This window comes from Streptomyces sp. NPDC047022 (genome assembly GCF_040644155.1).
Classification (GTDB): Bacteria; Actinomycetota; Actinomycetes; order Streptomycetales; family Streptomycetaceae; genus Streptomyces.
Genome location: NZ_JBEYVV010000006.1, coordinates 169176 through 226846 on the forward strand (window position 1 = coordinate 169176; position 57671 = coordinate 226846).

General features: G+C 71.1%; 42 protein-coding genes and 1 riboswitch (2 of these 43 cut by a window edge). Of the genes, 25 read left to right on the forward strand and 17 right to left on the reverse strand.

What is annotated here, in order from left to right:
* Together ABZ845_RS10020 and ABZ845_RS10025 are read right to left on the reverse strand one after the other, a co-directional pair.
* Nucleotides 1–818 carry the 5' portion of a magnesium and cobalt transport protein CorA gene (locus ABZ845_RS10020; RefSeq protein ID WP_360975612.1) on the reverse strand. Its footprint begins 274 nt before the window's first position, so only the first 818 of its 1092 coding nucleotides appear in the window; its start codon is at nucleotides 816–818; its stop codon lies off the left edge, out of view.
* 96 nt (nucleotides 819–914) lie between these two features.
* Nucleotides 915–1307 (reverse strand): (2Fe-2S) ferredoxin domain-containing protein, encoded by a 393-nt coding sequence (locus ABZ845_RS10025; protein ID WP_360975615.1) that lies wholly within the window; start codon nucleotides 1305–1307, stop codon nucleotides 915–917.
* 191 nt (nucleotides 1308–1498) lie between these two features.
* Here ABZ845_RS10025 and ABZ845_RS10030 point away from each other — a divergent pair, with 191 nt between their 5' ends.
* Both ABZ845_RS10030 and ABZ845_RS10035 read left to right on the forward strand, forming a co-directional pair.
* A complete protein-coding gene (locus ABZ845_RS10030) occupies nucleotides 1499–2176 on the forward strand; it encodes a hypothetical protein (protein WP_360975618.1) in 678 nt (225 codons plus the stop codon).
* A gap of 68 nt (nucleotides 2177–2244) precedes the next feature.
* Nucleotides 2245–3261, forward strand: a complete 1017-nt coding sequence (locus ABZ845_RS10035; RefSeq protein ID WP_360975621.1) for a cytochrome c oxidase assembly protein — start codon at nucleotides 2245–2247, stop codon at nucleotides 3259–3261.
* 62 nt (nucleotides 3262–3323) lie between these two features.
* Here the strand turns inward: ABZ845_RS10035 and ABZ845_RS10040 are convergent, their stop codons facing one another.
* Entirely contained in the window at nucleotides 3324–3653 is a 330-nt protein-coding gene (locus tag ABZ845_RS10040; RefSeq protein WP_360975624.1) for an antibiotic biosynthesis monooxygenase, read from the reverse strand.
* 318 nt (nucleotides 3654–3971) lie between these two features.
* Between ABZ845_RS10040 and ABZ845_RS10045 the strand changes: the two genes are divergently transcribed.
* Complete coding sequence (locus ABZ845_RS10045) at nucleotides 3972–5612, forward strand: APC family permease (protein WP_360975627.1); 1641 nt, start codon at nucleotides 3972–3974, stop codon at nucleotides 5610–5612.
* A gap of 177 nt (nucleotides 5613–5789) precedes the next feature.
* Nucleotides 5790–6611 carry a maleylpyruvate isomerase family mycothiol-dependent enzyme gene (locus ABZ845_RS10050; RefSeq protein WP_360975792.1) on the forward strand — a complete coding sequence of 274 codons (822 nt, stop codon included), beginning with the start codon at nucleotides 5790–5792 and terminating at the stop codon, nucleotides 6609–6611.
* Nucleotides 6612–6631: 20 nt separating this feature from the next.
* On the opposite strand, the gene ABZ845_RS10055 is transcribed toward ABZ845_RS10050, so the two are convergent.
* The gene (locus ABZ845_RS10055) at nucleotides 6632–7099 is read right to left on the reverse strand and encodes a helix-turn-helix domain-containing protein (RefSeq protein WP_360975630.1); all 468 of its coding nucleotides are present in this window, start codon (nucleotides 7097–7099) and stop codon (nucleotides 6632–6634) included.
* Nucleotides 7100–7193: 94 nt separating this feature from the next.
* Here ABZ845_RS10055 and ABZ845_RS10060 point away from each other — a divergent pair, with 94 nt between their 5' ends.
* From ABZ845_RS10060 to ABZ845_RS10080, 5 genes are all read left to right on the forward strand, one after another.
* Nucleotides 7194–7694, forward strand: coding sequence for a PaaI family thioesterase (locus ABZ845_RS10060; RefSeq protein WP_360975633.1), 501 nt, complete (start codon nucleotides 7194–7196; stop codon nucleotides 7692–7694).
* A gap of 108 nt (nucleotides 7695–7802) precedes the next feature.
* Complete coding sequence (locus ABZ845_RS10065; RefSeq protein WP_360975636.1) at nucleotides 7803–8567, forward strand: TetR family transcriptional regulator; 765 nt, start codon at nucleotides 7803–7805, stop codon at nucleotides 8565–8567.
* Between the two features lie 142 nt (nucleotides 8568–8709).
* Nucleotides 8710–9126, forward strand: a complete 417-nt coding sequence (locus tag ABZ845_RS10070) for an OB-fold domain-containing protein (protein ID WP_360975795.1) — start codon at nucleotides 8710–8712, stop codon at nucleotides 9124–9126.
* A 210-nt stretch (nucleotides 9127–9336) separates the two neighbouring features.
* Nucleotides 9337–10215, forward strand: a complete 879-nt coding sequence (locus tag ABZ845_RS10075) for a polysaccharide deacetylase family protein (RefSeq protein WP_360975639.1) — start codon at nucleotides 9337–9339, stop codon at nucleotides 10213–10215.
* 84 nt (nucleotides 10216–10299) lie between these two features.
* A complete protein-coding gene (locus tag ABZ845_RS10080) occupies nucleotides 10300–10752 on the forward strand; it encodes a flavodoxin family protein (RefSeq protein WP_360975642.1) in 453 nt (150 codons plus the stop codon).
* A gap of 33 nt (nucleotides 10753–10785) precedes the next feature.
* Here ABZ845_RS10080 and ABZ845_RS10085 read toward each other — a convergent pair whose 3' ends face one another.
* Nucleotides 10786–11976, reverse strand: coding sequence for an MFS transporter (locus ABZ845_RS10085; RefSeq protein WP_360975645.1), 1191 nt, complete (start codon nucleotides 11974–11976; stop codon nucleotides 10786–10788).
* A 38-nt stretch (nucleotides 11977–12014) separates the two neighbouring features.
* Here ABZ845_RS10085 and ABZ845_RS10090 point away from each other — a divergent pair, with 38 nt between their 5' ends.
* The 3 genes from ABZ845_RS10090 to ABZ845_RS10100 all read left to right on the forward strand — a co-directional run bounded on the left by ABZ845_RS10090 (nucleotide 12015) and on the right by ABZ845_RS10100 (nucleotide 13890).
* Entirely contained in the window at nucleotides 12015–12599 is a 585-nt protein-coding gene (locus tag ABZ845_RS10090) for a CGNR zinc finger domain-containing protein (RefSeq protein WP_360975648.1), read from the forward strand.
* Between the two features lie 123 nt (nucleotides 12600–12722).
* The gene (locus ABZ845_RS10095) at nucleotides 12723–12887 is read left to right on the forward strand and encodes a hypothetical protein (RefSeq protein WP_360975651.1); all 165 of its coding nucleotides are present in this window, start codon (nucleotides 12723–12725) and stop codon (nucleotides 12885–12887) included.
* Between the two features lie 73 nt (nucleotides 12888–12960).
* Nucleotides 12961–13890: an NAD(P)H-binding protein gene (locus ABZ845_RS10100; RefSeq protein ID WP_360975654.1), complete on the forward strand. Its 930-nt coding sequence runs from the start codon at nucleotides 12961–12963 to the stop codon at nucleotides 13888–13890.
* Nucleotides 13891–13923: 33 nt separating this feature from the next.
* Here the strand turns inward: ABZ845_RS10100 and ABZ845_RS10105 are convergent, their stop codons facing one another.
* The 6 genes from ABZ845_RS10105 to mgrA all read right to left on the reverse strand — a co-directional run bounded on the left by ABZ845_RS10105 (nucleotide 13924) and on the right by mgrA (nucleotide 19750).
* On the reverse strand, nucleotides 13924–14643 hold the full coding sequence (locus ABZ845_RS10105; protein ID WP_360975657.1) for a hypothetical protein: 720 nt from the start codon (nucleotides 14641–14643) through the stop codon (nucleotides 13924–13926).
* A gap of 103 nt (nucleotides 14644–14746) precedes the next feature.
* Nucleotides 14747–15535 (reverse strand): enoyl-CoA hydratase/isomerase family protein, encoded by a 789-nt coding sequence (locus ABZ845_RS10110; RefSeq protein ID WP_360975660.1) that lies wholly within the window; start codon nucleotides 15533–15535, stop codon nucleotides 14747–14749.
* Between the two features lie 50 nt (nucleotides 15536–15585).
* Nucleotides 15586–16479, reverse strand: a complete 894-nt coding sequence (locus ABZ845_RS10115) for an alpha/beta hydrolase (protein WP_360975663.1) — start codon at nucleotides 16477–16479, stop codon at nucleotides 15586–15588.
* Nucleotides 16480–16506: 27 nt separating this feature from the next.
* On the reverse strand, nucleotides 16507–17724 hold the full coding sequence (locus tag ABZ845_RS10120) for an alpha/beta hydrolase (RefSeq protein WP_360975666.1): 1218 nt from the start codon (nucleotides 17722–17724) through the stop codon (nucleotides 16507–16509).
* Between the two features lie 8 nt (nucleotides 17725–17732).
* A complete protein-coding gene (locus ABZ845_RS10125) occupies nucleotides 17733–18461 on the reverse strand; it encodes a flavin reductase family protein (RefSeq protein ID WP_360975669.1) in 729 nt (242 codons plus the stop codon).
* Between the two features lie 245 nt (nucleotides 18462–18706).
* Nucleotides 18707–19750 carry an L-glyceraldehyde 3-phosphate reductase gene (gene mgrA, locus ABZ845_RS10130; RefSeq protein ID WP_360975798.1) on the reverse strand — a complete coding sequence of 348 codons (1044 nt, stop codon included), beginning with the start codon at nucleotides 19748–19750 and terminating at the stop codon, nucleotides 18707–18709.
* A 370-nt stretch (nucleotides 19751–20120) separates the two neighbouring features.
* Between mgrA and ABZ845_RS10135 the strand changes: the two genes are divergently transcribed.
* Nucleotides 20121–20429 (forward strand): hypothetical protein, encoded by a 309-nt coding sequence (locus ABZ845_RS10135; RefSeq protein WP_360975672.1) that lies wholly within the window; start codon nucleotides 20121–20123, stop codon nucleotides 20427–20429.
* Between the two features lie 72 nt (nucleotides 20430–20501).
* The gene (locus tag ABZ845_RS10140; RefSeq protein ID WP_360975801.1) at nucleotides 20502–20861 is read left to right on the forward strand and encodes an SsgA family sporulation/cell division regulator; all 360 of its coding nucleotides are present in this window, start codon (nucleotides 20502–20504) and stop codon (nucleotides 20859–20861) included.
* 102 nt (nucleotides 20862–20963) lie between these two features.
* On the opposite strand, the gene ABZ845_RS10145 is transcribed toward ABZ845_RS10140, so the two are convergent.
* Both ABZ845_RS10145 and ABZ845_RS10150 read right to left on the reverse strand, forming a co-directional pair.
* Nucleotides 20964–22166 (reverse strand): NlpC/P60 family protein, encoded by a 1203-nt coding sequence (locus ABZ845_RS10145; RefSeq protein ID WP_360975675.1) that lies wholly within the window; start codon nucleotides 22164–22166, stop codon nucleotides 20964–20966.
* Between the two features lie 7 nt (nucleotides 22167–22173).
* Nucleotides 22174–22349: riboswitch (cyclic di-AMP (ydaO/yuaA leader) on the reverse strand.
* Between the two features lie 304 nt (nucleotides 22350–22653).
* Nucleotides 22654–23346: a helix-turn-helix domain-containing protein gene (locus ABZ845_RS10150; RefSeq protein WP_360975678.1), complete on the reverse strand. Its 693-nt coding sequence runs from the start codon at nucleotides 23344–23346 to the stop codon at nucleotides 22654–22656.
* Nucleotides 23347–23513: 167 nt separating this feature from the next.
* On the opposite strand from ABZ845_RS10150, the gene ABZ845_RS10155 reads away from it, so the two are divergent.
* Together ABZ845_RS10155 and ABZ845_RS10160 are read left to right on the forward strand one after the other, a co-directional pair.
* Nucleotides 23514–23972: a MarR family transcriptional regulator gene (locus ABZ845_RS10155; protein ID WP_360975681.1), complete on the forward strand. Its 459-nt coding sequence runs from the start codon at nucleotides 23514–23516 to the stop codon at nucleotides 23970–23972.
* A gap of 39 nt (nucleotides 23973–24011) precedes the next feature.
* On the forward strand, nucleotides 24012–25730 hold the full coding sequence (locus tag ABZ845_RS10160; RefSeq protein ID WP_360975684.1) for an MFS transporter: 1719 nt from the start codon (nucleotides 24012–24014) through the stop codon (nucleotides 25728–25730).
* Between the two features lie 98 nt (nucleotides 25731–25828).
* Here ABZ845_RS10160 and ABZ845_RS10165 read toward each other — a convergent pair whose 3' ends face one another.
* Entirely contained in the window at nucleotides 25829–26983 is a 1155-nt protein-coding gene (locus tag ABZ845_RS10165) for an ROK family transcriptional regulator (protein ID WP_360975687.1), read from the reverse strand.
* A 208-nt stretch (nucleotides 26984–27191) separates the two neighbouring features.
* Here ABZ845_RS10165 and ABZ845_RS10170 point away from each other — a divergent pair, with 208 nt between their 5' ends.
* Both ABZ845_RS10170 and ABZ845_RS10175 read left to right on the forward strand, forming a co-directional pair.
* Nucleotides 27192–29267: a fibronectin type III domain-containing protein gene (locus tag ABZ845_RS10170; protein ID WP_360975690.1), complete on the forward strand. Its 2076-nt coding sequence runs from the start codon at nucleotides 27192–27194 to the stop codon at nucleotides 29265–29267.
* Nucleotides 29268–29408: 141 nt separating this feature from the next.
* Nucleotides 29409–31589: an alpha-galactosidase gene (locus tag ABZ845_RS10175; RefSeq protein ID WP_360975692.1), complete on the forward strand. Its 2181-nt coding sequence runs from the start codon at nucleotides 29409–29411 to the stop codon at nucleotides 31587–31589.
* Between the two features lie 70 nt (nucleotides 31590–31659).
* On the opposite strand, the gene ABZ845_RS10180 is transcribed toward ABZ845_RS10175, so the two are convergent.
* A complete protein-coding gene (locus tag ABZ845_RS10180) occupies nucleotides 31660–32877 on the reverse strand; it encodes a saccharopine dehydrogenase C-terminal domain-containing protein (RefSeq protein WP_360975695.1) in 1218 nt (405 codons plus the stop codon).
* 209 nt (nucleotides 32878–33086) lie between these two features.
* Between ABZ845_RS10180 and ABZ845_RS10185 the strand changes: the two genes are divergently transcribed.
* From ABZ845_RS10185 to ABZ845_RS10210, 6 genes are all read left to right on the forward strand, one after another.
* Nucleotides 33087–33851: a TetR/AcrR family transcriptional regulator gene (locus ABZ845_RS10185; protein ID WP_360975698.1), complete on the forward strand. Its 765-nt coding sequence runs from the start codon at nucleotides 33087–33089 to the stop codon at nucleotides 33849–33851.
* A 264-nt stretch (nucleotides 33852–34115) separates the two neighbouring features.
* Complete coding sequence (locus ABZ845_RS10190) at nucleotides 34116–35840, forward strand: fatty acyl-AMP ligase (RefSeq protein WP_360975701.1); 1725 nt, start codon at nucleotides 34116–34118, stop codon at nucleotides 35838–35840.
* 137 nt (nucleotides 35841–35977) lie between these two features.
* Nucleotides 35978–49801 (forward strand): SDR family NAD(P)-dependent oxidoreductase, encoded by a 13824-nt coding sequence (locus ABZ845_RS10195; RefSeq protein ID WP_360975704.1) that lies wholly within the window; start codon nucleotides 35978–35980, stop codon nucleotides 49799–49801.
* 475 nt (nucleotides 49802–50276) lie between these two features.
* A complete protein-coding gene (locus ABZ845_RS10200; protein ID WP_360975707.1) occupies nucleotides 50277–52538 on the forward strand; it encodes a thioester reductase domain-containing protein in 2262 nt (753 codons plus the stop codon).
* On the forward strand, nucleotides 52535–53674 hold the full coding sequence (locus ABZ845_RS10205) for an alpha/beta fold hydrolase (protein WP_360975710.1): 1140 nt from the start codon (nucleotides 52535–52537) through the stop codon (nucleotides 53672–53674). The genes ABZ845_RS10200 and ABZ845_RS10205 overlap by 4 nt, the downstream gene beginning before the upstream one ends.
* A gap of 63 nt (nucleotides 53675–53737) precedes the next feature.
* Nucleotides 53738–54517, forward strand: a complete 780-nt coding sequence (locus tag ABZ845_RS10210; protein ID WP_360975713.1) for an alpha/beta fold hydrolase — start codon at nucleotides 53738–53740, stop codon at nucleotides 54515–54517.
* Between the two features lie 114 nt (nucleotides 54518–54631).
* On the opposite strand, the gene ABZ845_RS10215 is transcribed toward ABZ845_RS10210, so the two are convergent.
* Entirely contained in the window at nucleotides 54632–55336 is a 705-nt protein-coding gene (locus ABZ845_RS10215) for a type 1 glutamine amidotransferase domain-containing protein (RefSeq protein WP_360975716.1), read from the reverse strand.
* A gap of 285 nt (nucleotides 55337–55621) precedes the next feature.
* On the opposite strand from ABZ845_RS10215, the gene ABZ845_RS10220 reads away from it, so the two are divergent.
* Nucleotides 55622–55834 carry a hypothetical protein gene (locus ABZ845_RS10220; RefSeq protein WP_360975719.1) on the forward strand — a complete coding sequence of 71 codons (213 nt, stop codon included), beginning with the start codon at nucleotides 55622–55624 and terminating at the stop codon, nucleotides 55832–55834.
* Nucleotides 55835–55943: 109 nt separating this feature from the next.
* Here ABZ845_RS10220 and ABZ845_RS10225 read toward each other — a convergent pair whose 3' ends face one another.
* Nucleotides 55944–57671: the 3' portion of a cellulase family glycosylhydrolase gene (locus ABZ845_RS10225; protein WP_360975721.1), read on the reverse strand. 186 nt of this gene lie beyond the right edge of the window; only the last 1728 of its 1914 coding nucleotides appear in the window; its start codon lies beyond the right edge, outside the window; its stop codon occupies nucleotides 55944–55946.

The following is a 57671-nucleotide window of genomic DNA, read 5'->3' on the forward strand; positions in this document are numbered from 1 at the left end:
ACCCGGCTGAGGTGGTCGGCGACGTCCCGGAAGTACGCCTGGATCTCCCGGTCGACGAAGCGCATCGGCTCGGTGGCGAGCCGCGACAGCGGGCGGGCGAGGGGCACCACGGCCCGCTTGAGTTCGAGCAGCTCCCGCTTGAGCTGGTAGATACGGCCGGCGTCGGCGCTCCCCGGACTCTGCGGGGAGAACACCTCGGTCTCGACCTGGTCGATGTCGTCCTGGACGGCGTCGGCGACGGTCACATAGTCGTCGACGACGTGGTCGGCGATGGCGTGCAGCACCGCGGACGGTCCCTTGGCCAGCTGGCCGGGGTCGGACTCCAGGCCCTCGCGCAGCGGGCCGAGTGAACCGTGGCGGCCGTGGCGGACCGTGACCACGAAGTCGGGGCCGGCGAAGACCATGATCTCGCCGGTGTTGACCACCTCGCTGGTGGCGGTGAGCTCGGAGTGCTCGACGTACGTGACCGTCTTGAAGACGGCGAACAGGACCTCCCCGTACTGCTCGACCTTGGGGCGCTGGTGGGCGTGCACCGCGTCCTCGACCGCCAGCGGATGCAGACCGAACAGCTTGGCGACCCCCGCGAACTCGTCGTCGGTCGGTTCGTGCAGGCCCAGCCACACGAACCCGTTCCTCCTGCGAACCTGGCGGACGGCCTCCTCGACGGAGCCGACGGCGGGCTGGCGGACACCGTCGCGGTAGACGACGCAGTTGACGACCGTGGAGCCGAGTGGGGAACGGGCGGGGTGACTGAGGTCCACGCGGTGGCCGCGCCGCGTCAGCCGGGCGACTTTGCGCAGATTGCCGACCATCGACATGCGTGACTCTCCTTCGCCGGACAGCAGGACCCGGGCAGTGTCCCAGGTGGGGGTAAGACGGGCATCAGCGCCCGTGGCCTGCGGGAGCGCCGCCGTTCACTCCCCGGCCCCGCGGCGCGGGCGGCGGGCCGGGCCGACCGTGTACAGATCGAGGACGGCGGGCGGTCCCGCGAGGCCCGGGCCGCCGTCCCTGACCCATGCGGTGATGTCGTCACAGGCGTCGGGGTCGTTGACCAGGCCGAGCCAGACCGGGCGTCCACCGGCCCGCCGCCCGGTCGCGGAGGGCTGGATGACGATCACATTCGCCTGTTCGCAGATGTCCAGGCACTCGGAGGCCCGCACCCGTGCCACATCCGACAACGACGCACGCAGACCGCCGAGTTGACCGGCATGGTCAACGCCCGGGATCTTCGGTGTGCCGCAGCAGCAGCCCCTGCACACGGTGACGGTGCACCGGTCCGACGGCAACAGCGTGTCCGTGGCGCGCACATGACGCGTGGTCGGGGTGGAAGGCAAAGACAAGAGGGACCCTTCGCCAGAGCAGGAAGTACCGGTCCGGCCACGATACAGACGCCTGCGAGGCGTCATGGATCACCGGGGCGCCTCTTCCTCCTTCACACCTTCGGGGGAGTTTTCGGAGGAGTTCCAGCGAGCGCTGTCATATGCCGAAAAAGGATGACATGGGTATCGCTCACTCACTGCGCGGCCGCCTGGTGCGGGGGCGTGCCGTGCACACCCGGTTCCGTTTCGAGGGCTGGATCGCGGGGATCGGCACGTCGTCGGGCACCCGGGTCGTGGTGGGGCGCTGGGCGCGCTCGCCGTTCGGGCCGTTCAGCGACGTGATGCTCGAACGCCGGGACGGCCACCGTGTTCTTCTGGCGCCATCCGGGCGGACGGCGGACTTCATCGCCGGTACCTACGCCTTCGACGAAGTACGTGTGATGCCGGTCACGGTGAGGGTCACCGGAAGGGACTGGACGGTGGTGACCCCGTCACTCGGCCTGTGGCTCACCACCGGCCGCAGGGGCCCGGTGGGACTCCTCCTCAGGGCCGTGCCGGGGCCGCTCGCCGCTCACCCCGCCTGGGCCGCGCTGGTGGACCGCCCGGCCCGGATGCTGCTGGGGGCGGGGACCCATGGGAGTGCCGGGGCCGGCCGGTACGAGTGGTACGGGGCCAGGGATCTGCACCCCGTGACCTCCTGCGGCGCCGTCTACGAGGGCGAGAACCTCGGCCGGCTCGCACCGGTCGAACCTCCCGTCAGGTTCGGGTTCGGCTCCACTCCACGGACGCCCTGCGTGGTGTGCGTCACGACCACGGTCTCCCTCGGCGCCGGACCCCGGGGCGATGTCCGCCCCTGACGGCGGCTACCGTTCCGCTGTGCAATCGATCCGGCTCGCCCCATGTGAGCTGAAGGAGGACGATCTGGATGGTTGGTCACCCGGTGAGCGTTCTGTCGGCTGGGCAGCCTGCTGAACCGACCACGGGGCGTCTGCTGTCGTCCTGGCAATGGGACGTGCCCGCACTGCTGTTGGTGCTCGTCCTCGCCGCGCTCTACGGCTGGGGTGTCGTACGGCTGCGCAGGCGCGGCGCCTCCTGGCCGCTCGCCCGTCTCGCCGCCTTCGTGCTCCTCGGACTGGGTGCGCTGACCGTGGCCACGATGTCCGCGCTGGCCGTGTACGACCATGTGCTGTTCTGGCCGGCCGCCGTGCAGAACATCCTGCTCGACCTGGTCGCACCCCTGGGCCTGGCCCTCGGGGACCCCCTGCGGCTCGCCGTGGAGGCGCTGCCGGAGGCCTCCGCGCAGAAGGGGCGGCGCGCAATGACCGGCAAAGTGGTGCGAATTCTGACATTTCCGCTCGTCAGTACGGCCCTGGTCCTCGCCACCGAGCTGACCGTGTACTTCACGCCGTACTTCGCCACCGCCTTGCGCGTGGGCTGGCTGCACGAGTTGATGTATCTGCACCTGCTGACGGCCGGATGCCTGTTCGTCGTGCCGATGCTCACGCACGAACAGACGCTGCCCTCCTGGTGCACCCACCCGGTACGGGCGGCTCTCGTCTTCGTGGACGGCATCGTCGACGCGGTCCCGGGCGTCGTGGTGATGACGCACGGCACGCTGATCGCGGGCGCCTGGTATCTGCACCACGCGCCGTCCTGGGCGCCGGACGTCCAGCACGACCAGCAGATCGGCGGCGGTGCGATGCTCAGCATCGCCGAACTGGTCGCGCTGCCCTTCCTCCTGGCGATCCTGGTGCAATGGGCGCGCGCCGAACGCGCTCAGGCGGCCGTCCTCGACCGCCGGCTCGACAGGGAACTCGCTCCCGCCGCCGTGCCGGCCATGGAGGGCGGCCGGACCGAGTCTCCCGAACTCGTCCGTCCCTGGTGGGAGACCGAACAGAACGAGGTCGCCGCCAGGATCCGCCGCCAGCGCGAAGACGACTGACGCCGTCCTGGGCCCACGGCCAGGGCCGACCGCCGTCGCCCTGGCCGTGAGCGGCGGTCCGCCTACGCGTTCTTGGGCGCCGCCTGCTGCACCACGTCGAAGGACCACAGGGTCGAACCGCTCGCCGCCGGACGCGGACGCTCGCCGCCCTCCGCGTCACCGCCCTGGTGCGCCGCCTTCATGGGCCCTTCCAGCCAGGCCTGGAACGATGCCTCGTCGCGCCAGCGCGTGTAGACCAGATAGTCGTCGGTGCCCTCGACGGGCCGGAGGAGCTCGAACCACTCGAACCCGTCCGAGTTCTCCACGGCGTGGGCACGGGAGGCGAAGCGCTTCTCCAGCGTCTCCCGCTGTTCGGCGGAGACCTTCAGTACGTTGATCTTGACTACGCTCATGGCCTCATCCTGCCGCACCGGGCCGTCACCGGGCCCACGGCGCCGCGTTCGCGACCCGCTGTGGCGTGCAGTCGCCCTTTGGCATGCGCACGCAATGTGAGGCGTCCGGTGGTGATCTGAATCACTGTCTAACCGTTGGCTGTCACAGGCTCTTCTCATATTTGCGTGCTGAATAGGGACATTCGCGTGCCCGGGCTGACCTAGGTAAAAAGAATAGTCAAATCTCGGCCGACGGTCTTCTGTAGTCCGGTCTCGATTCCTACTGTGAGCGGCCGTTGGGCGTTAATTCCCTGTTCAGATAATGAGAGGCCCCTTGACATGGTGAAAGTTGACCATGCAGCCCCTGACGTCACCCGAGGGCAGAGCAGTCTGCGGCGTGACGTCGGTCTGATCGGACTGATGTGGGCCTCCGTGGGTTCCATCATCGGGTCGGGTTGGCTCTTCGGTGCGAAGAACGCCGTCATCGCCGCCGGTCCGGCTGCGATCATCTCCTGGGGCATCGGCGCAGTCGCGATCGTCCTGCTCGCGCTGGTGCACGCCGAACTCGGTGGCATGTTCCCGGTGGCGGGCGGCACGGCCCGATACCCGCACTACGCCTTCGGTGGCCTGGCCGGCATGTCCTTCGGCTGGTTCGCCTGGCTGCAGGCGGCGACCGTGGCCCCGATCGAGGTCGAGGCCATGATCGGCTACCTCGGTCACTGGAAGTTCGGACAGGGCCTCCAGCACGCCTCCGACGGCACCCTGACCGCCAGCGGCTTCGTGTTCGCCATCGTGCTGATGGCCGTCTTCGTCGCTGTCAACTTCCTTGGTGTGAAGGTACTCGCGCACACCAACAGCGCGGCCACCTGGTGGAAGATCGCCGTCCCGCTGGTCGCGATCTTCGTCATCGCGGTGGGCAACTTCCACCCGCACAACTTCACCTCCGAGGGCTTCGCCCCCTACGGCATCAAGGGCGTCCTGAGCGCGATCAGCGGCAGCGGCATCATCTTCGCGCTGCTGGGCTTCGAGCAGGCGATCCAGCTTGCGGGCGAGAGCCGCAACCCCAAGCGCGACCTGCCGCGCGCGACCCTCGGCTCGGTCGCGATCGGCGCGGTCATCTACGTCGCGCTCCAGGTCGTGTTCATCGCCGCGCTGCCGCACGCCTCCTTCGCGCACGGCTGGGCGAACCTCGCCTTCAAGGGAATCGAAGGTCCGTGGGCGGGCCTGGCCACTCTGGTGGGCCTCAGCTGGCTGGCCTGGGTGCTGTACGTCGACGCCGTGATCTCCCCCGGAGGCACCGGCCTGATCTACACCACCGCCACCTCGCGCGTCTCCTTCGGCCTGTCGAAGAACGGCTACGCGCCGAAGCTGTTCGAGAAGACCGACAAGCGCGGTGTGCCGTGGTTCGGTCTGGCCATGTCCTTCGTGGTCGGCGTGATCTGCTTCCTGCCCTTCCCGAGCTGGCAGAAGCTGGTCGGCTTCATCACCTCGGCGAGCGTCCTGATGTACGCGGGCGCGCCGCTGGCGTACGGCGTCTTCGCCAAGCGTCTGCCCAGCTTCGAGCGCCCCTACCGCCTCCCCGGCGGCAAGCTGATCTCCCCGCTCTCCTTCGTGGTGGCCAACCTCATCATCTACTGGTCCACCTGGGACACCCTGTGGCGGCTGGGCGTGGCGATCATCATCGGCTACGTGCTGCTCGGCGGGTACGCCGTCTACGCCAACAGCAAGGGCCTGCCCGACGCGCCCCGCATGGACTTCAAGGCCGCCCAGTGGCTGCCGGTCTACCTGCTGGGCATGGGCCTCATCTCGTGGCAGGGCGGCTTCGGCGGCCAGGGTCACCTGGGGCTGTGGTGGGACATGCTGGTCATCGCCGGCTTCTCCCTGGCCATCTACTACTGGGCCAACGCCGTCGCCCTGCGCCCCGAGGCGATCGAGCGCAGCATCGACGAGGTCGTGGTGGTCGACACCCCGGCTCACTGAGCCACCCCGTCCGGACGTGTCCCGTCAGCCTCGGCTGACGGGACACATCCCGTTCTGGGAGGCATACAGCGGAGCGGTGGCGTCCGGACTCTTGTCGGGCGACCCCCGAGCCTGATTGGGTACCGCGACGAGCCCGGCAGGGATGACGACAGGAGCGAGGCCGACGTGGAAGCGCAGATGCGGCAGGACACCGGGGCCACCCTGCCCGACGGACTCGGCCCGGCGATACGAGGGACCGCCGCCGACATCGCCGCGCTGCTGCGCGGAGCGACCGACACGGGGGCGCCCGTACCCGATTCCGAGTGGACCATCGGAGAGGCGGCGGCCCATCTCGCGCAGGCGAACGAGCTGATGGCCGACCTCGCCGCGGGCCGCGAACGTCCCTACGGCGACGGCACACCCCAGAGCCTGGCCGCCGCCAACGCGAGTGCGCTCGCCGCGTTCGCCGAGCGGAGCGCACAGCCGCTCGCCGACATGATCGTGGAGCAGGCGGACGCCTTTCTGGACGCGTTGGCCCGGTCCGCCGCGGAGGGCACCGCCGAGCCGACGCTCGTGACCCCGCTCGGTCCCATGAACAGGGCGATCCTCGCCTCCTACCTTCTGACGCACATGCTGGGCCACGGGTACGACCTCGCACGCGCGTTGGGCCGACCGCACATGATCGACCGCGAGCGGGTCGAGCTGTGCCTGCCGTTCCTGCGGGCGGCCATGCCGCGCGTCGCGGACGCCACCGCCATTGCAGGGTTCACCGCCCGCTACAGACTGAGCGTGCGGGGCGGCCCGGCCTTCGGCGTCATCATTGCCGACGGCGCCGTCGAGGTGACGCCCGAGCCGCCGCACCGCCCCGACTGCACCCTCCTCACCGAGCCCGTCACCTTTCTGCTGATCGCCCTGGGCCGGTGCAACCCCTGGCGGGCCATCGCCGTGGGGCGGGTGCTCGCCTGGGGGCGCAAGCCGTGGCTGGCGGCGCGCTTTCCAGGGTTGTTCACCGCTCCCTGATCCACCGCCGGCCGATTGTTTCAGGGCAGACGGCGGGCTCCTGGCCCCGGCCGGGCCGTGACATCCGCTGGAGAGAGGGCCTTGTGCTCCGCGGAGCACTCGACCACGACACGCACCGGGGCCCCGCACTCGGAGTGGCGCAGATCCAGGATGGCGCCCTCGGGGCCGGGTGCGTACGTCTCGCCCCACTGGCGCAGCGCGACGACGACGGGCCACAGGTCCCAGCCCTTGCGCGTCAGGTGGTACTCGTTGCGCGAGCGGCTGCCCGGTTCACGGTAGGGGACGGTCTTCAGGATCCCGGCCGAGGTCAGCTTGCGCAGCCGGTCGCTGAGAACCGCCTCCGACAGGCCGATATGACGGCGGAAGTCGTCGAAACGCCGGACCCCGTTGACGGCGTCGCGCAGGATCAGCAGCACCCATTTCTCGCCGACCAGATCGAGGGTGCGCTGTACGGAGCAGTTCTCCGTGCTCATCTCAAGCCACTCCATGGCTCCATGGTAGCCAACCTGGCTTCGATATTGACAGTCAGCGAAAGGCGCGGCTAGCTTCGTCTGTAGAAGTCAGATGGAGAGGTGGCGCGGCATGGGACGGATCCGTACATACCAGTGGGAGGACCCCGCGGTCACGGCAGAGGTGGCCGGGCGCGTCTCCGGCATGGAGCTGCTGCGAGAGATGCGGGCGGGCCGGATCCCGGGGCCGCCGATCCTCGCCACCCTGGACTTCACCCTCGACGAGGTCGAGTCCGGCCGGGTCGTCTTCTCCCTGACTCCGGGCGAGGAGCACTACAACCCGATCGGCAGCGTGCACGGCGGGGTCTACGCGACGCTGCTCGACTCGGCGGCCGGCTGCGCCGTCCACTCCACCCTGCCCGTGGGCATGGCGTACACATCGCTCGACCTGAACGTGAAGTTCCTCAGGCGCATCACGGTGGACACCGGCAGGGTGCGCGCCATCGGTACGGTCGTGAACGCCGGTCGCCGTACGGCCCTCGCCGAGGCCAAGCTGGTCGACGAGGCGGACCGCCTTCTGGCTCACGCCACCAGCAGCTGCATGCTCTTTCCCGTGCCCCCCGCTCAAGGCTGACACCGATTGCCGCACCGCCCGTCATCGCGGCGGGGGCGGGGAGCACTCGGTTCCCTCAAGATCGGCACTGAGTGCCAGGTGCCCCTGGCGAGTGCTACGTTCCCGTCCATGAGCCCGAGCAGCGCGGCCCGCCGCGACGACAAGGCCGACGCGCCCGCCGCGAAGCCGCCCATGCGGGACGCCCTGGTGGCGGCCGCGTTCCAGCTCTTCCTCGAGCGGGGCTTCGAGCAGACCACCGTGGACGACATCGTGGCGCTCGCCGGAGTGGGGCGGCGGTCGTTCTTCCGCTACTTCCCCTCCAAGGAGGACGTGGTCTTCCCCGACCACGAGCGGTGCCTCGCCGACCTGACGGACTTTCTCTCGGCGACCGCCGACGAGGGCGAGCCGGTCGAGCCGGTCGGGCGTGTCTGCGACGCGGCCCGCCTCGTGTTCGATATGTACGCGGAGAACCCGACCTTCTCCGTGCAGCGCTACCAGCTGACGAAGCAGGTCCCCGGGTTGCGCGCGTACGAACTGTCGGTGGTCTGGCGCTACGAACGCGCCCTTGCCGGGTATCTGCGGGAGCGCTTCGCGGGACGGCGTGACGGAACCCTCCAGGCGGACGTGATCGCGGCCGCCGTGGTCGCGGCGCACAACAACGCGCTGCGCTCCTGGCTGCGTTCGAACGGCCGGGGCGATGCGGCGGCGACGGTGGATCACGCACTCCGCCATGTGCGGTCCGCCTTCGGCGGGCCGGCCGTGGATGCCCCGGCGGCGTACGCATCCGGATCGGTGGCGGAGGACGGGGACGTGGTGGTCGTCGTCACCCGCCGCGGGGCGCCGCTGTGGAGGGTCGTCCAGGAACTCGAGTCCACGCTCGGCGGCCCCGGCTGAACCCCCTTGTCTCCTTCCAAGGACAAGGAAGGGTACGGAGTGCCTTTACACGTGGCACTGAGTGCCATACGCTGGCGCTGTGCACGGTGGCACGGTGAACCGCGCACGTCGGATTCCGGCTGAGCGCAGGGAGTTGACCAGCGTGTACGACCACTCGGCAAGCACCTCATACCCGGCAGCCGACTCCGTCACGGGTCTGCTGGAACCCGAGGCCCAGGATACGGATGCCCTGTACTTCCAGCGCTGCACCTGGTGCGGCACGGCCGTCTACCAGCGGCTCCTGTGTCCGGTGTGCCGGGGGAGCGAACTGCGCCCGGAGCGCAGCGAGGGCACGGGCACGGTGCGTCATGCCACGGTGGTGCACCGTCAGACACCCGTCGCCCGCAATGTGTCGCTGGTCGAGATGGCCGAGGGATTCGTGGTGCGAGGCCGTGTGACGGGATCCCCCGTCGCCATACACAGCGGGGACCGGGTCCGGCTGTCCGTCGCCGAGGACCCCGTCCGGGGAGAGCCCGTCTTCCAGCTGGTCGACGAGCCGTCGCACCGGCTGTGGAGCTGACGGGACGTCAGCCGCTGTCCGGGCGACGCGTCTGACGCGTCCAACCCGTACAACGCCCATCGGCGGGAACGTCCGCTCGGAATCCCCGGAGCCCGGCGGATTATTGGCGAATCCTTGCCGCTCTCTTTCCGGCCAGGGAGCGTGTCCCGTCTACGGTTCTCGTGCGGGCGGCGACGGCCCGCGACGACTTACTGACCTGCGGGAGAGCGGATGGGACCGGGTCGCCGGGCGGTGCTGGCTGCGATGGCCGGCGGCGTACTCACGGGGTGCGCGGGTCCGGGCAGTGACACATCACGCCCCGGCGCCTCGCCCGCATCCCGCAGGACCGTCGCGGGAGCACCGGCTCCCGCCGCCTCCCGCAAAGCTCCGGCCACGCCGCCCGGGGTCACACGTGCAGCGGTCGTCGCCCGCTTCGGCCGGGACGTGCCCCGCACATGGGGATTCGACGGGCCCGGAGTGGTGCACGCGCTGCCGACCGGGAAACGTGAGATCGCGCTGACCTTCGACGCCTGTGGCGGCCCGGGCGGCAGCGGCTACGACCAGGCGCTGATCGAGTTTCTGCGGCGTCGCGGGATACCGGCGACCCTCTTCATCAACTCCCGCTGGATCGACGCCAATCCCGCGCTCTTCCAACGGCTCGCCGCCGAGCCGCTGTTCGAGATCGCCAACCACGGCACCAGACACCGTCCGCTGTCGGTCACCGGACGCTCCGCCTACGGCATACCCGGCACGCGCAGTGCCGGCGAGGTGTACGACGAGATCGCGGGCAACCGGGCCAAGCTCACGCGGCTGCTGGGCGCCCCGCCGCGCTACTTCCGCTCCGGCACCGCGTTCTGCGACGACATCGCGGCCCGGATCGTCACGGACCTGGGTGAGCGCTTCGTCAGCTTCTCGGTCAACGGCGACGGCGGCGCCACCTTCACCCACGCGCAGGTCGCCGCCACCGTCGCCTCCGCCCCCGGCGGCTCCGTCGTGCTGTGCCATATGAACCACCCCGAGGGCGGTACCGCCAGGGGAATAGCCGCCGCCGTCCCCCGCCTGCTGGCCACCGGCCACCGCTTCGTACGCCTCTCCGACGGACTGCGCTGACGGGAGCGGCGATCCGCCCTCGCCACGGATGTGTTCATGCCGCCGGTTGCGGCCGGACGGGCAGGCGGGGCAGGGTTCGGCCTTATGGCCACCTTGCTCATCGTGCATCACACGCCGTCGCCCAACTGCCAGGCACTGTTCGAAGCCGTCGTCTCCGGCGCGACGGCGCCCGAGATCGAAGGGGTGCGGGTGGTGCGACGGGCCGCGCTGTCGGCCACCGTGTCCGATGTGCTGGCCGCCGACGGGTATCTGCTGGGTACCCCGGCCAACCTCGGCTATATGTCAGGCGCCCTCAAGCACTTCTTCGACCAGGTCTACTACCCCTGTCTGGACGAGACGGCCGGCAGGCCCTTCGGTTACTGGGTACATGGCGGAAACGATGTGACGGGGGCGGTACGGGGGATCGACGCGATCACAACGGGTCTGGGCTGGCGGCGGGCTGCCGAGGCGGTGACAGTGACCGGCGAGCCGGGCAAGGCGGACACGGAGGCGTGCTGGGAGCTGGGGGCCACGGTCGCCGCGGGACTGATGGGCTGACTCGCGGCGGAGACTTGGCTCTGAGCCCTTGGCTCACGTCGCGCCATCCAGGCGGTCCATCGGCGTACGAAGACAAGCCGGACCCAGCGCGGCGAACACCGCCACACCGGCCGCGAGCGCCAGAGCGCAGGGAAGCGACCGGGCCGCGATCGGTCCGGCGACCGCCGCTCCCAGGGAGAATCCAGTGATTTTCAGGCTGCCACCGGTCGTGAAGACCCGGCCGCGCAGGTGCTCAGGGGCCTCCCGGTGGCGGACCGCGAACAAGGCGGCGAGCTGAGGTCCTTCGCCGACACCGGCCATGAGTACGGCCGCGATGACCACGACCGGTTGCCCCGACGCGGCCAGGGCGTACGCGGCGGCCTGGACGAGCGCGCCGGAACGGATGACGGTGTCAGGGGCGACAGAATGCGGAAACCGGGCCAGCGCGGCATTCGCCGCCAGGGCGCACACCGCAGCGCCGGAGAGCAGTACGGCGCCGCGGCCGGCTCCTCCCAGTACGCGCTCGCCCAGGACCGCGACGCAGGCCGTCAGCATGCCCTGAGCGGCGCACGAGACGACCGAGGCGAGAGTCGCCCTGGCCAATGGCGGATTCCTGATGATGGCCCGGATTCCGGCGGCGAGATCGCTGATCACCGAGGCTGACCTGGCGTCAGGTGCGTGGCCGTCGCGGGCCGGCAGCAGGCAAGCGGCGGGCAGCGCCACTGCGATGAGCACGACGGATACCAGCACGGCCGCGGGGGCTCCCAGCGCCTGAGCGATACCGCCGGCCAGCGCCGGACCGGCCAGACTCGCCGCGCTGAACGTCATGGCGTCGAGCGCGTTGGCCCGCGCCAGGCGGTCACCCGGCACAACACGGGGCAGTTGTGCCGTCCAGCCGCCCGACAGGGCCGGGCCCGCCAGCCCCGTCACCACGGCGATCGACAGAGTGACGGCGAACGGGAAACGGCCGAGCCCCACGAGGACCAGCCCCAGCCCCGCCGCGTACAGGACGAGGGCTCCGGCCAGGAGGCGGCCCGGCCGTCCCGCCCGGTCGAGGAACACCCCGAGCACCGGCCCTCCCACCGCGGCGGAGACCGTGATGGCCGCGAGCAGCGACGACGCCTCGGTGATCGATCTCGCCGGCGCGAAACCCGCCAGCATCAGCGCCGGTCCTGACATCTCGTCGCCGACTCGAGCCGCCACGGCTCCGGCGAGATAGGCGAAGAGCGAGTAACGCGGTTTCATCGCTGAGACGTTACGGAGGTAACGTAAAACTCAGCAACATGCGTTACATTCTGACCGTGCCCTCCACCACCGACGACTGGTCCACCCGGCACTCCGTGCTGACCATGGCCCGGCGAACCGCCGCCCTGATCAACGCGCTGGCCGACGACCACCCCGACCCGTCCGAAGTCGCCGACGTACTGCGTGCGTACGGCGAGGCGGAATCCGTCGCTCTCACCGCCTTCGACGTCACCGAGATGCGCGCGGCCGCCGCCCCGCTGCGCGAGGTCTTCGCCGCCGAGCACGTCGATGACGCCGCCGCGACCCTCAACCGCCTCCTGCGGGAACACACCGGGCCGATCCGCCTGTCCTCGCACGGCGGCGGCACGCCCTGGCATCCCCACCTCGACCACGACGACGACGCCCCCTGGGGCGCATGGCTCCTCGCCTCGTCCTGCATGGCCCTGACCGTTCTCCTCTGGGACCGTCAACGCCCGCCCGGCAGGATCTGCGCGTCACCCAGCTGCCGCAACGTCTTCATCACCCAGGGCAGTGGTCAGGAACGCCGCTACTGCTCGCGCCGTTGCGCGACCCGCGAACGGGTCGCGGCCCACCGGCGCTCCCGGTCCGGCGAGGTCGGGTAGTTCGCCCCTGCCCCACGAGGGCCGTGGGGCGGGGGAGCAGCCTGCGCCCTGAGACGCCGCGGGCGGCAGGGGAAGCCGTATGGGCAGACGGGGTGCGCTGCGTCGCGAGGTGAGAGTGGGCATGTGGGCACGTTCGCCAGCCCGCCGGCGGCGTTGACGATCATGCTGGCATGGCCGGTCATGACCGTGGTGGCGGCTGCGCACAGCCCCGACATCGTGGGACTCAGCCGCAAGCGCGCGTGGTTGTGGACGCCGGGATCGTCCTGGTTGCGGTCATGGTGGAACTGAGGGCTTCCGGGTCGTGGGCCGGGGCCCTATCGCTCCGGTTGCACCCCCGCTGTCCCGGTCGCAGGCTGCCCCCATGGACACCTCCCGGGAATCCAGCGTGCTGCCCATCCTGGTGACCGGTGCCGCGGGCAGGGTCGGTGGCGTCGGGCATTCCGTCGTCGGGGGCCTCCGTCGGCGGGGGCTGCCCGTCAGGGCTCTGGTGCACCGGGACGACGAGCGCGCACAGGCGCTGCGCTCGACCGGTGCCGAGGTCGTGGTGGGAGACCTGACGCGTGCGAGGGACGTCGCCGGGGCCCTCGCCGGCTGCGGGCGGATGTACTTCGGGATGGGCGTGTCGGCACAGTATCTGGAGGCCGCCGTGACGACCGCGGTGGCCGCGCGTGCCCACGGGGCCCTTGAAGCGGTCGTGAACATGTCTCAGCTGACCGTGTCCCAGATGGACATCATGAGCACGTCCGAGTCGGTGCAGCAGCGTCAGCAGTGGCTCGTTGAGCAGGTGTTCGACTGGTCGGGTCTGCCCGTGGTCCAGGTCAGACCGACCGTGTTCATGGAGAACCCGCTCTTCCACGTCGGATTCTCCTCGATCGCCGTGGACGGAACCATCAGGCTGCCCTTCGGCCAGGCCAAGACCTCCCCGGTGGCTGCCGATGACGTCGCAGCGGTGGTGGAGGAGATCCTCGCCGACCCGGACCCGCACATCGGCCGGACCTACGAGTTGACCGGCCCCCGCTCGGAGACCGTCGACGCCATGGCGGCAGAGATCTCCACCGCCCTGGGCCGACCGGTCACCTACACCGACGTTCCGCTGCCGGACTGGCTCGACAACGATCTCAGGCCCCTTGGCCTGCCGGACCATGTCTTCGAGCACATCGCGACCATGGCACGGCTCCACGCGGAGAACCGGTACGACCGCCAGGCGGACGGCGTGGAACAGGTCACGGGCCGTCCCCCTTCGGGGATCGCCGACTTCGTGCGCAAGGACGCCGGACTCTCCTCGCACTGAGCCGTTGCCACGGCGGACATCGCCCCGGAGCGGTCAGCCGAAGTCGGCCTCGATGATGTCGATGGAGACCATGACCTGATCCCGCAGCGGACAGAATTCGGTGTCGCGGCGGTAGGCCCGGCGCTTGGTGGGCAGCACGATCCCGTCAGCGACCATCGGCTCGTAGACGTACTGTGCGGCGGCGAATCCGCCCGCCACATCGACGTGGTAGTCATGCCGGCGAAGGAGCCCGTCGGGACCGAAGTAGAAGTCCTGGTACGGAGAGTGGCTCGCGATGTGGGGCGGAAACGCGGCGCGCAGTCCCCGCCACAGCTCCCCTCCCTCCTGCCACGGCCGGATCTCGGTGGTCGTGAAGCCCGGCATGGCGAGCAGGAACGGCGTGGTGAGGTAGGTCCACAGCGCGTATCCGTTGAAGTAGGCGCGGTCCAGCGGATCCCAGGGGGTCTCCAGAACGTGCCCGGCGAACGACGACCGGGGGTTCTTGCGTTCGGCCACGACCCGCCCGTCGAGCTTCTCGATCCTCACCCGGCCGGGCGTGAAGTCCGTCTTCTGGTCGGCTGCGCCGAAGGGGCGCACCGAGGCGTGTTCCTCGTGCAGTCGCACGGTCATCTCGCGTGGCACGGGGTCCTGCGGCAGACCCTTGATGGCGAAGAGGTCACCGCCGCTGACGATGGTGGCACGCACCTGGGCCAGTTCCTGCCAGCGCCGCAGCCCGCCATGGGCTTCGAGTACCTCGGTGAGCAACTCGTTCATTGTGGATTCCCTGCTCCCTTCTGCCCGGCCGGTGTGCGAGGCCGGGCCCATTCTGCCGGTCAGCGGCCCTGAAACCGCCGGTCAGCCGCCCTGGTGCCGCCGGTCAGCGGCCCTGGAATTCGATCGCGGGCCGGGGGAGTCCCGCCTTGAACGCGTTCACCGCCGACGCCAGACCTGCCTTGACGTCATCGGTTTCGAAGAGCGGCATGGCGATGTCGAACATGGCCTCGTCCGCCGCCGAGACCCCGCCCACGGCCCATGCGCGCAGAAGGGCCTTGTGCGTGGCGTAGGCGCGGGTGGGACCCTTGGCGGCCTTGCGGGCGAAGGCGGTCGCCTCGGCCACGAGGGCGTCGTCGGCGATGACCCGGTTCACCACGCCGGCCTCGGCCATGACATGGGCGGGCACCTGCTCGGAGGTGATCGCCCATTCGGAGGCGCGTGCCCGGCCCGCGCGTTCGGCGACGCGGTAGATCCCGCCGAGCAGTGTGACGATGCCCAGAGTCTGCTCAGGATGGCCGAATCGGGCCGTCTCGGCGGCGAAGATCACATCGGCGCGGAGCGCGAGTTCCAGACCGCCGCCGAAGCACAGCCCGTGAACGGCCGCGATCACCGGGACCGGCAGCCGCTCGAGCTGTTTGAAGACCTGCATGTACCGCTCGAAGAGGGCGCGCAGTTCCCGAATGTCGGCATCCGGCCAGTCGACGATGTCGCCGCCGAAACTGAAGTCCGGGCCCTCGGCACGCACCAGGACGGCACGGGCGCCGCCGTGTCCGATCGCTTCGAGGGCGTCGGCGAGTTCGGTGGCCATCCGCGCGTCGATACGGTTCTGCGGGGGGTTGGACAGGACCAGTGTGGCGAGGCCGTTATCGATGGAGTACGTCAGGTGGGACATGCTTCTTCCTCGGGGTGGTGCCGGGAACAGGGCCCGGCTTTGCCGGTTCGTCAGGCCAGGTGCTCGCGGAACCAGGCGATGGCGGCGCCGCTAGCCTGCTCGAACTGGGTGGTGTAAGGGTCGAAGTGGCCGCCCGGGATGAGCTGCAGCCGCTTCGGTTCGAGTGCACGTTCGTACGCGGTGAGCGCCAGGTCGGTCACGGTCACGGTGTCGCCGAGGGCGACCACCATCAGCAGCGGTGTGGGGGAGACCCGTGTGATCCACGTCCCCGGCTCGTACATACGGGACGCGCGGGTCGAGCGGACCGTGACCTTGTTGTCCCAGACACCCTCGGTACCGGGCTGGAGGTAGAAGTCGATGGCGTCCGGCGCCCGGTAGGCGGCCGGCACGGCCGGGTCGGCGCTGACGATCGTCTGGGTGCGCGGGGCCTCCCCCCTGAACTGTGCCCGTTCGTCGTGGGCGAAGGACTCCTCGAGCGTGGCCACCACATCCGGTGCGACACGGCGCAGCCCTTGCTCGTAGCCGCTGATGGTGGGCACCTGGGCGACCACGGCGCGCAGTCGGCGTTCCGTCGCGCCCAGCACGATCGCGTGGCCGCCCGCGTAGCTGGTACCCCACAGGCCGATACGGCCGGCGTCGACCTCGGGCCGGCTTTCCAGGTACGAGACGGCGCGGCGCCAGTCGGCGATCTGCCGCCAGGGGTCGACGTCCTGGCGCGGCTCGCCGTCGCTGGCCCCGAAGGTGCGGTGGTCGTGCACCAGCACGACGAACCCGGCCTCGGCGAAGGCGCACGCGAAGGGCTCCAGCCCATGCTCCTTGACCCCCGCATAGCCGTGGGCCATCGTGATCGCCGGGTGGGGCCCCTGACCGTCCGGCAGATAGAGCCGGCCGCGCAGCGTCACTCCGCCGTCGGCCGTGAATGCGGCATCCTGGCGCTCAGCCATGAAAGTGCTCCTTGCTGTGAACGGGCCTCAGCTCTGATAGAAATGGTCGGAATCGATCACATCGCGCAGTCGTTCGCGCAGTTCTGTGGAGAACCGGAGCGCGGCGCCAAGCGGTCGGTGATGAATGGCGATCCGGACGATCCGCCCGCCGCCGTCCTTCGTCAGGATCGTCACGCCTTCGAGCCGCATGCCGCCGAACGCCGTGGCCCGCCACTCCAGATAGGTGCGGTCCGAGTCCACGGTCTCGTGGGTGAAGGCGAGCGACTCGTAGACATTGCTCGCCGCGCCCATCACGCTCTTCACCCGGTCGCGGCCCGCGACCGGGCGGGCGAGCGCGCCGGCCTCAAGCACCACGTCCTCGGCCAACGCCTCCCCGAACGCCGTGGCCGACTTCTGCTCGAAGGCGCTGATCCAGCCCTGCGGGTGCGCAGTGCCTGGCGCCTTCCCGCCGGCGGAGGTGCGGAGCCCTGCCAGGAAGCGGTCGATACGGCCGCAGACCTCGCTCGGCTGCTCGACGTGGACCCAGTGTCCGGCCCCGGCAACCGACACCGGCCCCTGCGTCCGAGCCGAGCCGAACCGCGGCACGGCCCCTGCGCCGACCATGTCCTCGGTCACGAACCCGTCGCCCGCGCCGCGCACGATGAGCACGGGTCCCGTGAAGCGGCTCGGCCGCGCGCCGGCCGGGTGCCCGGTGTTCCAGCAGTCGGCGAAATCCCGTACGACCTCCGGACGTACGCGGACTCCGGTGTCCACGAGCCGGTCGAGGTCGGCCTCGGGCAGCGCGACGGACACCTGCTCCCGGATCGCGCGCTGGGCGTCGGGATCGCCGCCCAGGGAGCGGAACCGGCCGATCACCTCGTCGGGCAGGCGCGTGCCCGCCAGCGGCACCGGGGTCAGCAGTACCAGGCCCACCGCCCGCGGCGGGCGCCGTGCGGCGACCAGCTCGGCCACCGCCGCCCCCATGCTGTGCCCGACGAGGACGAAGGGCTTGTCCAGCGCATCGGCCACAGAGCCGACCTCGTCGGCGAACCGGTCGTAGTCGAACGGCCCGCTCGCCGCCGTACGGTCCTCGCGGCCGGCCAGGTCGAGCGTGACGCACTCGATGCCCGGCGTGCTGATTCCGGCGGTCACGGCTTCCCAGACGTACTGGTCGTCCAGGAAGCCGTGGACGAACACCACCGCCAGATCGCCGTCGCCCCGGCGGCGGAACCGCACACCGGCCGGCGCGACCCGCTCCGTCCTCATTCCCGCGCTCACCTGCCCGGACCCGAGGTCGTGGCACCCGAGGGGGACCATTCGCCGGTGTCGATGGGGGACCAGTGGTCCGGCCGCGCGTCCAGACGCCGCATACGGCGCCCGTGCCGGGCCGTGACCAGTTCCTTGTCCAGGGGGGTCGTGAAGACGTTGTCCACGAGGGTGTACTCGGCCGCGAGGCGGCCCACGGCGGGCAGTGCGGCGGTGTCGATCCGTCCGCGCTCCAGATACAGGTCGTCCCTGACGTGGAAGCGCACCACCCTGCCCCACACCACATGGTCGACGCCGTCGTCCCCGACCGGGATGATGCGGTCGACCACGCACTCGAAGGAGATCGGCGCCTCCCTGACCCGGGGCGCGCGCACCACCTCGGACGGTTCTTTCTGAAGGCCCAGTTCCTCGAATTCATCCACCTCCGGGCCGAAGGAGAACGCCGAACCGTGCATGGCCTCCGCCTGCGGCAGCGTCGCCAGGTTGGTGACGAACTCGCCGGTGTCCCGGATGTTGACGAAGGTGTCCTTCATGGTGACCCCGTCCTCCCGCGGCTGCAGAGTGATCGAAACCATGGGCGGCTTGCGCCCTACCGCGGTGAAGAAGGAGATGGGCGCGAGATTGGCGACGCCCTCGCGTGACACTGTGCTGACCCAGGCCACCGCGCGCGGAATGATGCTTCCGATCAGCAGTTTGTAGGCGTGTGCGGCGTCGAGCTCCGCGGCGTCAATGATCACCGGAGACCCTCCATCGGTTGAGTCACGGCATCGCCGTATCGCATCTCGATGAAATAAGCGTATGAGCTTTGCCTATGTCGAACAAGAGGTATGCCGATAAATTTCGCCGATCATGGCAAATCGGACATGGCGAAGGCGGCTGGACGCCGCATACGCGTCGGCCCCGGTGCCGCACCTGGGTGCGGCACCGGGGCCGAAGTGTGAGGGGCGAACCCGCGGAGTCCGGTCGGGCGGCCCTCGGAAGGTCAGCGCACGTTTCCGCGGCGGGCGTCCTGCCACAGGTCGACGCCGCCGTCGGTGGCGTACTTGTCGATCTCGGCGAGTTCCTCCGCGCTGAAGTCGAGGTTCTCCAGCGCGGCCACGTTCTGTTCCAGCTGCTCCGTACGTGAAGCGCCGATGACGAGCGAGGTGACGCGCTCGTCGCGCAGTGCCCACGCCAGGGCCATCTGGGCGAGGGTCTGTCCACGCCGCGCCGCGATGTCATTGAGGGCGCGCAGCCTGCGCAGCATGTCGTCCGAGAGCCACGCGGTGTCGAAGGACTTGCCCTGTGCGGCCCTCGAGCCCTCCGGGATGCCGTCGAGGTAGCGCCCGGTCAGCAGGCCCTGCGCCAGCGCCGTGAAGCCGATGACCCCGAAACCCTCGTCCTGGGCGGTGTCGAGCAGCCCGTCGGTCTCGATCCACCGGTTGAGCATGCTGTACGACGGCTGGTGGATCAGGAGCGGGGTGCCGAGCTCACGGAGGATGGCCACGGCCTCGCGGGTCCGTTCGGCGTCGTACGAGGAGATGCCGACATACAGGGCCTTGCCCTGGCGGACGGCGGTGTCCAGCGCGCCCATCGTCTCCTCCAGCGGCGTGGTCGCGTCGAGCCGGTGGGAGTAGAAGATGTCCACGTAGTCGAGCCCCATGCGGCTCAGCGACTGGTCGAGCGACGCGAGCAGGTACTTCCGGGAGCCGCCGCCCTGTCCGTAGGGGCCGGGCCACATGTCCCAGCCGGCCTTGGTGGAGATCACCAGTTCATCGCGGTACGGGGCCAGGTCCTGCTTCATCAGGCGCCCGAAGTTGATCTCCGCGGAGCCGTAGGGCGGCCCGTAGTTGTTCGCGAGGTCATGGTGGGTGATCCCGAGGTCGAAGGCCCGCAGGGCGATGTCGCGCTGGGTCTCGAACGGCTGGTCGTCTCCGAAGTTGTGCCAGTAACCCAGGGACAGCAGGGGAAGGTCGAGCCCCGAGCGTCCGGTGCGCCGGTAGCGCATGGTGCCGCTGTAGCGATCGGGGTCCGCGAGGTAGTTCATCGGATGGTCTCCGGTGGTGCAGTAAAGAGTGCCCGTCGGGATCGAGGGCACGGGCCCACCCTGCTCCTAAGTGATCCTGAAGTCCAACTGTTCCCTTTCATGGGATTCACCAGTGCCGTTTCTTAATCGCTCCCGCGTTGCCGTACGGGGGTGTTGAGCCGCTCTTCGCACCCTTCCGACGTGCTGTGATGAGCCTCACCGCAAACATGAGGGGCCCCTCGAGTACTCTGGCGGAGTCGAACGTGAGGGACCCCTCCGAATTGGTTCGGCCGCCCGGCGGAAGACGGGTACAACCGTCTTGCAACGCCGTTCACAGAGCGAGGCCACACGCCTACGAGGCGGAATCGTGGCACGTCACAGGGAGATGATTATGAACAGGTTCGTCAGGCGCGTTCCGGCCGCTGTCGCTTCCGCGCTGATCGTGGGCGGAGCCGTTCTCGGCGCCGGTGGTACGGCGTCGGCGGCGACGTCCGGACCTGTAGACCGGGCCTCGGTCGTCAGCCACGAGGACCACGGCGTCCGCAGTGGCAAGCCCGCCGCGTACCAGGAGGGACAGTTCCGCTGGGACGGTCACCGCCTCTACGTCTGGAACCACGGCTGGTGGAAGGACGTGACCCCGGTCCGGAACGGCAGCGTCGACCTCTGGATCGTGGACCAGCTGCTGACCGCCCAGCACTGACGGACCGTGAAAGCGTCGAGAGCCGTGGCGTACGAGCTGCCCGTACGGCTCGTCCTGTCACGTGAGCTGTCCATGCCGTTGTCCATGGAACTCCACTACGAGGCCGGGGACCCCTACGCCGTCCGCGCCGTCTTCGAGACTGGCGGCGGCACGGACGGCGCGGTGGTCGAGTGGTTCTTCAGCCGCGACACGCTGACCGAGGCCCTGCGGGGGCACGCGGGTCATGGAGACGTCCGCATGTGGTCGGGCGACGGACTCGGCAGGGATGTGCTCTACATCGCCCTCAGCCCGCCGGCGGGTTCGGTCCTGCTCGAACTCCCGGCGGACGGCGTGGAATCCTTCCTCGGCGAAACGCGGCTCATGGTGCCGCCCGGGTCCGAGCCGGAGCACTTGGACCTGGATGCGGAGCTGGCGCATCTGCTGGCGGGCTGAACCCCGGATGTCAGCTCCTGGCCGGAAGACGCCCGAGCTCTGGTACAACGCAGAACTCGGGCGGCCGTCCGGCTTCACCCGGAAGACGCTCGCCGCCGTCACTCAGGCCGGCCGTACCACGCTGTGGATGATCGACTCACCGCCGTAGTAGATCGACTCCTCGCGGACGTATGCGCCGGGCTTCGGAGCGTGGATCATCATGCCGTTGCCGATGTAGATGCCGACGTGGCTGATGTCGTCGTAGAAGAAGACGAGGTCACCCGGCTGCGCATTGGCCAGGGAAACCGTGGTGCCCACGTTGACCTGGTCGTACGTGGTCCGCGGCAGATTCACGCCCGCAGCCCTCCAGGCGGCCGAGGTGAGGCCGGAGCAGTCGTAGGAGCCGGGACCGGTGGCGCCCCAGACGTACGGCTTGCCGATCTGCGCGCGGGCGAAGGCGAGCGCCTTTGCGGCCTTGGCGGTGTACGAGGAGTCCGAGGACGAGCCGGTCGAGCCCGTCGAGCCCGTCGAACCGGTCGAACCCGTAGAGGTCGTCGAGCCGGAAGAACCGGACGAGCTCGAGGATCTCGCGGCGGCGGCTTTCTGCGCCGCCTCCGCGGCCGCCTGCTCTTTCGCGAGCTCCGCGGCCTTGCGCGCGGCCTCCTCCTGCTTCTGCTTCTCGATCGCGGCGAGCCGGGCCTTCTCCTGCGCCGTCAGCTCGGAGAGCAGTTGGCGAGCCGAGGCGAGCTTCTGCTGCACGGCGGCCTTCTCGGTCTTCAGCTCGTTCTGCGACGCGGTCAGCGTCTGGAGGCTCTTGGCGGCCTCCTGCCGCTGCTTCATGGTCGCCGACTGCTGGGTGACGTAGTCGTCGACCGCGCCCTTTTCCCGTGAGGTCAGCCTGCCCATCAGCTGGGTCTGGTCGAAGTAGTCCTGCGGCGAGTTCGCGAGGAAGAAGGTGGCGGTGTCGGGCGCGGCGGCCCCCGTCCGGTACTGGGCGGCGGCGAACGTACCCAGTTCCTCACGCGCCTTGTTGAGCTTCTCCGTGCGCCGGGCGACGTCGTCCAGCAAGGTGTCGACGCTCTTGCGCTGCTTGTCGGCCTTCTCCTTGGCCTCGTTGTACTTGTCGGTAGCCGACTCCGCCTGGTGGTACAGGTCGTCGACCTTCTTCTCGACCTCCTCGACGCTCGGCTTTCCGTCGGAGGAGGGGGCGGCGTTGGCGGTCTGGGACAACAGGGCCACGGTGGTGAGCGCGGCCGTGGCGATGGCGGGGGTGCGTATGCCCGTTACCAGGGCACTGGCGGGGCGCGACTTGCGATGCGACGCCAAGGGAGGCGACTCCTTCCATTTTCCGCCTACCGAGTTAGCTGTCGGGTTCGGGCGGGTGGTTCGGAAGGGTTGCCCTACAGCCCAATTCCCCGCGGGAGGCTGGGCCGATTCACCCCAAGGTCGGTTGGGTCCCCGGCTCCGGATGCCGTGAAGGGGGCACGCCGGACTCGGCGGAGGCCGAGCGGCCCGGCGACGTTCGCCGGTGGGTGCCGTACGGCCCGCCCGTGACGGTAGCCAACTGATGTGGCCCCTGTGAAGGTTGGTGGGTGATATGCCCGATACATTTTCGTGACTTCAAGCGGGACTCCTCCGCTGTGTCGCCCTGTTCGCGGAGCGTGACGCCGCGAGCGGGGCCGCAGTACCGCTCATGCCGTCGGCATTGGAGAGACGGTTCTCGAAGAACCGGCTCCAACGGAATCGGGCCGTGGCCACGAGATATGAGGAACGCGCGGTCGGCTACGAGGCGATCGTTGCCAAGAACGCCTGTTCAGCACTCGGCGCAGGCATCCTCGCGGCACTCGAAGGCGGTGAGGGATTCATCGACCTGCCGGCGAGTGAGCGGGGGCTCGGGGAGTTCATGGGCGCACTGGGCGCGGAACGCGTCGAGCATCAGATGGAGGTGGCGCCGCCAGGCGTTGGGGGCGACGGTGCGGGTCGCCTGGATGATGCCCGCCTGCGACCACATGACGAAGGCGAGGTCCTCGGGAACGACGTCGTCCCGCAGGACTCCCTGCTGCTGGGCGTTGTGGAAGATCTGGTCGGCCAGTTCCTTCGCGCGCTCGACGGACTGGCAACTGACCGCGTGGGTCGGCAGCTTGGACGAGACGAGGTCGTTGAAGGCGCGGTCGCACGCCTGGAGTTCGGCGAACCTCTCCAGGTAGTGGCAGAACCCCTGCCAGGCGTCGTCCATGGCCGCCGCTTCTTCGGCGGCGTCGAGCAGATCGGTGAACTTTGCCGCGAAGAGCTCTTCGACCAGGGCGAGCCGGGTGGGGAAGTGCCGGTAGAGCGTGCCGATGGCGACGCCGGCCTGACGGGCCACGCCCTCGAGCGAGGCGCCCACGCCCTCGACCGCGAACGCGTCGCGGGCGGCGGCCACGATCGCGTCCCGGTTGCGCTGCGCGTCTCGGCGCAGTGGTTTGGCCGGTGCCTCGGGCGCGGGGAGAGCGGAACGGGGGCTCATGTGTCGAGCGTAACATGAGGGCCCCCTCGAAATCGGCGGTGTGCCTCGTATCACCTGATGGGGGAGGGGTCTGTCGCGCCACCGAATGGCGGGAGGCGCAGATCGAGTCGTGGGCGGCCGGGTGCACAGGACTTGTTTCACGCTACATGTAAGTGCATGATGCGGTTATGCATAAGCGGGTTATGGATCCGGCGGCCCCTCAGGTGTCGTCGGAGGACTTGATGACCGCCGTCGAGCAGATGGTCCGGTATGTACGCCACAGCGCCACGGCCGGCGGCCTGAGCGCGGCGGCGTCCTCCGCGCTCGCCCGGCTCGGCCGCGAGGGACCGCAGAGGCTGACCGAACTCGCTCGGGCCGAGAACGCCTCCCAGCCCAACATGACCCAGCTCGTCACGCGCATGGAGCGTGCGGGCCTGGTGCGGCGCGCCGCGGACCGCAGCGACGGCCGCGGCGTGCTGGTGGAGGCCACCGACATCGGCCTCGAGGTGGTCCGGCAGCGGCGGGCCGAACGCGCCCAGGCCCTTCAGGAGCTCATGGAGGAACTGACCGAAGCCGAGCAGCAGGCGGTGAAGACCGCTCTGCCCGCCGTGGCCCGCGCGATCCAGGACCGCCGGTCCCGTTTCTGACCCTCACCTTTCATTCCTCTACGTTGTGGAAGAGAGCGCATGACAGCACCGCGTGGAACGGCTGCCAGCCCGTTCAGACAGCCCAAGGCCGTCTGGGCCGTGGCGTTCGCCTGCGTCATTTCCTTCATGGGCATCGGTCTGGTGGACCCGATCCTGCCCGCCCTGGCCGAGAGCCTTCGTGCCTCACCCAGCCAGGTCTCCCTGCTGTTCAGCAGCTATCTGATCGTGACCGCCGTCGCCATGCTGATCGTCGGCTGGTTCTCCAGCCGCTTCGGCGCCAAGCGCACCCTGGTCACAGGGCTCACCGTCATCGTCGTGTTCGCCGCCCTGGCCGGCGCCAGCGGCTCCATCGACGGCATCGTCGGCTTCCGCGCGGGCTGGGGCCTGGGCAACGCGCTCTTCATCGCCACGTCCCTGGCCGTCATCGTGGCCTCCGCCAGTGGCGGATTCTCAGGCGCGATCATCCTGTACGAGACCGCCCTCGGGCTCGGCATCGCCGTAGGGCCCCTGCTCGGAGGCGAGTTGGGCGCCATCAGCTGGCGCGGCCCGTTCTTCGGGGTCTCGGTCCTGATGGGCATCGCGCTCATCGCCACGCTGGCGTTCGTCCCCTCCCTCCCCAAACCCGAACGCCGTACCTCACCCCTCGCCCCGCTCAAGGCGCTGCGCCACCGCGGCCTACTGACCATGGGCATCATGGCCCTGCTCTACAACTGGGGCTTCTTCACGATGCTCGGCTACGCCCCGTACCCCATGAAGCTGAACGTCCATCAGCTGGGTCTGGTCTTCACAGGCTGGGGCCTGCTGGTCGCCGGCTTCAGCGTCTTCGTCGCGCCGCGTCTGCAGGCACGCTTCGGCACCGCTCCCGTCCTGTACGCCAACCTGGTCGGCCTCGGCATCGTCATGGCCGTCATCGCGGCGGGCGTCGCCACCCCGACCGTGGTGATCACCGCGGTCGTCGTCAGCGGTGCTTTCATCGGCATCAACAACACCCTCACCACCCAGGCCGTCATGCTCGTCTCCCCGGTCGAGCGTCCCGTGGCCTCCTCGGCCTACGGCTTCCTGCGCTTCATCGGCGGCGGTCTGGCGCCGTACGTCGCGGGCAAGCTCGCCGACGCCGTCGACCTGAGCGTCCCCTTCTACCTCGGCGCCGGCACCTTCCTCCTGGGGGTCCCCGTGCTCGCCGGCGGCCACCGTCTGCTGCGCCGGGCCGAGCAGCGAGCCGAGGGCGAGTCCGTGGGCCCGGACCTGATCCCGGTCGGCGGTGCGCCGAGCAGCGGTGCGCCTGCGGTCATCGTCGCCGTCGGTGCACATGACCGGGCCGCCGCCATAGTCGACACCGCGGCACGTCTCGCCCGGGACACCGGCAGTCCGCTGGAGGTCGTCCATGTCCAGCAGACCGCCGTGGTCGACGGACAGGCCGCCGACACCGAGGACTTCGAGGAGTCGGGTGCCGCCGTCAGGGCCCATCTCGACCGCCTGTCCGGCTACGGCATCGCCGTTACGGGCCAGGTCCTCACCAGCGTGGGAGACCACGCCGCGGCCGGCCGCGCCCTGGCGCGGCATGCCGCCGAGGTCCACGCGCGTACCGTCGCCGTCGGACGCTCCCCGCGCGGCCCCCTTCTGCAGTTCGGCGACGGCAGCTTCACCAGCGCCCTCACCCACGCCGCCTCCTGCACCGTCGTGCTGGTCGACCCGGACGACGCCCCTCGGCCGTTGACCGCGGCCGTACTGTCCGAGCTCCGGGGCAGGCCGGTCTGATCGTCGGCGCGCACCGGCGACCGCGGGGCCGGGCCGGTCGTCGGACCGGCCTGCCCCGTGCGGTCCCCGCAGGGGCTCGGAACGGCCCTGGGCGAGGGCTACTTGGCGGGGGCGAATACGCGCTGGGCCGCGACCGCCGCCCCGCCCCGGGCCCACTCCTCGAACGGCAGTGGTCTGACCACGAGATCGCAGTCGGCGGCAGCCCCGAAGGCGTGGTCGGCGAAGGTCCGCCGGATCTGGTCGGCGTACAGGTCGTAGGAGGCCAGGCCCTCGCCGGAGATGATGATCCGTTCCGGGCCGATCAGGTTGGCGACGGCGGACAGCGCCAGACCCATGGCATGCCCGGCGCGGGCGAAGACGGCCCGGACCGCGGGGTCGCCGGCGTGCGCGAGCCGTACCGCCCGATCCATGGTCAGCGCGGGGTCGCCGGTGGCCTGCCGGGCCTGCTCGATGATCGCGTGGGTGGAGGCGACCGCCTCGACACAGCCGGTGTTGCCGCAGGTGCAGACGCGGTCACTGCCACTCACCGGGAGGTGACCGACCTCGCCCGCCACCCCGCGCGCGCCGGAGACCACCCGGCCGCCGATCGAGAGCCCGGCGCCGATGCCCGCTCCGACGGTGACCAATGCGAAGGACGACAGGCCCACGCCCGCGCCGAACCACTGCTCGGCCACGGTCAGGGCCCGCACATCGTTCTCGATGACGGCCGGGACGCCGGTGGCCGACTCGACCAGCTGTGCGAGCGGCACCCGGCGCCAGTTCAGGAACGGCGAGTACTGCACGGTGCCGGTCCGGCCGTCGACGTCGCCCGAGATGGTGACGCCGATACTGTGGACCGGGTCGGCCCCCTCCGTGCCCGCCGCCTTCCTCAGCTGATCCACCAGACGGGCGATGGCGAGCACGACGCTGCCCACGTCCCGTGAACCCAGCGCGGCCCGCCGGGAGGTGAGCGGTCGGGCGGTCAAGTCGGCGAGCACGCCGATGAGTTCGTCGCCGGTGACCTTCACCCCGACGAACCGGGCGCGCTCCGCCCGCACCGCGATCAGCGTCGCGGGACGGCCGCCCGCCCGTTCGGTGGAGGGACGGCCCGCCTCGGTGATCCAGCCGTCCGCGATCAGCGGCGTGGCCACTTTGGTGACGGCTCCCGGTGACAGTCCGGTCCGCCGTCCGATCTCGGCGCGGCTGAGCGGGCCGTGCTGGAGCAGGGTCCGGAAGACCAAGGCGGCGGCGGGGGGTTGGTCGGCGAGGCTCATGCGGCCGATCCTATATTTCCAAGGGAAACTTACACAAGGGTTCATATCGCCCCATCTGCCCACGCTGGCTCGCTTTTATCAAGGGGCGATTATGTTGACGATGGAAGGAAACCTTGGCTACATTCGCGGCACCCGCCCAGGAGCCCCCCGTCCCCCTTGCATCCAGGCGGAAAAATCGTTCGCAGTCGCGCCGAGACGGAGTACATCCATGGCTCGTCCCGCTCGATCCGCACCTCTCAGAACGCTCGCGTGCATCACCACACTCACGGTGGCCTGCGCCCTGCCCGCCGCCGCGTGGGCGGCCTCGCCCGCCCCGACTTCCGCCCTCCGGGCCCCCGCCGCGTCCACGGCGCCGGTCGTGGCAGCCAAGCCGTACATGGGCTACAGCACATGGAGCCTGGAATCCACCAACTTCCCCGGCTACGGCGGGGAGAACTGGCTCACCGAGTCACATGTGCTGCAACAGGCGGATGTGCTCGCCTCGAAACTGAAGTCCCACGGCTACGACTACGTGAACGTGGACGCCGGCTGGAACGTCGACAACGGCAGGAACGTGTCCGACGGCTACGCCCGGCCGACCGCCGACCTGAAGAAGTTCCCGCACGGCATGAAATACGTCGGAGACCAACTGCACGCGAGGGGCCTGAAGTTCGGCCTGTATCTGTCGGTCGGCCTCTACCAGGACTACTACGACAACGGCAACGCGCCGATCCACGACGCTCCCGGCTGCACCACCAAGGACATCGTCTACCCGGACCTGCGCAAGACCAGCGGCTGGGACGACGTCTCCTACCAGCTGAACTTCGCCAGCCCCTGCACCACCAAGTACATCCAGTCCGTCGCCGACGAACTGGCAGGCTGGGGCGTGGACTTCCTCAAGGTCGACGGCGTCGGCCCGGGTTCCGGCCGGGGCGACGCGGCACACGACAACGTCCCCGACATCCAGGCCTGGCACACCGCGCTGGCCAACACCGGCCGTCCCGTCCAGTTCGTGCTGTCCTGGTCGCTCAGCCACAACCAGGCGGGCGCATGGAAGGCGAACTCCAATGGATGGCGCGTCGACACGGATGTCGAGTGTTACTGCGACACACTCGTGACCTGGAACAACTCGGTCAAGCAGCGCTGGAACGACGTCGTCCAGTGGATACCCGACGCCGGGCCCGGCCACTGGAACAACCTCGACTCCCTCGATGTCGGCGTCAGCGCCATGGACGGCATCAACAACGCCGAGCGGCAGAGCTACATGACTCTGTGGGCCATCGAGTCCGCTCCTCTGTACATCGGCGACGACCTCACCAAGCTGGACTCCTCCGGTCTGAAGCTGCTCACCAACGACGAGGTCATCGCGGTCGACCAGGCCGGCAACCCCGCGAGACCGGTCAGCCAGGACACCCCACAGCAGGTCTGGTACGCCCGCAACGCCGACGGCAGCTACACCGTCGCCCTGTTCAACCTCGGCGGCGGCTACTCCGACGTGACCGCGGACTGGAGTGACCTCGGAATCAGCGGCAGGGCCGCGGTGCGCGACCTGTGGAGCCACAAGAACCTCGGCTCGGTCCGCGGCTCCTTCACCGACAACCTGCCGCCCCACGGCTCCCGCCTGCTGCGCATCACCCCGGGCGGCACCGGCGGCCACCCCGGCGTCCCGCTCGCCGTACACGGCACCGCCTCCACCGCCACCAGCGTGACACTCGCCTGGGACGCGGTGAACTCGGGCAGCGCGACCACCGGTTACGACGTCTACGCGAACGGCACGAAGGCCGCCACCGTCGCCGGTACCTCGGCCGCCCTGAGCGGACTCGCCCCCGCTACCGGCTACTCGTTCACCGTGGTCGCCCACGACGCCAAGGGCCTGACATCGGCACCCAGCAAGCCCGTGGCGGTCACCACCGCGGCGGCCGGCGGACCGGTCTCGTACGAGGCCGAGGCGTCCGGCAACACCCTCAGCGGCAATGCCTCCATCGCGGACTGCTCCGAGTGCTCCGGCGGCAAGAAGGTCGGCAACCTCGGCGGCGGCGGGTCTGTGGCCGTCAACGGCGTGACCGTCCCCAAGGACGGCACCTACCTCATGAAGCTCGACTACACCGACGGCTCCTCCGGCCGCACGGTGGTGGTCAGCACCGGTGGCACGTCCTTCCAGGTGCCGCTGCCCGGAACCAACGACGACAACTGGGGCCACCCGCAGTCGATCACCGTGCCCGTGCGGCTGAAGGCGGGTGCCAACACCATCTCGTTCGGCAACCCCTCGGACTACGTGTCCGACGTGGACCGGATCACGCTCTGACCACCTCGGCAAAGAACCAGGCTGGTCACGGCGTGGATCTGTCCGTCTTCACGGGCGGATGAAGAAGAATGTGCCGTACCCGTCCCCGGTCCACGGCAACGGCACCGCCCTCCAGGACGCGTTCGAAAGGCAGGACTCCGTATGTCCGAATCCACCGCGCGGATCCTCGCCCTGCGTGCGGCCGGCGCCTGCTTCGTCCTGGAGCTGGCGGAGCCGGTGCCCAGGGTCCTGCACTGGGGCGCCGACCTCGGCGACCTGCCGGAGTCCGGGCTGGAGGCTCTCGCCCTGACCGGTGAGCCCGCGATTCTGAACAACTCCATCGACATCCCGCGCCGGTTCACCATCTGGCCCACCGAGGCGGACGGATGGCTGGGCACTCCGGCCCACGCCGGCCATGCGGCCGGCACCCGTGCCGCGCCCCGTCCGAGCCTGGTCGGGGCCTCGCACCGCCCTGCGGCCGAGGGCGGGGAGCTGGACGTGCTGCTTGCCGACCCCGCCACCGGGCTCGACGTCACCGTCACCTACCGGATGGAACCGTCGGGAGTGCTGACCGTGCACAGCACGATCACCCGGCAGCAGGACGCCGAGCCGGTGCCGTACGACCTGGCGCAGGTCACCACGCTGCTGCCGCTGCCCCGGCGGGCCGCCGAGATCCTGGACTTCACCGGCAAGTGGAGCCGCGAACGGTCCCCGCAGCGCCGCCCGCTCGGCTTCGGGACGTACACACGGGAAGTGCGACGCGGCAAGCCCGGCCTGGACTCGCCCTACCTGGTGACGGCCGGGGTACCAGGCTTCGGCTTCCGCGAGGGCGAGGTATGGGCCGTGCACGTCGCCTGGAGCGGCGACCAGCGGTATGTGGTCGAGCAGCTGCCGGAGGGCGCTGGCACCCACGCCGCCGTGCTCGGCGGCGGAGAGCTGCTGCCCGCCGGGGAGATCCGGCTCGCCCCCGGCGACTCGTACACCACGCCGGTGTGCCACTTCGCCTGGTCCGGCGAGGGCCTCGACGGGCTCGGTGACCGCTTCCACGCGCTGCTGCGCTCCCGGCCCACCCATCCGCGCAGCCCCCGCCCGGTGATCCTCAACAGCTGGGAGGCGGTCTACTTCGACCATGACCTGGACCGGCTGCTGCGGCTGGCCGACACGGCAGCCGAGGTCGGGGTCGAGCGCTTCGTGCTGGACGACGGCTGGTTCCGCGGCCGTCGCTCGGACAACGCCGGGCTGGGGGACTGGACCGTGGACCCGGTGGTGTGGCCGGAGGGCCTGACACCCCTGGTGGACCATGTGCGGTCGCTCGGCATGGAGTTCGGCCTGTGGGTCGAGCCGGAGATGGTCAACCTGAACTCCGATCTCGCCCGGGAACATCCCGACTGGGTGCTCGGCCCGGCCCGCGGCGTCGGCCCCTCCGCCCGCCACCAGCACGTCCTGGACCTGGCCAACCCCGAGGCGTGGGACTACCTGCTGGGCGCGCTGGACGAACTCGTGGCCAAGAACGGCATCGCCTGTCTGAAGTGGGACCACAACCGGGAACTGCACGAGGCCGTCCACGGCGGCGTCGACCGCCCGGTGGCACACGCCCAGGTGCTCGCGCTCTACAGGTTGCTCGACGCCCTGAAGGAACGCCACCCGGCACTGGAGATCGAGAGCTGCGCCAGCGGCGGCGGCCGGATCGACCTCGGCATCCTCGCCCGGACCGACCGGGTGTGGGCCTCGGACTGCATCGACCCGGTGGAGCGACAGACCATCCAGCGGTGGACCGCGCAACTGCTGCCGCCCGAACTGATCGGCGTCCACGTCGGCGCCGGCGCCAGCCACACCACCGCCCGGATCAGCGCCGACTCCTTCCGGCTGGCCACGGCCCTGTTCGGGCACGCCGGCATCGAGCAGGACATCACCCGCTGCACCCCCGAGGAGCTCGCGCGGCTCGCTGCCTGGACCGCCCTCTACCGGGAACTGCGGCCGCTGCTGCACAGCGGCCGCACGGTCCGCGCCGACCTCGGCGGTGACGCGACGCTGCTGCACGGAGTCGTGGCGCACGACCGGTCCGCCGCGCTCTACTGCTGGGCCCGGGTGGCGACGTCACCCGAGGGTCAGAGCGGACGCGTACCGCTGCCCGGCCTCTACGCCGCCGCGACCTACCAGGTGCGCGTGCGCACCGAACTCGGTCTGCCGTCCTTCCACCAGACCTCGGGCCCGGCCTGGCTGCCCGCGGCGCTCGACGGATGGCTGCCCCTGCCCGGGGCGGTGCTCGCCGTCGCGGGACTGCCCATGCCCAATCTCAACCCCGACCAGGCCCTGCTGCTCGAGGTGCGGCGGAGCGACTGAGCCCGGTGGGCCGGACCGCGGGCAGGCGGCGCGGTCCGGCCCACCGGGTGAGGAGCCCGGGCTGCCGGGTTCACTGCTCCCGTATGCCCCAGGGCGACCCGTACTCCGTCAGCAGATCGAGGAAGGGCCGGGCCGCGAACGCCTCCGGACCGAGGACACCCGCCCCGGACCAGGAGCCCGCGGCGACCAGTTCGAGGGCGACGACCGGATTGACCGCCGTCTGCCACACCACCGCCTGGCAGCCGTACTCCGCCATGGACCACTGGTTGTCGACCACGTGGTACAGATACACCTCGCGTGGCGCACCGTCCCTGGTGCCGCGTACCCAGGTGCCCGCACAGGTCTTGCCGTGCATGCGTTCACCCAGCGTCGCGGGGTCCGGCAGACATGCCGCGACGACGTCCCGGGGCGACACGGCGACCGGACCCTCCGCGCCCGGCACCGTCACCGGGGCGGTGCGGTCCAGGCCCAGCAGGTGCAGTGTCTTGAGCGTCTCGATGAACTCCCGGCCCAGCCCGTACTTGAACGTGACGCGGCGGGCATCGACCCAGCGCGGGACCAGCAGCACCTCCTCGTGCTCCACGTTCACGCACTCGACCTCGCCGATGCCCTCGGGGAAGTCGAACACCTCGGGCTCGCTGAAGGGCGCCGTCGTGAACCAGCCGCGTTCGGCCTCGTACACGACGGGCGGGTTCAGGCACTCCTCGATCGTGGTCCAGATGCTGAAGGACGGCGCGAAGTCGTAGCCGTCCACGGTGAGGTTCGCGCCGTCGCGGATGCCGATCTCGTCGATCTCGTCGAAGAGCTCATCGGCGGCGTACCGGGCGAACACGTCCGACAGGCCCGGCTCCACCCCCATGCCGACCAGTGCCAGCGCTCCCGCGTTCTCCCAGTCCGCCGCCCGCGCGAACTGCTCGTCTCCGAGCTTGACCCCGCACTCCTCGTACGGCCGCTGGGCGTGCGGCCGGGACAGCGACATCGCCATGTCGAGGTAGGTGGCTCCCGCCGCCTGCGCCGCCTGGAAGAGGGGCATGACGAACCGCGGATCGGTGGCATTGAGCAGGACGTCGCAGCGGTGCCGCGCCAGCAGGGCGGCCACCGCCGCCTCGTCGCCCGCGTCCACGGTGTCGGCAGTGAATCGTCCGTCGGCGCCCAAGGCGGCGACCGCCGCCTCGGCCCGCGCCGGGTCGTAATCGGCGATGACCATCGCCTCGAAGAACGCTCGCCGGGCCGCGATCCGGGTGATCGCCGTACCCACACCGCCCGCTCCCACCAGCAGTACCCGCATGGCAGTGACTCCCTCTCGGTCTTGCTTCTGTCCGTCTCTCGGGTTTCTCGACATCCCGCTGTGCCGACATGTCGATCTTTCCGGCGGACCGGAAAGGCGAAGGCGCGCCCTTGGCCGCAGATACAACGCCCGGCACTCGGGTAAGGTCAATGGCGTTGGCATAAGGCCGTGCGACACGGCACGGGGCCGGGTGAGGCGAGGAGGCCGGGATGCCGAAGCAGGTGGTGCCCGAGGGGCAGCGGCGGCGGCGCCGTCCGACCAAGAGCGGCACCGTGCTGTCCGAGGACCTGATCGTCCGGACCGCGCTGCGGATGCTGCGCGAGCACGGCAGCGCCGGACTCACCGCCCGGCGCCTGGGTGCGGCGCTCGACTGCGACCCGAGCACGCTCTACCGCTACTTCCGCGGAATGGACGCCCTCGTCCTCGCCATCGGCGACGCCCTCATCGGGCAGGCTCTGCGGGGCTGGGCGCCGACGGGGGAGTGGCGAGCCGATCTGCGCGCCCTCGGGCTGCGTATCCATGCCGCCTACCTCGCCCATCCGCAGGCGGCGCAGCTGACCGCCAGCCGTGTCACCGGCAGGGCGAACGAACTGGCGGCGGACGAGGCGGTCCTGGGCGTGCTGCGCACCGCCGGCTTCCCACTGCCCGAAACGGTGCGCGTCTACCACGCCTTCATCGACCAGACCCTCGCCTTCGCGGCACTGGACGCCGCCTCCCTGGCCCTGCCGAGCAACGCGCTGCGCGCCGACGAGTCCATGTGGGACTCGACATACGCCCAGCTGCCCGCGACCACCCACCCGCACATCGCCGAAGCCGCGCCCCTGCTCGCCACTCGTATGGTCAGCAGTGCCTATCCGACGGCACTCGACATGCTCCTGGACAGCGCTTCGGCTCGACTGGCCATGCTGCAGGGCGCGTTCAAGGGGCCGCTCGCGGAGCGTCAGGACGGACCGGTGCGCACACCCGGTCGGTGACTGTCCGAAAATCCATTTGGACACGCAGGGTTTACACGCGGTCGCTTCACGGAGCGGTGAGACTTGTTATCGTGCTACTCGTTAGTAGCAAGTTGATGGGGGAGCACGGAGGTCGTCGCGGCGTCGCTGCGGCTTGCCGTGCGGGTGGTCGAGACGGGCGGCCTGGCAAAGGGGCCAGGGCGTCCAGGCTTCTGCGCGTACACATCACGCGGCCATCGAACTCCAGTCCCCCCGCTCGTCGATCCTGACAGGTGAAGTCGTCACATGGTTCGCACCCTGTTTCAATTACTGACCGAACACGCCTCGCGACAGCCTGATCGCATCGCATTCCGGTATCTCGTCACGGGCGACTGCGACGGAGAGGTCCAGGAGGTCTCGTACGGCCAACTCGCCCGTCGGGCCCGGGCGATCGCCGCCTGGATCCAGGACCGGGGACTGTCCGGCTCCCGTGTCATGCTGCTCCACCCCTCCGGCGCCGAGTTCGTCTGCGCCTTCCTCGGCTGCCTCGCCTCCGGGGCCGTCGCCGTGCCGGGGGTGCCCCCGCAGGGGCGGTCACAGAACCACCGGGCCCTGATCCGGATGAAGCGGCTGATCGCGGACGCGGACGCCCGGCTGATCCTCGGCGGACGCGAAGTCGTCGGCCTGCTGGACCGGTTGGCGCCGCACCTGCCCGAGCTGGACGGGATTGCCCGCGTCGCTACCGAGGACATCACGGACGACTGGGCCGGCTCCTGGCGCGAGCCCGCTCTCACCGCCGACTCCGTCGCCTTCCTGCAGTACACCTCCGGCTCCACCGCCGCCCCGCGCGGTGTGATGGTGACCCACGGCAACCTGCTGGACAACGAACGCGTCGTCACCGAGCGGATGGGCCACACCCCGGACGCCATCGCGCGCCACGGACACGAGATGTTCGTCAGCTGGCTGCCCATGTACCACGACATGGGCCTCATCGGGCCGGTCCTGAACAACGTCTACCTCGGCGTGACGGCCACCCTCTTCTCGCCATTGCACTTCCTCCAGCAGCCCCAGCGCTGGCTGGACGCCATCACCCGCTACCGCCCGCACACCAGTGGCGGCCCCAACTTCGCGTACGAGCTGTGCCTCAGGCACGCCACGCCGGATCTGGTGGACCGCCTCGACCTCAGCAGCTGGACGGTCGCCTTCAACGGAGCCGAACCCGTACGCGCCGCCACCCTGCGGCGGTTCACCGAGACCTTCGGCGGGGCCGGCTTCCGCCGCGAGGCCGCCTACCCGTGCTACGGCCTGGCGGAGGCCACACTCATGGTCACCGGCGGTTCGGTGGACACCCCGCCGGTACTGCTCGCAACCGACGGCAGCGGCCCGCACGCGGACGACGCGGACGCGGCGGCCGTCGGCTGCGGCCGCCCGGGGCCCGGGCTGACCGTGCTGATCGTGGATCCCGAGCGGCAGGAGGAACTGCCCGAGGGGGAGGTCGGCGAGATCTGGGTGGGCGGTGCCAGCGTGGCGAAGGGCTATTGGCGCAACGCCCTGGCCACCCGCGAGACCTTCCGGGCGACCCCGGCCGGACACGAGGGGCGCTTCCTGCGCACCGGTGACCTCGGGTTCCTGCGGAACGGGGAACTGTTCGTCACCGGCCGCCTCAAGGACCTGATCGTCATCGACGGCCGCAACCACTACCCGCAGGATCTGGAGCTGTCGGCGGAGCTGTCGCACCCCGCGCTGCGGCCCGGCTGCACCGCCGCGTTCTCCGTGGACGGCGGAGCCGAGGGCGAACAGATCGTGGCCATCGCCGAGGTGGCCCCGGAGGCGGAGGGCGAGGCGGAGAAGATCGCCGACCAGGTGCGGGGCGCGATCGGCGAGGCCCATGGACTCTCGCTGCGCGAGGTCGTGCTGGTCCGCCCCGGCACCATCCCGAAGACCTCCAGCGGAAAGATCCAGCGCCGTGCGACCCGGGCGGCCTACCTCGACGGCACGCTGTCCGCGGTCGGGGTGGCCGCCGCGAGCTGACCCGGTCGTGTCGTGGGCGCGTCGGTCCGCGCCCACGACGGCCTGCCGGCAGAGGCGTCTCAGAGCTGTCGTAGAGCCGTCGTAGAGCCGTCGTACGGAAATCACCAGAACCCCCCGCTCCCGAGGACACCTGACCCATGCCTGCGAACGAGTCCCCGAAGCAGTCCCCCAAGACGGCCGCCCTCACGGCAGAGGGCCTGCGCACCTGGCTGACGTCGGCCGTCGCCGAGGCCGCCGGGATCGAGCCGACCGCCGTCGACCCGCACCGGCCACTCGCCGAACTCGGCCTTGGATCACGCCAGTTGGTAACCCTGGTGGCGGCGCTCGCCGAGCGGACCGGGCAGACGGTGGAGCCATCCCTGGTCTTCGACCATCCGACGATCGCCGAGCTGGCCGACGCGCTGCACTCGGGCGCGCTCTCCGTCCCCGGCGCGACTCGCGGTGAACGGAGCGCGACGGCTGGGGACTTGGGACCGAGGGATACCTCGGCACCAGTGGTGAACGGTGACATCGCCATCATCTCCATGGGCTGCCGCTACCCGGGCGGAGCCGACGATCCCGAGGGCCTCTGGCGGCTGCTGAGCGCGGGAGAGGACGCCATCTGCGAGGTTCCGAAGGGACGTTGGGACTCCGAGGGGCTCTACGACCCCGATCCGGAGGCCATCGGCAAGGCGTACACCCTGCGTGGAGGCTTCCTCGACGAAATCGACCGCTTCGACGCCGCCTTCTTCGGCATCTCACCGCGCGAGGCAGCGGCCATGGACCCGCAGCAGCGCCTGCTGCTGCAGACCACATGGGAGACGATCGAGCGCGCCGGTATCGTCCCTCGGACGCTGAAGGGCAGCTCCACGGGCGTCTACATCGGCCTGTACGACAGCGGATACCTCGCCTCGGCCCCGCTCGCTCGGCTCGACGGGCACGTGGGCACGGGAACCGCCCCCAGCGTCGCCTCCGGGCGCATCGCCTACACCCTCGGTCTGCAGGGCCCCGCCGTCACCGTCGACACGGCCTGCTCCTCCTCCCTCGTCGCCCTGCATCTGGCGGCCCGGGCCCTGGCCGGCGGCGAGTGCGACCTGGCGCTCGCGGGCGGCGCGACGCTGCTGGTGACCCCGCGCGGGCATGTCGAATTCAGCAGGCTGCAAGGACTTTCGCCGTCCGGCCGGTGCAGCCCCTTCTCGGCCGACGCGGACGGCGTGGTGTGGGCCGAGGGCTGCGGAATGGTGCTGCTGAAGCGGCTCGCCGACGCCCGGCGCGACGGCGACAGCGTGCTCGCCGTCATCAAGGGGTCGGCTCTCAACCAGGACGGACGCAGCCAGGGCCTGAGCGCCCCGAGCGGACCGGCCCAGGAACGGGTGGTACGCGCCGCCCTGGACGCCGCCGGCCTCGCACCGGGCGACCTTGACCATGTGGAGGCGCACGGCACCGGAACCCGGCTCGGTGATCCCATCGAGATCCGGGCCCTGGCCCGCGTCTTCGGCCCGGACCGGCCGCAGGGGCGGCCCCTCGGCGTGGGCTCCCTGAAGTCGGTCATCGGCCACACACAGGCCGCGGCGGGTATCGGCGGCGTCATCAAGACCGTACTGGCCCTCGGACACGAGACGATGCCCGCGTCCCTGCACGCCGACCCGCCGGCCGAGCACATCGACTGGGCGGGCAGCGGACTGCGCGTGGCCCGCACCGCCCAGGCGTGGCCGCGCGACACGGACCGGGTGCGCCGGGCCGGGGTGAGCGCGTTCGGAATCAGCGGCACCAACGCGCACATCGTCCTGGAGGAAGCGCCGCTCGACGTCGCACGGCCCGCCGGGGAGCGGGCACAACCGCCGTTCAGCACCGGCCTCTTCCCGCTCTCGGCACGCACCCTCCCCGCCCTCGAAGGGCAGGCCGGCCGACTGCGCGCGCTGCTGACCGCCGAACCCCGGCTGCCACTGGCCTCGGTGGCCGCGACGCTGGCCCACCACCGCACCCACTTCGAACACCGTGCCGTCGTCCGGGCGAGCAGCCGGGAGGAGCTGCTCACCGCGCTGGACGCACTGGCCGACGGACGGACGGCAAACGGTGTCGTCGGGGGCCCCCAGCCGCTGTCCCCGCACGGCAAGCTCGCCTTCGTCTTCCCCGGGCAGGGCGCCCAGTGGACCGGCATGGCCCGCGACCTACTCACGCAAGACGCCGTGTTCGCCGGCGAACTCGACCGCTGCGACGCCGCACTGCGCCCCTACACCGAATGGTCGGTCGCGGCCGTGCTGCGCGGCGATCCGGGCGCCCCGTCCCCGGACCGTGTGGAGGTGGTCCAGCCCCTCCTCTTCGCGGTGATGGTGTCCCTGGCCGCCGTCTGGCGTGCCCGCGGCATACGTCCCGACGCCGTGCTCGGCCACAGCCAGGGCGAGGTCGCCGCCGCCTGCGTCGCCGGGGCACTCAGCCTCAATGACGCCGCGGCGGTCGTGGCCCTGCGCAGCCGGGCCCTGAGCGAGCTGTCCGGCACCGGCACGATGGCCGTCGTCGGCCTCGCGCACACGGATGTCGAGGCCCGGCTCGACGAGACGGACGGCCGGGTCTCGGTCGCCGCGGTCAACAGCGGGCGGTCGACCGTGATCGCCGGTGCCGTGGAGCCGCTGGAAGCGCTGCTCGCCGACCTGGAGAAGGAGCAGGTCTTCGTCCGGCGTGTCGACGTCGACTACGCGTCCCACAGCCCCCAGGTCGAACCGGTCCGCGCGGCGGTCCTCGACGCACTCGACGGCGTGGTCACCTGCCCGACGCCCGTCGCCTGGTACTCCTCGGTGACCGGCGAGCAGGTCACCGGGGAACTGGAGGCCGACTACTGGTACACCAACCTGCGCGAACCGGTCCGCTTCGCGGCCACCGCCCGGCGCATGGCCGCCGACGGCTACACCTGCTTCCTCGAACTCAGCCCCCACCCCTCGCTGCTCACGGCCCTGCACACGATCGGCGAGGACCACGGTCACGACCTGGCCGCCATCGGGTCCCTCCGCCGTGATGAGGAGGCCGCCGCCTGCCTCGACCAGGCCACCGCCCAACTCCATGTGCGCGGACGGCAGATCCAGTGGCGCCGTGTGGTCGCCGACGCCGCGCCCGTGGACCTTCCGACCTACGCCTGGGACGCCCAGCGCCACTGGACGGAGCCCGAGCCCGCCGCCGGCGCCCCCGGCCTGTTCGACCGTGCCGCGCACCCGCTGCTCGGCATCCAGCTGCGCTCGGCGGACGAGACGCGCTGGACCTTCCGTAACGAGTGGACCTTGGCCACGGCCGACTGGCTGTCCGACCACCGGGTCTTCGGCAGGACGGTGCTGTCGGGCACCACGATGATGGAGTTGTGCCGCGCCGCCCTCGTGGTGGCATCTCCGGGCGAACCCCTCGACGTCACCGACCTGTTCCTCACCGCGCCCCTCGTGCTGCCGGACTCCGGCGCGGTCGAGGTGTCGGTCGAGGTCGCCGCCGCTGGTCCGGTCCCCGAGATCACCGTGCACAGCCGCCCGCGCACACCGCAGGCGACGGACTGGACGCTGCACGCCACCGCCACCGCCGGCGCCTCCGGTGCCGGTACGGCCATGGCGGACACCGGGCCGCCGCCGGAGTGGCCCGAGAACACCGAGGCCGCCTGGAGTCCGGAGACCTACGAGCGGCTGAGTGGACTCGGCCTCGGCTACGGCCCTGCCTTCCAGGGCGTGCGCGAGGCGGTGGTGACCGGTCCCGGACGGCTGCTGGCCCGCCTCACGCTGCCCGGGACGGCCCGGGACACGACCGACGCCTACCCGGTCCATCCGGCACTGCTCGACGCCGCCCTGCACGTGACCGCCGCGTTCGGGACCTCCGACGGCCGGGCGCTGCTACCGGTGGCGGTGGGCCGCTGTGTCCTGCCGCCGGGCGGCGCCGACGAACTCACGGCCTCCGTACGGCAGGCAGGAGGTTCCGGAACAGATCTCACGCTGGACGTCACGCTCTGGGACAGCGAGGGATTCGCGGTGGGCCGGCTGGAGGGCGTACGGCTGCGGGCCGCGAGCCCCGCGGACCTCGCCGTCGGCGCGGACAGCGCCAGGCACCTGTACGAGGTGGCGTGGACAGCCCTGCCCGAGGGACCCTCCGCCGAGGCGCACGGTGCATGGGCCCTCTTCGGCGACCCGGCCGACCCGGATGTGGAGGCGGTCCGCCGAGGTCTGGAAGCGGCCGGAATCCGGGTACGCGACACCGGCGCCGACGTCCACGTACGGTTCTGGCCGCGACCGGCCGCGGACGCCGAACCGGGCGCCGCGGCGGGGGAGTCGGCGACCGCGGCGCTGGCCGAACTGCGGCAGCTCATCTCTCGCGGCGACCCGCCCGCGCGGACCGTCTGGGTGACCCGCGGCGCGATCGCGGCGGGCGACGGAGACACGGTTGCCGGGCTGAGCCGGTCGGTGTTGTGGGGTCTGGTGCGCAGCGCCCGCGCCGAGCATCCGGACCTCGGGCCGTCCCTGCTCGACCTCGACGGCTCGGCCGATCCCGCGAGCGCCCTCCTGGCGGCCGTCGCCCACCGCCACGAGCCCGAGCTCGCGCTGCGAGAAGGGACCTTGCTCGCCCCCAGGCTCATACGCGCCCGCCCGGCGGAGCCTGCCGGGTCCAGCCGTGTGCCCACGGACGGCACCGTGCTCGTCACCGGCGGCCTGGGAGCCGTCGGCCGCCATGTCGCCCGGCTCCTCGCCGAACGGGGTGTGCCACGGCTGCTCCTGATCTCCCGTCAGGGCCCCGGCGATCCGCGAGCAGAGGCCATCACCGCCGAACTCGCGGCACTCGGCGCGCAGACCGAGCTGGCCGCCTGCGACGTCTCCGACGCCGCGTCGGTCGCCGAACTGCTGCGCGGCGTCGGCGACGAGCTGCCCCTGCGCGGCATCGTGCACTGTGCCGGAGTCCTGGACGACGGGGTGGTGGCCGAGCTGACGCCCGAGCGCCTCGCACGGGTGCTGCGCCCCAAAGTGGACGGCGCCGCCCATCTGCACCGACTCACCACCGGCATACCGCTGGAGCTGTTCCTGCTGGTCTCCTCGGCCGCCGGTGTCGTCGGCAACGCGGGCCAGGCCAACTACGCGGCCGCCAACGTGTTCCTGGACCAACTGGCCCACCACCGGCGCGCCTCGGGCCTGCCCGCGGTGTCGGTCTCCTTCGGCGCCTGGGAGGGCGAGGGACTCGCTGCCGAGCACGCCGACCTGGAGCGCATGGCCCGCCTCGGACACCGTGCCCTCAGTCCGGAGCAGGCGTGCGACCTGATCGAACTCTCACTGCGCCGCGACAGCCCGCATCTGGTCGCCTGGGCGCTGGACCTGCCCCGTCTGCGCCGGTCCGCGGCCGGGTCGGGCGGTGCCACCGGTGCGCTGTGGCGCTCGCTGCTGCCCGCGCCCCGCACGACGGGGAACGGCGCCGGCGTCCTGGCGCACCGGCTCGCACGACTCCCCGGGACCGAGCGCGCCGAACGCGTCCTGGCCCTCGTCCGGGAGGAGGCGTCGCGGGCGCTCGGCCTGCGCTCGGTGGACACCGTCCGCCCGGACCAGCCGCTGCGCGAGCTCGGCATGGACTCCGTGACCGCGGTCGAGCTCCGCAACCGCATCGCCGCCCGCCTCGGTACCCGTCTCCCCGCCACCCTGCTCTTCGACCACCCAACCGCGGCCCGTCTCGCCGCACACCTGACGACCACCGTGCTGGTGCCGGACGACCGCAAGGCCCCGCGCTCCGGCGCGCGCCCGGCACTCCGCGCCGACCGCACCGCCGTACCGACCGACGAGCCGGTGGCCGTGGTCGGCATGGCCTGCCGGCTCCCGGGCGGGGCGGACGACCCCGAAGGGCTGTGGCGGCTGGTCGCCCAAGGCCGTGACGCCGTCGGACCGTTCCCGGCCGGACGCTGGGACGTCGAGTCGCTCTACGACCCCGACCCGGACACCCCCGGCACGTCGTACGCCAGGGAAGGCGGATTCCTGGACGACATCGAGTCCTTCGACGCGGGGTTCTTCGGGATCACGCCGAAGGAGGCGGCAGCCATGGACCCGCAGCAGCGCCTGCTGCTGGAAACCGCCTGGGAGGCGCTGGAGCGCGCCGGGATCGTGCCCGCCCGGCTGGCGGGGAGCGCGACCGGCGTCTACGTCGGCATGTTCGGCAGCGACTACCTGGCGGGCTCCCGGCTGGACCATCTGGACGGTTATGTCGGCACGGGCTCGGCGCTCAGCGTCGCCTCCGGGCGGCTCGCCTACACCCTGGGACTGCACGGCCCCGCGCTCACGGTGGACACCGCGTGCTCGTCGTCGCTGGTCGCGGTGCACCTGGCGGCCCAGGCACTGCGATCGGGCGAGTGCGACCTGGCGCTCGCGGGAGGGGTGACCCTCATGGTGACGCCGGGGACCTTCGTGGAGTTCAGCAGGCTGCGCGGACTGTCGGCGACCGGCCGCTGCCGTTCCTTCTCCGACGACGCCGACGGCGCCATCTGGGCCGAGGGCGCCGGCATGACCGTACTGAAGCGGCTGAGCGACGCACGGCGCGACGGCGACCAGGTGCTGGCGGTGCTGCGCGGCACCGCCGTCAACCAGGACGGCCGCAGCCAGGGGCTGTCCGCTCCCAACGGGCCCGCCCAGGAACAGGTCATCCGGCGCGCCCTTGAACTGTCCGGTCTTGAACCGGCCGACGTCGACTACGTGGAGGCCCACGGCACCGGTACGACGCTGGGCGACCCGATCGAGGCGAACGCCCTGGCCCAGGTCTTCGGCGACTCACGCCCCGAGGGCCGTCCGCTGTACCTGGGCTCGCTCAAGTCCAACCTCGGGCACACACAGGCCGCTTCGGGCGTCGCCGGGCTGATCAAGGTCGTCCAGTCGCTGCGCCACGAGACCCTGCCGGCCACCCTGCACGCGGCCGCACCCAGCCGCCACGTCGACTGGGACGACAGCGGGCTGCGGCTGGTGCGGGACGCGGTGCCCTGGCCTTCGGCGGGGGAGCGGACCAGGCGTGCCGGGATCAGTGCCTTCGGCATCAGCGGAACGAACGCCCACGTGATCATCGAGGAGGCTCCGTCGTCCCTTCGGGCGCAGCAGCCGGAACCGCCGTGCGGTCAGCCCCTGTTCCTCCTGTCCGCGCGCAGCGAGCAGGCGCTGCGGGGACACGCCGCCGCGCTCGCGGGGCGGCTGACCGAGGACGAGAGCGCGCTGCCGGACATCGCCCACACCCTGGCGCGGCACCGCAGCCACTTCGAGTGGCGGGCGCCGATCGTGGCACGGGACCGGGACGAACTGCGCGCCGGACTCGGCGCGTTGGCATCCGGGCGTACGCCGCTCACGGCGCCGCGCGAGGAGCAGCCCGGCAAGGTGGCGTTCGTCTTCTCGGGGCACGGTGGCCAGTGGCCCGGCATGGGCGTGGAACTGATGGACCGGTCGCAGGCGTATCGCGACGAGCTGACCCGCATCGACCAGGCGGTGATGAACCAGGCCGGGTGGTCGGTACTCAAAGCCCTGCGAGCCCCGGAGGAGTTCTCACCCCTCGTGAGGACCGAGTATCTCCAGCCGGTGCTCTTCGCGGTCAACGCGGCACTGGCCGCCGCCTGGCGCTCGCTGGGCGTCACCCCGGACGCCGTGGCCGGCCACAGCCTCGGTGAGATCGCCGCCGCGTACACCGCCGGCGCCCTCACGCTGGACGACGCCGTGGCCGTCGTCACGGGGCGCGCCCAGGCGGTCGTACCGCTCGTGGGCCAGGGCGGCATGGTGTCCGTGGAACTGCCGCTCACCGAGGTCGAGGAACTCCTCGCCCCGTACGCCGGGCGGCTCTTCGTCGCCGCCGTCAACAGCGCCCGCTCAACCGCCGTCTCGGGCGACGCGGAGGCTCTGACAGAGCTGTTCCGCCGGCTCGAAGGGCAGCGGGTTTCCGTACGACGGCTGTCCACCCCGTTCGCCTCGCACACCCCGCTGATGGAACCGCTGCGCGAGAGCCTGCTCGAGCGGTTCTCCGGCATCCGCCCCCTGCAGGCGCCCACCGCCCTGTACTCGACGGTGCTCGCCGAACCCGTCTCCGGCGAGCGGCTGGACGCCGATTACTGGTACGGCAACCTCAGCCGGCCCGTACGCTTCGCGGACACCGTCCGGCGGATGCTGGAGGACGGATACCGCTCCTTCGTCGAACTCAGCCCGCATCCGTCCTTGCTGTCCTCCCTGGAGTCGGTGGCGGCTCAGGCGGGAGTGGACGCGGTCGCCGTCGGTTCGCTGCGCAGGCAGCAGGGCACGGACGATGTACTGCTGTGCGGGCTCGGCGAGTTGTACGGCGCCGGACACGCTCCCGACTGGACGGCGCTGTTCCCGCAGGGGAGCCGCGTCGACCTGCCCACCTACGCCTTCGACCGCGAACGCCACTGGCTGACACCCGCCCCGTCGAGCGCGCCGGGTGCGTCGCCGTTCCTCGCCACCCATGTGGAGTCCAGCGACGTTCCCGGCCTCCACACCTTCCAGTGCGACCTCGACCTGGGAGACAGCCGCTTCGCCTATCTGGCCGACCACCGAGTGGGCGGCGAGGTCTGGCTGCCAGGAGCCGCCTTCCTGGACATGGCCCTGGAAGCCGTTCGCGCGGTGGAGGACGGGCCCGAAGCGCACCTGACCGACGTCAGGTTCCTGACGCCCCTTCGCCTGGACGACGCACGGCCGGTGCGGCTCCAACTCGTGCTGCACCCCGCGGAGGAGGGCTTCCGCGATGTCACCGTGGCGTCCGCGCCCGTCGGTGAGCGACGCACCCGCTGGGAGCGGCACGTCACCGCACGCGTGGCGCTCACCCCCGACACGGCCCCGGCGCTCGTGCCGCTCGCCGCCCTACGGGAACAGTGCGCTGAGGCGGTCGACTTCTCCGCCGTCTACACCCGGCTCGCAGAGCTCGGCATCGACTACGGCCCTGCCTTCCGGGGGCTCGAGGACGGACATGCCACGCGGAACCTGGCCGTCGCACGGCTCGCGGCCCGGCCCACGGCGGGTCACCTGCTGCATCCGGCCGTCCTCGACGCCGCCTTCCACACGGCAGCCCTGCCCGGCAGTGCCCCTCGAGACCGCGCGTTCGTACCCGCGGGGCTCACACGGCTGAGGTTCACCGGACGGCGCGGCACGCCGGCATGGGCGACCTGCCATCCACGGTCCGTCGACGACAGCACCGCCACCATGGACCTGCGGATCTGGGACGAGGAGGAACAACTGATCCTCGAGGCAGAGGAGTTCACACTCGCGGCGCTCCCGGCGCTGAGCGGCGCGCTCTTCGAGACCCGCTGGAAACCCCGGCCCATGCCCGAGGAGCCCGCCACCACGGACAGCTGGCTGATCCTGGCCGACGACAGCGGGGTGGCGGCCGAACTGGGCGAGCGGCTGGCGCAGTTGCCGGTGCCGCATGCCATCGTCCGCAGGGGCACGGCCTTCTCCGCCGAGGGACCGGGCCGATACGTCCTGGACCCCGCCGATCCCCGGCATCTGGCCCGGCTCCTGGACGAGGCGTTCCCCGGCCGAATGCCCGACCGGATCGTCCAGCTGTCCGCCCTGGACGCGCCACCGGTCGCCGACGCCGCCACGGCCGAGGAGTCCGCGCGGCTGTGCTGCCTGAGCACCCTGCACCTCGCGCGGACCCTGGCGGACCGCACCAGGGGCAGGGCGCCACACCTGTCCGTGGTCGTACGCGGCAGCCAGGCGGCCGGTGACAGCACACACGTGACCAACCCGCAGCAGGCGCTGGCGTGGGGCTTCGGCCTCACGCTTGCGCAGGAGCACCCGGAGCTGTCCACCACGCTCATCGACCTGCCGCCCACCGGCGGCGTCGACGCTCTGTGGACGCAGCTGCGGCACGCCGACGACGAACGACTCGTGGCGCTGCGCGCGGAGGGCCGACTGGTGCCCCGTCTGGCCCGCACCCATCCGGACGAGGGCGGTCGCGGCGCGACCGACGCGGACGGCGTGCACCTGGTCACCGGTGGCCTCGGCGGACTCGGCAAGGTGGTCGCCGAACGACTCGTCCGCCGAGGGGCCCGCCGTCTGGCGCTGCTGAGCCGGGGCACCCCCGACGCGTCGGCCAGGAGCTGGATCGCGGACCTCGAAGCACGAGGCGCCACCGTGCACCTGGCCCGTGCCGACGTCGCCGACCGGGACGGCCTCGCGGCGGCCCTGGATTCCGTACGACGACAGCTGGGCCCCATCTCCACCGTGGTGCACGCGGCCGGTGTCCTGGACGACGCCACGGTGGCGAACCTGAGCGACGAACGCGTTCTGCGCGTGCTCGCGCCCAAGGTGCTGGGCACCGCCCTGCTCACCGAACTGGTACCGGAGACCCAGGCATTGATCCTGTTCGCCTCGGCCGCCGGACTCGTCGGCTCCGCGGGGCAGAGCCCCTACTCGGCGGCAAACGCGTTCCTCGACGCCTGGGCGCACCACCTCTCCCGCGGCGGACGCCGGGCGCTGAGCCTGGACTGGGGTGCCTGGTCCGGCGTCGGCATGGTCGCCGAGTCCGGCACCCGGGCCGCCGAGACCACCCGGTCGGGACTGATCGCGTTCACACCACAGGACGGCGGGGAACTGTTCGAGCGGGTGCTGGGCACCTCGCGCCGGCAGCTCGCACCCATGGCGCTGGACTGGGAGATGCTCGCACTCGATCCCGAGGCGGTACGCACACGCCCGGTCCTGGCCGACCTGATCACCGCCCCGACCGGACCGCCGGCACCGGACGACCTGGTCAAGAAGGTCCTCGCCGCCTCCACCGACGAGGACCGCGCCCGCTGGCTGGAGACATACGTACGGACGCGGGTGGGCGAGGTCTCCGGCGGCACGGCGGAGGTGTCCGCGACCACGGACCTGAAGCAACTGGGCCTGGACTCCCTCATGCTGGTGAGGCTGCGCAACGCCTTCAGCCGGGACCTGGGCGTCGAACTCCCGGCCACCGACGTGTTCACGGCGTCCGACATCCGCGGCCTCGCCCGGGCCCTGGGGACGGCCCTGCCCGACCGCGCCACCCCCGTGCCGGAGCGGCCCGCCCATCCCACGACACACGTACCCGAGACCGACCTGCGGCCCTTGACCCGCGACGCGGTACGCCTGCTGCGCAGTGCCCGGCCGGGCATGCCGGACGCGGCACACGCCATCGGCCTCGCCGTGCGGCTCACCACGGCGACGACCCGCGAGGCGCTCACCGCCGCACTCGACCGGCTCGCCGCCCGGCACGCGGCGCTGCGCACCGCCATCGTCGCGAGCGGCGACTCCGGGCGGCAGATGGCGGTACACCGAAAGGCGAACCGGCCGGTGCTGCGCTGGACGACCGCGGACGACGGACTCGACGCCGCCGACCGGCTGCGCCGGCTCCTGGAGCCGGCCTTCGATCTGGCCGACGCCCCGCTGTGGCGGTTCGAACTGGCCGAAGGAGGCGAGCGGGGGCAGGTCCTGGCGTTCGGTGCGCACCACGCCGTCAGCGACCTGCAGTCGCTGCTGCTCGTGGCGGGCGAGATCGACGCCGAACTGTCCGGCACCCCGCTCGGGGACACCGTCACCAACCGCGACATCGACCTGCTCGCCGAAGCCCAGCACAGCGTCGGCGAAAGGCCGGGAGACGAGTGGCGCGAAGCCTTCCACGGCAGCCGGCGGCTCGACCTGACCCTCGCCCGGCCGCGCCCGGCCGCCCGGTCGTACCGGGCCGGGAGCGTCACGGTTCCCCTCCCGGAGGGCCTCATGGAACGCGTGTCGGACGCCGCCGCCCGGCTGTCGATCACCCCCGCCGCCTTCTGCCTCGGCGCCCTCACGGTCCTGCTGGCCAGGAAGCGGGAGCGCGAACGGTTCGTGCTCGCCGTCCCCGTGGACACCCGCGTCCACGCCGACGCGTACGACGCGGTGGGCTACTTCGGGGTGCCGGTGCCGTTCCCCGCCGAGGCCCGGACGGGCGAGCCGGTCGCCGAGGTGCTGCGCCGGACGGACGGGCGCCTGCAACGGGTGCTGGCCAAGGGCGCCATGTTCTCGGACGTCCTGTCCACCCTGGCCCGGCAGGGGCTGTACCGGGAGAACGCGCCGCTGGTGGAGGTCTACTTCAACTACGTGCGCTCTTCACGGCGCCTCACCGCCATGGAGGTGCTGCCCGCCGGCACGGGCTACTCCGACCTCGATCTGATGATCACCATGACGCCGGACGCCGGGTGTGTGCGGTTCGACCACAACCTGGACATCCTGGACGGGCCGGTCACGGCCGAACTGGGGGAGGAGTTCCTGCGCCTGCTCGAGGAGACGGCGGAAGATCCGACGGCGCTCGTGCGGGCCTCGAAGGCGCCCGCCCCCGAGGCCACCGCGACGGCCGCGCCACGCCGCTGTACCGCCCTCGCCGCCACCTTCGCGCTCGGCAACCTGCCGCTGATGTGCGCGACCGCGCTCGGCGACGGCACCGTGGACGGCGGCCCGGACATCGCCGAAGCGCCGTACCACCAGGTGCTCGCCAGTCTCAAGGACCCGTCCGGTGTCTTCGCCGATCCCTCCACGGCCGTGGGCATCGTCCTGCTGCGGGCCACGGACCTCGAACGCTTCGGCCCGGTCGACGACACGGCACTCGCCGAACTGCGCGCCGCCTACCCGGCCGCCCTCAAGGCCCTGTCCGCGCGCACACCCGTGATCGTCGGTTTCATGCCCTCCGCACACGCGCCCGCCCGCCTCGCGCGCTGGGAGCGCGACATCGCGGCCGACCTGGACGGACTGCCGGGCATCGCCGTCCTGGGCCCCGACGACTGGACGCGGCACCACACCGTCGGGGAACGCTTCGACGAACGGACCGAGCGGCTGGCTCATCTACCTTTCACCGCGCCCTTCCAGGCGGCGGTGGCGCTGCGCCTGGCAGAGGTCGTGCGGGCGGTGCTGCGCCCCGCGCCCAAGGTGATCGCGGTGGACGGCGACGAGACCCTGTGGGGCGGCGTCGCCGGCGAGACCGGACCTGATGCGGTCGACCTGACCGGCCCGCGAGCCCTGCTCGCCCGGCGGCTGCTGGGATGGCGGCAGGCGGGCGCCTTGCTGGCGCTGGTCAGCAACAACGACGAAGCCACGGTCCGAGCCGTCCTCGACCGTCCCGACAGCCTGCTGAAGCCCGAGCACTTCAGCGTGCTCTCCGCCGCCTGGGGCCCCAAACCCCAGCGGCTCGCCGACGCGGCGCGCACCCTCAACCTCGGTCCGGACAGTTTCCTGTTCCTGGACGACAACCCGGCCGAGATAGCCAGGATGCGCGCCGCGCTGCCGCAGGTGCTGTCGGTGACCTGCCCTTCATCGGATCAGCTGGAGGACTTCATAGGCCGGTTGTGGCCCCTGGTCCCCGCGGCGGCGACCGCCGAGGACGCGCTGCGCGCCCGCTACTACGAGCAGGAACGGGAACGGGACGCCGCCCGCGCGCAGGCGGGATTCGAGGAGTTCCTGTCCGGGCTGGGGCTGGAGGTGGACATCAGGCCCCTGTCGGACGACGACATGGAGCGGGCCGGACAACTGGTCCGCCGCACCAACCAGTTCACTCTGCGAGCCCGGTCGGAGGACGGCGGCGATCTCGCCCGGTGGCGGGAGCGCGGAGAGGTGTGGACGGCCGCGGCACGTGACCGGTTCGGGGACTACGGCCAGATCGCCCTGCTGGCCGTCCACGCCGACGGTGACCGACTCGACGTACTGGCCTGGCTGATGAGCTGCCGTGCACTGGGCCGCGGAGTCGAGGAACGCCTCCTGCAATGGCTCGCGGACCACGCCGAGGAACGCGGCTGCGCAAAGATCCGCCTGACAGCCGACCACACCCTCCGCAACACCCCCGCCCGCAAACTCCTGTCCGCCTTGGGCGCAGGCCCCCAGGAGGCCCCTCACTTGGAGACGACAACGACACCGGCCCACTTGAGAACATTCCGCTCCTGGGCACCGAACGGAGACGCGCGAAACTCCGCAAGTACCCACAACCCACCCGCGGATACAGACACGCCGGGACCGGAATAGGGGCGCGGGGAACCGCGCAATTCCCCACCACGCACCCGCAGGTATCGACGTTCCGGCACACGAACGGGGGCGCGGGGAACCGCGTAAATCCCCACAACGCACCCGCAGGTACGGGCGCGCCGGGACCGGAACAGGGGCGCGGGGAACTGCGCAATTCCCCACCACGCACCCGCAGGTATCGACGTACCGGCACACGAACGGGGGCGCGGGGAACCGCGTAAATCCCCACAACGCACCCGCAGGTACGGGCGCGCCGGGACCGGAATAGGGGCGCGGGGAACTGCGCAATTCCCCACCACGCACCCGCAGGTATCGACGTACCGGCACACGAACAGGGGCGCGGGGAACTGCGCAAAATCACCACCACGCACCCGCAGTCGACGACGCACAAGAACCCCCCGACAGGGGCGCGGGGAACTGCGCAAAACACCCCCAAGCAGCCGCAGGCAACGACGCACAGGCAGAAAGACACGACATGACCAACCACCCAAGCTCGGACGCCGAGTCGATCGAACACGGCCCGGCCATGACCGTGACCGACCTCCTGGCCAGGCTGGCCGCAGCCACCCCCGCACCAGCCACCACCCCGCAGGACACGAACACCCTGGCCGCGACCATCGCCACCACCGCGTCCCGCTACCTGCCGGGCGGCCGGCACCTGTCTCCTGACGCGGACTTCTTCGACGCCGGAGGCACCTCCGTGCACGCCGTGGAGCTGGTCGCGGAGCTGGAGCGTGAGCTCGGCATCGAGTTCGACTTGGACGAGGTGTTCGCCGACGCCCGACCCGTCAGCCTGGCCAGGCGCTGCCTGTCCATGCCGGCAACAGTCACTCCGGCGCACCAGGAGCCGGCCGCGCCGGCCCCGTACACCCCACCGGCCCCCCACGCCCCGTACACACGAGCGCGTCGCGAGGACCTCGACCAGATCCTCGCCGACCTCGCCCTCGCCGACCGCCTGCCCTTCACCGACGTGCCCGAGCCGCTGCCGCCTCGGCGGATCCTGCTGACCGGGGCGACCGGCTTCCTCGGCAGCCATATGCTGCTCGATCTGCTGCGGCACAGCGACGCCCATGTGTACTGCCTGGTCCGCGCCGCCGACGAGGAGGCCGCGCTCGACCGGCTCGGCGCGGCGCTCACCGGCTACTCGCTGCCCTGGTCGCCGGAGGTGCGCCGCCGGGTGACCGTGCTGCCCGGCGACATCCGGCAGCCACGGCTCGGCCTGCCCGACGAGCTGTGGCACACCCTGGCCCATGAGCTGGACAGTGTGGTCGGGGTCGCGGCGGCCGTGGACTTCCTGCGCGGCTACCGGTCACTGCGGACCAGCAATGTCCTCGGCACGCTGGCGCTGGCCGAACTCGCCGCCACCGGCCGCCCGAAGCCGCTGCACCACATCTCCTCGATCGCGGTCTTCAACGAGGTCGGGATCACGGCCATGGGCGAGGACGACCCGCTCGCCCACGCCGACCGTCTCATCTCCGGCTACGACCAGTCCAAGTGGGCCGCCGAGGTGGCTCTGCGCCGCGCCCGCGACCACGGTCTGGTCGTCACGGCCCTGCGCCCGGGCGGAATCGGCGGCCACACGAGGACCGGCGCCTACAACCCGCAGGATCTCAGCAGCGGCCTGATCTCCGCCTTCGGCCGCTTTCGCACCGTACCCGCCTTCCGGTATCTGAACGCGGCGCCGGTCGACTGGGTGAGCCGGGTGGCGGTCGCCGCCGTCTGCGAGCCCGACGCCTGGGGCTACGACTACAACCTCACCGGCGTGCCGAACACCCTCGACGACGTCGTACGCGACATGGCGCTCGGCGGCATGCACGTCCGGGTCCAGGACTGGGACGAGTGGCGCATGGACACCCTGGCCCGGCTGGAGGCCGAACCGGTTCCCCAACTGGCCTTCCTGACAAGGGTGCTGCAAAGCCCCACCGCGCTGAAGCTGTGCGAGGCGACCCTCAAGGGCCCGGCGGCCGTCGCGGAACGCACCGACGCGCTCGTGGCGGCGCTGGGCCTCACACCCGCGGCCCGCTATGACGCGCGGGCCCAGCTGAAGACGTTCGAGCGGCTCGCCCAGGACGGCCTCGCCCGGCTGCCGCACAAGGACGACCCGCCCTATCTGTGGTTCACCGAGACGACCGGGGGCACCGTGGGCCCCGTCGGTGCGCCCGCCGACGCCCCCACCGCCTGCTCCATGGCGCTGACCCTCTCCATCGCCGGGATGTACCAGCTGGTGAAGGAGCGCAGGCTGGACGTGACCGGCGAAGTCCTGTGTACCGCGGTGCACCCGGGGCCCCTGAGCGTCGACAGCGGCGACGTCTGGATCCGCCCGGAGGAGGGAATCCCGCAGCACCACGGACTTGGGCATCAACTCCTCCACTACCGCCTGCTGTTGCGCGACGGCGACGGCGGACGCTGGTGGCTGGAGGGCCGCAAGTACGCACGCGCCCGGCGCGACCTGTGGCGGCAGACCCGCGCGCTGGCCGTGGAGATCGGCCGCGAGGGTGAACCGGCGAGCCTCACGGGGGAGGTCGTCGTGCCGGCCGACAGCTATGTCCGCGACCAGATCGACGGCATCCACGCCGACCCCCGTCTGACCGGCCAGGAGCAGCGTGCCGCCAAGCTGACCTGGCTCGCCTGGTTCGGCCTGGAGATGGGACGGGGCCTGCTCGGGCCCTTCACCCGCGCCGCGGCCGAGCTGCTGGATCTGCGCCGCACCCCGAACCGCACGGAGACCCGCCGATGATCTTCAGAACTCCGAACCCCCGCCCCGCCCCGCACGCACTCCGCAAGGTCAGGACCACCGCGGCCCTGCGCCCGCTCTGCCACCGTCTCGACCCGGCCGCCGTCGAGGAGATCCCGTTCCGGGCCGGGGACGGCGTCCGGCTCGGCCTGACCCGGGTGGGCGGCGGCGGGGCGGACCGGCCCGCCGTGCTGCTGCTGCACGGACACACCGCGTCCGCCGACATGTTCCTGCTGCCCGAGACGCGCAACCTGGTCGACGTCCTCCTGGACAACGGCTACGAGCCCTGGCTGCTGGACTGGCGGGGCAGCTGCCGGCTGCCGTACAACGAGACCGGCCGGCGGTACACCTACGACGACGTCGCCCTGTACGACATCCCCGCGGCCGTCTCCCGCATCCGCGAACGCATCGGGGACCGCCCGCTGTTCGTCGTCGCCCACTGCATCGGTTCCATCGCGCTGTCCCTGAGCATGACGGCAGGGCTGGTGCCCGGCCTCGCCGGCGTGGTGTCCCAGGGGGTCTTCCTGACACCGAAGCTGGCGGGCCGTACCTCCTTGCGCATGTCACTGGCGGCGGAACTGCTGAAGACCCGGATCGACCACATCCCGGTCGACTTCCGCAGGGTGGGCCTGTGGTCGAAGTACACCCCCCTGTTCGCACTCGCCTCCCGCAGGGCGAGCTGCCCGGACCCGACCTGCCAGATCCTGCACAACTCTGCCTGGGGCACCGGAGCCTCGCTCTTCCTCCACGAGAACCTGGCCGACGCCACCCATGACCGGCTCGCCGAGCTCCTCGGGCCCGCGCCGCTGTGGATCCTGCCGCATCTGCGCCGCATCGAGCTGGCCCGGAGCGTGGTCCGCTGGCACGACACCGACCACCGCTACCGGTCGCTGCCGCCCAACGCCCTGGACGCGGCCGGACGCATCGACACCCCCGTCCTGCTGCTCGCGGGCAGCGAGAACGGGTTGTGGCTGGACTCCCAGAAGCTCTGTCACGACGTCCTCGCCCGGCGGCAGCCGCAGCTGGAGGTGACCTACACCGAAATCCCCGGCTATGGCCATCTGGACACATTCCTGGGCAGGGGAGCCGCCCTCGACGTGTTCGGTCATATCCTCGAATTCCTCGGCGCACGACGGTGACGGCCGGACCCGGGCCGACTACCGTACTCGCCAGTAACCGGTTTGCACTCCAGGAGGAGCCCCATGCCGCAGCTCGAAGCCGACGGCGCCGCACTGACGTACGACGACGAGGGGCCCCGCGACGGTGACGGCGTGCCCCTGGTGTTCGTCCACGGCTGGACGGCCAACCGGCACCGCTGGGACCACCAGCTGGAGCATTTCTCCCAGAAGCGGAGGGTGATACGGCTCGATCTGCGCGGGCACGGGGAGAGCGGCGGCTCGGGAGCGCGGACGATCGAGGCGCTGGCCCGCGACGTACTGGCCCTCCTCGATCATCTGGAGGTCGACCGGTTCGTGCTGATCGGGCACTCCATGGGCGGAATGATCGCCCAGACCGTCGCCCTCGCTCACCCGGAGCGGGTGGAGCGCCTGGTGCTCGTCGGCTCCATCAGCCGGATGGTCTACAGCCGGGGGAGAGCCCTGCTGATGTCGGCGTCGACGAAGGTCCCCTTCAAACTGTTCATCGCGGCCAACATCCAGCGGGCCTTCGCCCCGGGCTACCCGCGTGAGGAGATCCGGGAGTACATCAAGGGCTCCTCCGCCACGCCGCGCGAGGTGGTCATGACCTGCTACGGCGCCATGCGGGACTTCGACGTCCTGGACCGGGTCGGCGAGATCCGGGTGCCCACCCTCATCGTGCACGGCTACCACGACATCCAACTTCCGGTGAGGCAGATGCTGCGCATGGCCAAGGCATACCCGGACGCGGAGGTCCGCATCATCGACGCCGGTCATGAACTGCCGGTGGAGAAGCCGGCGGAGCTGACCGAGGTCCTCGACCGCTTCCTGACCGGCCGCCCCTGAAGCTCGCGGAACGAGGGGCGCCGTACGACGAATGCCCGGCGAGAACCCGGCGGAAGATCCGTCGCGGCGCCCCCGCTGGTTCCTGTGCCGTTTCCCGTGCGCCGCCTCCTCGCGTCAGGCGGTGGTCAACTGGCGTATGACAGCCTCGGCCACGCTCCTGGCACTGCCGGGATTCTGCCCCGTGATCAGGTTCCCCTCCTCGACGACATAGCTCTCGAACGGCTTCCTGGCCGTGCTGTAGTCGGCACCGAGCTTCTTCAGCTCCTCCTGAAGGCTGTAGGGAACGGCCTGAGCCCGGTGGGCCAGTTCCTCCTCGGGCCAGGAGAACCCGGTGACTCTCTTGCCCCTCACCAGGGGTTTGCCATCACTGAGGGTCACGTTGAGCAGACCCGTGGCGCCATGGCACACCGTCGACACGACACGGCCCGTCTCGTAGAACCTCGCCATGAGGTTTTCGAGCTGCCGGGACTGCGGGAAGTCGAACATGACGCCATGGCCGCCGGTGAGGTAGATGGCGTCGTAATCCTCGATATCGATGTCCGAGATCCGCTTGCTGTCCTCCAGGAGGTCCATGAACTCCCGGTCCTCGTAGCGCTCTCCGGTGCCCAGCTCCGCCAGAACCTCTTGGGACAGGCTCTCCGGATCGATGGGGACCTTGCCTCCGGACGGGCTCGCGATGTCCATGTTGAACCCGTATCCCTCGGCAACATCCCAGAAATGGGTCAGCTCCCCGAGCCAGAGGCCCGTCCTCATCCCCGCCTTGCGGTATTCGTCGACATTGGTGACGACGACCAGAATCCTTTTCTGCGCGGCAGCCATGAAAGGAACCTCCCAGGTCATCGGTCCCCTTCGACCACCGTAGGTCCGGGCTCGCCGGAGCGCCATGGACGCCGGAGCGTGGCGGCGCGTGCACACGACGCGTTCGTGACGTCCGCGGGTGGCCGCCGGGGCGGCTCCGGAGCCGGGTCCCGGTCCCGCCGCTCCTCCGCGATGGCCGGACCGCAGCGCTCAAGGCACCGGCCGGTGCCGGCCCCCTGAGCGCTGCCCCTACACTCGATAGCCGCCCATGCAGGGAAACCGCCGACAGGAAGGCCTTGTTGCCCCGTGTTCCAAGACGCCCCGATCTACCACCAGCTCGTCGCCGAGCGCGGTGACGTGCCCGCCCGGGTTCGCGACGCGGCCGAGAGCATACGTCGCGAGCTGGAAGGGGTGATGACCATGGGGCAGCCGCTCGACGCCTTCCAGTCAGGTCGTTTCGCCGCCCATCCTCCGGCGCAGCAGCGCTCCGCACTCCCCCCGCTCCCGCCGGGACGGTGAACCGCGTCGCCGGCCGCCGCCCCCGCACATCCGGTGCCGGGGCGGCGGCCGGCGATGTTCGATTTGAAGGACGGGCCGTGGCGCTGGGCGGTACGACGCCCGCCGGTTTTCAGGACAGTGTGCGGCACAGCAGGGCCGCGGGACCCTGGCTGCTTCCCAGACGCGTGGTGAAGGCGATCCCTGCGGCGTACTCGTCGGCGGCGCACTGGCCCTTGTAGTCGCCGTAGGCGAAGTCGCCCCCGGCGCCGTCTGCCGGCCGGTTGTCGGACCGGTCGAACCACACCGTCCGCCCTCCGGAGCCCAGCGCGCCGCTCGCGGGCACGCACAGGGCCGCGGACACGCGTCCGCCGCGGTGGCTGTAGCCGATCAGGAACTGACCCGAGGGGCACTGGAGTTTGGTGTACCCGGAAGCCCAGTCGCCCCCAGAGGGGACGTAGCGTTCGTCGGTGACGACGGTCTGTGCGTTCCCCGCGGTGCGCAGATCACCCCCGGTGACGTCGGTGCACAGTCCCCGGCCGCTGGTATGGCCGAGGCCGATGAGCCGCAGACCGTCGGGGCAGACGGCCTTGTAGGCGCCCGAGTCCCAGTCGCCGCCGGCCCGTACGCGCAGTGACTCCACGGCGTCGCCGTGGTCGGTGCTGAGCATGCGCCAGGTGGGGACCGGGGCGACGGGCCCGGTGAGGCCGGGCGACGTCATGAGGCGGCTCCACGCCGGTCCGCGCCAGTCGGACTGGTCCAGGATGCCGTACCGGTGCCCCTCGGAGTCGTAGCGCAGCAGGGACCAGTCGTCGTGGCCCTCCCAGCCGACCAGCGGCCAGAAGGCGAAGTCCGCGTCATGGTCCGCGAGGTAGTCGGTGAAGTTGCCGAACCACGCGCGGGCGGCGGTGCCGGTCTCGCCCGCCCCGATGCCGAACTCACTGATCCACAGCGGCGCCGTGAAGTGCTGTCCGGATTCCTCCGGGACGTAGAAGGCTTCGTCGTGGAGGGCCTGGTAGAGCTGGTCGCGGGTGAGGTCCTGGTAGCGCGGGTCGTGGGTCTCGCCGAGCCCGGTGGCGCCGCTGTGGTGGGGGCCGGTGTACCCGTAGAAGTGGGCCGAGTAGACCAGCTTGTGCGCGGCCACGAGTGTGTGGGAGAGCGTGCGCACCGGGGTGAGGGCGGGGCGGCCGTGCGGCAGCCCGTCGACGGGGATTCCGGTCCAGTTGATCCCCTCGATGACGATGAGCAGACCTGGGTTGCCCTCGGTGAGGATGCGGTCGGCGGCGAACTGGGCGGCGGCGTACCAGTCGTGGCTGTCGCCGAGTCCCCAGTTGGGGTCGTCCATGACGTCGCGGCGCACCTCGTTGTACAGGTCGGCGCCCACCACACGGGGGTTGGAGGCGTAGCGGCGCGCCATGAACACCCAGTCGTCCGACCACTGCTGGGTGGACTGCCGGCTGTTCCACCGCTCGTTGCCGTCGATTCCGCAGCACCAGCGGGAGGTGTTGGTGTGGTTGTTGAGGATGACCGCGAACCCGTCCCCGGTCAGGTCGGCCACGACGGTGTCGTAGACCTGAAGGGGGGTCAGTCCGCGAAGCTGCGGGTTGGCGGTGACGGCGGCGTCCGGGACGGCGGCCGTCGTATGGATCATCTCGTTGGAGAACGGCAGCCGGATGCTGTTGATGCCGAGCTGTCGGAAGTCGGCGAGCAGCCGGGGCAGCGGGACCCGGTCCAGGCCCAGGGGGATGCCGTAGGAGTCCTGCCCCGCATGGTGGTCGGCGGGGTCGGCGATGCTGCCGCTGCCCGTCCATGAGCCTTGCGCGCCGTCCCAGTTGGCCGACTTCAGCCGGAAGCGGTTGCC

Excerpts from the sequence above, each read along its gene's own strand:
- ABZ845_RS10030 (WP_360975618.1), top strand. The coding sequence starts at position 1,499 with ATGGGTATCGCTCACTCACTGCGCGGCCGCCTGGTGCGGGGGCGTGCC.
- ABZ845_RS10035 (WP_360975621.1), top strand. The coding sequence starts at position 2,245 with ATGGTTGGTCACCCGGTGAGCGTTCTGTCGGCTGGGCAGCCTGCTGAA.
- ABZ845_RS10040 (WP_360975624.1), bottom strand. The coding sequence starts at position 3,653 with ATGAGCGTAGTCAAGATCAACGTACTGAAGGTCTCCGCCGAACAGCGG.
- ABZ845_RS10045 (WP_360975627.1), top strand. The coding sequence starts at position 3,972 with ATGGTGAAAGTTGACCATGCAGCCCCTGACGTCACCCGAGGGCAGAGC.
- ABZ845_RS10050 (WP_360975792.1), top strand. The coding sequence starts at position 5,790 with ATGCGGCAGGACACCGGGGCCACCCTGCCCGACGGACTCGGCCCGGCG.
- ABZ845_RS10055 (WP_360975630.1), bottom strand. The coding sequence starts at position 7,099 with ATGGAGTGGCTTGAGATGAGCACGGAGAACTGCTCCGTACAGCGCACC.
- ABZ845_RS10060 (WP_360975633.1), top strand. The coding sequence starts at position 7,194 with ATGGGACGGATCCGTACATACCAGTGGGAGGACCCCGCGGTCACGGCA.
- ABZ845_RS10065 (WP_360975636.1), top strand. The coding sequence starts at position 7,803 with ATGAGCCCGAGCAGCGCGGCCCGCCGCGACGACAAGGCCGACGCGCCC.
- ABZ845_RS10075 (WP_360975639.1), top strand. The coding sequence starts at position 9,337 with ATGGGACCGGGTCGCCGGGCGGTGCTGGCTGCGATGGCCGGCGGCGTA.
- ABZ845_RS10080 (WP_360975642.1), top strand. The coding sequence starts at position 10,300 with ATGGCCACCTTGCTCATCGTGCATCACACGCCGTCGCCCAACTGCCAG.
- ABZ845_RS10085 (WP_360975645.1), bottom strand. The coding sequence starts at position 11,976 with ATGAAACCGCGTTACTCGCTCTTCGCCTATCTCGCCGGAGCCGTGGCG.
- ABZ845_RS10090 (WP_360975648.1), top strand. The coding sequence starts at position 12,015 with ATGCGTTACATTCTGACCGTGCCCTCCACCACCGACGACTGGTCCACC.
- ABZ845_RS10100 (WP_360975654.1), top strand. The coding sequence starts at position 12,961 with ATGGACACCTCCCGGGAATCCAGCGTGCTGCCCATCCTGGTGACCGGT.
- ABZ845_RS10105 (WP_360975657.1), bottom strand. The coding sequence starts at position 14,643 with ATGAACGAGTTGCTCACCGAGGTACTCGAAGCCCATGGCGGGCTGCGG.
- ABZ845_RS10110 (WP_360975660.1), bottom strand. The coding sequence starts at position 15,535 with ATGTCCCACCTGACGTACTCCATCGATAACGGCCTCGCCACACTGGTC.
- ABZ845_RS10115 (WP_360975663.1), bottom strand. The coding sequence starts at position 16,479 with ATGGCTGAGCGCCAGGATGCCGCATTCACGGCCGACGGCGGAGTGACG.
- ABZ845_RS10120 (WP_360975666.1), bottom strand. The coding sequence starts at position 17,724 with ATGAGGACGGAGCGGGTCGCGCCGGCCGGTGTGCGGTTCCGCCGCCGG.
- mgrA (WP_360975798.1), bottom strand. The coding sequence starts at position 19,750 with ATGAACTACCTCGCGGACCCCGATCGCTACAGCGGCACCATGCGCTAC.
- ABZ845_RS10135 (WP_360975672.1), top strand. The coding sequence starts at position 20,121 with ATGAACAGGTTCGTCAGGCGCGTTCCGGCCGCTGTCGCTTCCGCGCTG.
- ABZ845_RS10140 (WP_360975801.1), top strand. The coding sequence starts at position 20,502 with ATGCCGTTGTCCATGGAACTCCACTACGAGGCCGGGGACCCCTACGCC.
- ABZ845_RS10150 (WP_360975678.1), bottom strand. The coding sequence starts at position 23,346 with ATGAGCCCCCGTTCCGCTCTCCCCGCGCCCGAGGCACCGGCCAAACCA.
- ABZ845_RS10155 (WP_360975681.1), top strand. The coding sequence starts at position 23,514 with ATGCATAAGCGGGTTATGGATCCGGCGGCCCCTCAGGTGTCGTCGGAG.
- ABZ845_RS10160 (WP_360975684.1), top strand. The coding sequence starts at position 24,012 with ATGACAGCACCGCGTGGAACGGCTGCCAGCCCGTTCAGACAGCCCAAG.
- ABZ845_RS10165 (WP_360975687.1), bottom strand. The coding sequence starts at position 26,983 with ATGAGCCTCGCCGACCAACCCCCCGCCGCCGCCTTGGTCTTCCGGACC.
- ABZ845_RS10170 (WP_360975690.1), top strand. The coding sequence starts at position 27,192 with ATGGCTCGTCCCGCTCGATCCGCACCTCTCAGAACGCTCGCGTGCATC.
- ABZ845_RS10175 (WP_360975692.1), top strand. The coding sequence starts at position 29,409 with ATGTCCGAATCCACCGCGCGGATCCTCGCCCTGCGTGCGGCCGGCGCC.
- ABZ845_RS10180 (WP_360975695.1), bottom strand. The coding sequence starts at position 32,877 with ATGCGGGTACTGCTGGTGGGAGCGGGCGGTGTGGGTACGGCGATCACC.
- ABZ845_RS10185 (WP_360975698.1), top strand. The coding sequence starts at position 33,087 with ATGCCGAAGCAGGTGGTGCCCGAGGGGCAGCGGCGGCGGCGCCGTCCG.
- ABZ845_RS10190 (WP_360975701.1), top strand. The coding sequence starts at position 34,116 with ATGGTTCGCACCCTGTTTCAATTACTGACCGAACACGCCTCGCGACAG.
- ABZ845_RS10195 (WP_360975704.1), top strand. The coding sequence starts at position 35,978 with ATGCCTGCGAACGAGTCCCCGAAGCAGTCCCCCAAGACGGCCGCCCTC.
- ABZ845_RS10200 (WP_360975707.1), top strand. The coding sequence starts at position 50,277 with ATGACCAACCACCCAAGCTCGGACGCCGAGTCGATCGAACACGGCCCG.
- ABZ845_RS10205 (WP_360975710.1), top strand. The coding sequence starts at position 52,535 with ATGATCTTCAGAACTCCGAACCCCCGCCCCGCCCCGCACGCACTCCGC.
- ABZ845_RS10210 (WP_360975713.1), top strand. The coding sequence starts at position 53,738 with ATGCCGCAGCTCGAAGCCGACGGCGCCGCACTGACGTACGACGACGAG.
- ABZ845_RS10215 (WP_360975716.1), bottom strand. The coding sequence starts at position 55,336 with ATGGCTGCCGCGCAGAAAAGGATTCTGGTCGTCGTCACCAATGTCGAC.